The following is a 55,212-nucleotide window of genomic DNA, read 5'->3' on the forward strand; positions in this document are numbered from 1 at the left end:
GCCGCCATCAGCCTCGCCGCAATCGTCACTTGGTGGATATGAGTCTCGGCCCTAGGAAAGGCTCCAATTACCCTCACCCGGGCGAGATCGATAGGGCCTGCCGGATTAGCGTTTGACCCTTGTTTGTTCTGATGTCACCAACGGCCCGTGACCGAGGAAGAAGCCCTGTCAATCGACGACTCCGCCGGCAACGACGTTGCCTGCACGCCGAACGAGGCCAGCGATCCTGCGGAGTTCGTCGCACGCTACGTGCCCGGCGAAATTCTCGCCCGGTACGAGGTATTCTCCTATCGTAACGCGGCGTTGATCCTGTCCGAAGCGCATCCGGTCGAATTCGCCGAGCTGATGGAGGCGTTGCGCCGGTTCCGGCTGACGCGGGCGATCATCGCCAAGGCAGGCGGGAACGAATCAGAAATCCCCAAGGCGTTCTCGACCTTGCTGCGGCCGCATGGCTGGCACGAGACGACGATCCAGGCCGACCTGCTGGTGAAGCTGCTGTGGCGGGAGGCCGCTACGAACGACCGTGGCAAGGCGGTGAGCACACGGATGTCGCGAGAACTGACCAAGGCGCGGTTCCTCGACGGCCACAAGGTGGATTACGTCAAGAGCCGGGTGGCGTTCGATCTGGAGTGGAACAGCAAGGATCAGACGTTCGACCGCGATCTCTATGCGATGAGCGCGTTCAGCCAGTGCGGCGTGATCGATGTCGGCGTGCTATTGACGCGAAGCGAGGCGTTGAACGGCGTGTTCCGAGAGATGGGGTTGATGGCGAAATACGGCGCATCGACGACATGGATGGGCAAATTGCTGTACCGGCTGAATGCGGGACGCAACGGCAGCTGCCCGGTACTGGCGATCGGCATCCGGCCCGAGTGCATAGAGGACAATTCATGACCACCGATGCCGCACTCGATTTCGCCAAGACAATGCGGGGGCGCAAGTTCGCGACGATCCTGGCCGATCCGCCATGGCGCTTCACCAACCGCACCGGCAAGATGGCGCCCGAGCATCGCCGGCTGTCGCGCTACGGCACGATGAGCCTCGACGAGATCTGCGCGTTGCCGGTGGAGGGCGCGGCGGCCGATCCGGCGCATTTGTACCTCTGGGTGCCGAACGCGATGCTGCCCGACGGGCTCAAGGTGCTGGCGGCGTGGGGCTTCGAGTATAAGTCGAACTTGGTCTGGCACAAGGTGCGCAAGGACGGCGGATCGGACGGGCGCGGGGTAGGCTTCTACTTCCGCAATGTGACCGAGCTGTGCCTGTTCGGAGTGCGCGGCAAGAACGCGCGAACGCTTAGCCCCGGACGGCGGCAGGTCAATCTGGTGGGGACGCGCAAGCGCGAGCACAGCCGCAAGCCCGACGAGTTCTACGACGTGATCGAGGCGTGCTCGCCTGCGGCTAGGCTGGAGCTCTTCGCGCGGGGAGAGCGGAAGGGCTGGACGGGCTGGGGCAACCAGGCCGAGGAGTATGAGATCGGGTGGGAGACTTATGCGCACAACTCGCGGCGCGAGGGGGCGGGGGCTTGGGTGGAGGCAGCGGAGTAGTCTTACTGAGTTCCAGCCAATCAATACATTAATCTGAGATATCGCTGTTGTATATTCAGGTACTGTTTACCAACGATCCGTTCGTGGTCGATGAGGCTGCGTTTCCTGAACCATTCGCACAGTGCGGGCGGGGGCGAGCGTTTAGGTTATTCCGCCGCCGCCATCTCCCCGCGCCTTTGCCCTTGGCACAATAACGGCGCCAAATATCGCCCCGTAACGCTCGCGGCCACCTTCACCACCGCCTCCGGCGTTCCTTGCGCCACAACCTCGCCACCCTTCACGCCACCCTCCGGCCCCAGATCCAGCACCCAGTCCGCGGTCTTGATGACGTCGAGATTGTGTTCGATCACCACCACCGTATTCCCCTGCTCGACCAGCTGGTGGAGCACCTCCAGCAATTTCCGCACGTCCTCGAAATGCAGGCCGGTGGTGGGTTCGTCGAGGATGTACAGCGTCTGGCCGGTCGCCCGCCTGGACAATTCCTTGGCCAACTTCACGCGCTGCGCCTCGCCGCCGGACAGCGTCGTCGCCTGCTGGCCGACCTTGATGTAGCCGAGCCCGACCTCGACCAGCATCGCCATCTTGTCGCGGATGCCGGGGACGGCCTTGAAGAATTCCGCCGCATCCTCGACCGTCATGTCGAGCACGTCGGCGATGCTGTGGCCCTTGAACTTCACCTCCAGCGTCTCGCGGTTGTAGCGCGCGCCGTGGCAGACGTCGCAGGTGACGTAGACGTCGGGGAGGAAGTGCATCTCGATCTTGAGCACGCCGTCGCCCTGGCACGCCTCGCACCGGCCGCCCTTGACGTTGAAGCTGAACCGCCCGGGCTTGTAGCCGCGCGCCTGCGCCTCGGGCAGCCCGGCGAACCAGTCGCGGATCTGGGTGAAGGCGCCGGTATAGGTCGCGGGGTTGCTGCGCGGGGTGCGGCCGATCGGCGACTGGTCGATGTCGATCACCTTGTCGAGATATTGTAAGCCCGTGACCTTGTCGTGCTTGCCGGCGAGGATGCGCGCGCCGTTCAAGGACCGCGCCGCGGCGGCGTAGAGCGTGTCGATCGTGAAGCTCGACTTGCCCGAGCCCGAGACGCCGGTGATGCAGGTGAAGGTGCCGAGCGGGATGCTGGCGGTGATCCCGGTCAGATTGTTGGCGGTGGCGTTGTGCACGGTGAGCTTCTTGCCGTTGCCCTTGCCGCGCACCGGCGGGACGGCGACTTCGCGGGTGCCGTTGAGATAATCGGCGGTAACGCTGCCGGGGCTGGCGAGCAGCTCGTCCAGGGTGCCGTGCGCGACGATCTCCCCGCCATGGACCCCGGCGCCCGGCCCCATGTCGATGACGTAATCGGCCGAGCGGATCGCGTCCTCGTCATGCTCGACCACCAGCACGGTGTTGCCGAGATCGCGCAGACGCCGCAGCGTGGCGAGCAGCATGTCGTTGTCGCGCTGGTGCAGGCCGATCGAGGGCTCGTCGAGGACGTAGAGCACCCCGGACAGGCCGCTGCCGATCTGGCTGGCGAGGCGGATGCGCTGCGATTCGCCGCCCGACAGGGTGCCGCTGGTGCGATCGAGGTTGAGATAATCGAGCCCGACATTGTTGAGGAAACCGAGCCGCTCGAGGATTTCCTTGAGGATGCGCTCGGCGATGGCGTTCTGCTGCTCGCCGAGCTCGCCCGGGATCGCGGTGAACCAGGCGAGCGCATCGACCACCGAGAGGCGGGTGATCGAGGAGATGTCGCGCATCCCGACCTTGACCGCCAGCGCCTCGGGCTTGAGGCGGGCGCCGTGGCACGTCTCGCAGGCGGCGCTGCTCTGATATTTGGACAGCTCCTCGCGCATCCACGCGCTCTCGGTCTGCAGCAGGCGGCGGTTGAGATTGCCGATCACGCCCTCGAACGGCTTTTTCACGTCATAGGATTTGCGGCCGTCGATGAAGGTCAGCGTGACGGGCCTGCCTTTGGTGCCGTGGAGGATGACGTCGCGGATATCCTGCGGCAACCCTTCCCACGGCGTTTCGAGGCTGAAGCCGAATTCGCGCGCCAGGCTGCCGAGCACCTGCATGTAATAAGGCGACGGCGGGTTGGACCTGGCCCACGGCACGACCGCGCCCTTCCTGAGGCTGAGCGCGTGGTTGGGAACGACGAGCTCCTCGTCGAACAGCATCTTCTCGCCGAGCCCGTCGCACGCCGGGCAGGCGCCCTGCGGGGCGTTGAAGCTGAACAGGCGCGGCTCGATCTCGGCGATGGTGAAGCCGGAGACCGGGCAGGCGAATTTTTCGGAGAAGACGATGCGGTTGGGCGGGATGCCTGCGCCCTTCATCGCACCCCCATCCGTCACCCCAGCGCAAGCTGGTGTCTCACGCGGCTCCTGTCCCGCGCCATCGCCTGAGACCCCAGCTTGCGCCGGGGTGACGGATTTGGCGAGCGCCTCCGCCACCGCGCCCTCCACCAGATCGACATATGCCAGCCCCTCGGCCAGCTTGAGCGCGGCCTCGAAGCTCTCCGCGAGGCGCGTACCGATCCCCTCGCCGACCACCAGCCGATCGACCACCACCTCGATATCGTGCTTGTATTTCTTGTCGAGCGCGGGGGCCTCGTCGATCTCGTGGATCGTGCCGTCGATGCGGACCCGGGTGAAGCCGGCCTTCTGCCATTCGGCGAGCTCCTTGCGATATTCGCCCTTGCGCCCGCGCACGACGGGGGCAAGCAGATACAGCCGCGTCCCCTCGGGCAGCGCCAGGACGCGATCGACCATCTGGCTGACGGTCTGCGCCGAGATCGGCAGCCCGGTCTCCGGCGAATAGGGGATGCCGACGCGCGCCCACAGCAGCCGCATGTAATCGTAGATCTCGGTGACGGTCGCCACGGTCGAGCGCGGATTGCGGCTGGTGGTCTTCTGCTCGATCGAGATGGCGGGGCTGAGGCCCTCGATATGATCGACATCGGGCTTCTGCATCAGCTCGAGGAACTGGCGCGCATAGGCCGAGAGAGACTCGACGTAGCGGCGCTGTCCCTCGGCATAGATGGTGTCAAAGGCGAGGCTGGATTTGCCGCTCCCCGACAGGCCAGTAATGACGGTCAGGGTATCGCGCGGAATGTCCACGCTCACGTCCTTGAGGTTGTGCTCGCGCGCGCCGCGGACGGAGATGTGGGTCAACATAAGGAAGTTTGTTCCAGATTTGTTCGTTGCGGGCAAGCGGCGCAAGAGCCGGAAGGAGATGGGACGACAGGAAAGGGGGTTCAACACGCGCGCGGTCGACGATAGCAAGCGGGCGCAATGGTGTCGCGGCCGGGGATATCGGTTCGTCACGGGTTGCACGAAGGATGAACAACGGATCAAGCACCGGTTCGGGCCGCCGGCCTCACGATCGGCACGATCCTGTCGAGAGGGAATGACGTGAAGCGTTCATGGGGAGAAAGGCTGGCCACCGCGAGTACGATTGGTGCGCTGGCGGCGATGCTCGGCGGCGTTCTGGCGCTCGGCGCGCAGGCGGCGCCGGTCGCGAAAACCACGAAAGCCACTGCCAGGAAGGTCGCGAAAAAGCCCGCGATAAAATCGATGAAGAAGGCCGCAAAGAAGACCGGGGATACGCGGCAGGCCGCCAAGCGCGCGCCCCCGGTCGCCCCGGTCGTCCTCGCGCCGCCGCTACCGCCACGGACACTGGATCCCTCGCTGTATCGCTATGTCGACGACGCCGACGCGTTGATCATGACGGTCGGCACGTCGCCGCCCGATTTTGCGTTCCGCCTCGACGGGGTCGAAGCGTTCGTGTGGCGGTTGACGGGCGATTACCTGGTGATTGGCGAGCCCGATGCCGATCATTATCGTTTCTACGCCTTCGCGCCAGGCGCGGACTATCCGTTCTTCGTCAGCGCCGACGGGTACAGCTATGGGCTGGAGGGGCGGCAGATCGCGGCATTGTACGCCGCCGACGGCCAATTGGTCGACTGGCGCTATGTCGGCACGGCCGGGGACCAGGCGGCGTTCCTGGCGGATCGCGGCTTTGCGCTGCGCCGCGCGATGAGCAATCGCCGGCCGCTGATCGCCGACCAATGGGCCGATGATCGCTGGTTTGTCGCCGACCTGCTGGTCGAGTTAGGCCAGTGGCGCGGCCGGCCCGGCTGGGCGAATTACCGTCGCACTCCGGGCTGGCAAGCGCGGCGCGGGCGCGATGGCGAAACCCGGTTCGACGCGGAACGCCGCCGGCGACGCGACGAGGGCGACCGCTTTGATCGCTGGCGGCGCAACGGCGCTGCGGCGGTGACGCCGCCCCGGCGCGACTGGCAGGAGAGCCGGCCCGGTTTCGCGCCGAACCCCGCCACGTCCGGACGCCGGCGGCGGCGCGACGACGATGGCCGCACGCTGCTGCCGCCGGCGGTACCCGATATAGTCTCTTCGGCCGGCGGGGTCGCTGGCCGGGCGCCGCAGGTAACACCCGCAGCGGCGGGCGCTGGTGGGCGCGGCGTTTCTACCGGAGGCGCGGGCAGGGCGGGTGGACGCATGCGTTCCCCGGACGCCACCGCGCCGATTGCGCCCGTAGCGCAACCGGGAGTGGCGCCGCTCGTCGTCGTGGCGCCACCGGTCGCCGATGCACCCCCCGTCGCCGATGCACCCCCCGTCGCGGATGCGTCGCCGGCAGCGGCCGTGTCGCCCCCCTCCGTCGATATCCCTGCGGCCACCCCACCCGAACCGTCATCGGGGCGTGGCGGTAGCGGCGGGCGCCGCGAGGGTGCGGGCCGAGGGGAGGATCGCGGGTCGCGGCCGGCGGTCGATCCCGCGCCGCTGCCGCCACCGGTCATTGTCGCGCCGCCGGTCGCCGTGCCGGCCGAGGCGGTGCCGCCCATTCCTCCACCGGCGGCGGTCGATCCGTCGCCCTCGGTCGGGATCGTCGCGCCACCATCGCCGCCGCCTCTGCCCCAGACCGTGGCGCCCGCCGCCGTGGCCGCTCCGGTCGAGGCCGCGCCGCCGCCACCGCCGCCACCGCCTGCACCGCCTCCCACACCCGACGCACCGACTGACGATTCCCCGAAGCTAAAGACGAGTGAGTGAGGGCGGCGGCGCGCGGTGTTACAATGGCAAGTGGAAGCGGCGCCCGGCGCTGCTCTGCTCTTGGTCAAGCTGCTGGACTTGTTGGGAATGATTTGATCAGCTCGCCGTCATCATTGCCGGGGGGAAGACATGAAAATCCAGCTGACCGATACCTTGCGCACCGAATACCGATCGATGTTCGACACCTGCGCGATCACGCCGGCGCGCCGGTCGGCGGCCGGGCGGCTGGTCGCGCGACTGTCGGCGAACAGGCCGCGCTATGCTCCGGTCGCCGACCGGCTGGCGATGCCGTGGCATGTCGTCGCGGTGATTCACAACATGGAGGCGTCGCAGGACTTCGCCCGGCATCTGCACAATGGCGACCCGCTGACCGCGCGCACCGTGCATGTGCCGGCGGGGCGGCCAGCGATCGGGGCGCCGCCGTTCAGCTGGGAGGAGAGCGCGGTCGACGCGCTGATGCTGCACGGGTTGAACGCCTGGCGCGACTGGACGGTCGGCGGCACGCTCTATCAGCTCGAACGGTATAACGGCATGGGCTATCGGTTGCATCACCCGTCGGTGAAGTCACCCTATCTGTGGAGCTTCAGCAACCATTACGATCGCGGCAAATATGTCGCGGACGGAACGTGGTCGGCGACCGCGAGGTCCGATCAATGCGGGGCGGCGATATTGCTGCGGCAGATGGCGGATGAGGGGCTGATCGCATTCGCCGCTGCCCCGGCGATGCACGACGGCTGAGCCGAACGCGACTAGGCGAGCGCGGAGCGGATAGCGGCGCCGGCAACGATCGGTGCGCCGGCGACCAACAGCAGGCTGGTCGCGCCCAGCAGCTTGAGCGTGCCCGCTCCCCCGTCCAACGACCCCGCCCCGAAAATCAGCAACGGCACCGCCAGCGGCAGCAGCAGAAGCCCGGCAATCGCCCCCGCGCCGCGCAACCGCGCGGTCAGCGCGGCGGTCGCCACCGCCAGCGCGGCAAGCCCCGGCGTGCCGATCAGCAACCCCAGCTCGATCCGCGCCAGCGCCGCCCCGGTCAGGCGAAGCAGCGCGGCGGCGGGCACTGCCGCGAGCAGCAGGGGGGGAGCGAAGGCGAGCCAGTGCGCGGCAAGCTTGGCGGAGGCGATCGTCGCCGGCGCCCAGCCGCGCGTCACCAGCTGGTCGATCACCCCGCCGGCAAGGTCGGGCAGGACCAGCCGATCGACCGGGGTCAGCGCCGCGAGCAATGCCGCCGCCCACAGCACGCCACCGCCGACGCGCGCCAGCAATGCCGCGTCGGGCCCGACCGCGAACGGGAACAGGATCGCGACCAGCAGGAAGAACGCGACCGGCAACAACGCGCCGCCGGCGGTCCAGGCGCGCCGCACGTCGCGCACGATCAGGATTGCCAGCGCACTCATTTGCCCAGCGCGATCTGTCGTGCCGCGGGCAAGCCGATCGGCAGGTGGCTGGCGACCAGCACGATCCCCCCCGCGGCGCGATGGCCCGCCATCGCCGTCGCCAGCCGCTCGACCGCCTCGGCGTCGAGGCCGTTGGCGGGCTCGTCGAGCAGCCAGATCGGCATGCCGCTCGCCAGCACGCGGGCAAAGGCCGCGCGGCGGCGCTGCCCGGTCGACAACAGGCGCACGGGCATTTCGGCCAATTCGCCCAGCGCCAGCGCGGTCAGCGCGCCATCCACCGCCGCCGCCACGTCGCTGCGGTCGAGGCGTGCCCAGAACAGAAGGGCATCCGCCAGCGACAGGTCGTCGTCGAGCGCCGTCGCTTCGGTCAGCAACGCACGCGCGCCGCTTGCCGCTACCCTCCCGGCAGCGGGCGGCAACAGCCCGGCGGCCACCCGGATCAGGCTCGACTTGCCGACGCCATTGGGCCCGCTGACCAGCGCCGCGCCGCCCGGTTCGAGCTTAAAGGACAGGCCCTCGAACAGGCGCCGTCCGCCGCGAATGCAGGCCACGTTGTCGAACCTCAGCACTCGACCCGCCTTCGGCCGTCATGTGTCTCTTGTCCGTTCATGGTGCCCGGCATAGGCCGATGCAGCGACGGGCGGCAAGCAAGGGAGTGTGGGCGATGGTCGAGCAGCTGGACGAGGACGAACGCGCTCGCGCGCTGGATGCGCTGGACGAATGGGATTATGACGCGGCGCGCGACGCGATCACCCGGACGCTGACCTTTGCCGACTTCGTCGAGGCATTCGGTTTCATGACGCGCGTCGCCCTGCTCGCCGAAAAGGCCGACCACCACCCCGAATGGACCAATGTCTGGAACCGGGTCGACATCCTGCTGACCACCCATGACGCGGGCGGCCTGTCGCATCGCGACATTGTGCTCGCCGAGGCAATCGACGCGCTGGTGGATTGACGGCGTATCGTCGTACGCCTTGTACGCCCTGCGCTCTTCCCGCACACCGGCATCGATGCCCGCCTTATCGCATCCCGCCGGACCCTCGGTTACCCTGTCGGGCGTTGCCAAGAGCTATACGGGCGTGGTCGCGGTCGCCGGCGTGTCGCTGGAGATTGCCGGGGGCAGCTTTGTCGCGCTGGTTGGGAGTTCGGGGTCGGGCAAGTCGACGCTGCTCAAGACGATCAACCGGCTGATCGAACCGGACGCCGGATCGATCGCGATCGGCGGTAAGGACGTGACGCGCGGCGATCGGCACCGGCTGCGCCGGCGGATCGGCTATGTGTTCCAGAATGTCGGGCTGTTCCCGCATTTGACCGTTGCCGAGAATGTCGCGATTGGGCTGAAGCTGCGCGGTGACCGGGGCACGGCCGGGCGGGTCGAGCAGTTGCTCGCGCTGGTCGACCTGGCACCGGCGATGGCAATGCGGATGCCTGATGAGCTTTCGGGCGGCCAGCGCCAGCGGGTGGGGGTCGCGCGTGCGCTGGCGACCGAACCCGGCCTGATGCTGATGGACGAGCCGTTCGGCGCGCTCGATCCGGTGACGCGCGACCAATTGGGCACGGCCATCCACGCGCTCCACGACCGGCTCGGCCTGACCACGATCATGGTCACGCACGACATGGCCGAGGCGCTGATCCTGGCGGATCGCGTGCTGGTCATGGCGGCAGGGCGGATCGTCGCCGACACCACCCCGCAGGCGCTGCTGGCGGGCGAGGGCGGCGATGCGGCGCAGGCGCTGGTGGCGGTGCCTCGTGCGCAGATGCGGCGGCTGGCGGTGCTGGGGAAGGAGCCATGAGCGACTTCCTCGAAGCCTTGTCCCGCGTGCCCGATCTCCTCGCGCAGCATTTGTTGCTGGCGTTCGCCGCGCTGGCGCTCGGTATCGTGCTCAGCCTGCCGCTGGCGGTGTGGTCGGCGCGGCGGCCGGGTGTCGGACGCGTCGCGCTGGCGCTGGCCAGCCTGGTCCAGACCATTCCCAGCCTCGCGCTGCTCGCATTGTTCTATCCGTTGCTGCTGTCGCTGTCGGCGCTGGTCGGGGGCGGCATCCCGGCGCTCGGTTTCCTGCCGTCGCTGCTCGCGCTGACGCTGTATGCGCTGCTGCCGATCCTGCGCAACGGCGTCACCGGGCTGATGGGCATCGATCCGGCGGTGATCGAGGCCGCCGACGGCGTCGGCATGACGCCGGCGCAGAAATTGCGGCTGGTCGAGGCGCCGCTGGTCGCGCCGGTGCTGATGGCCGGCATCAGGACCGCGGCGGTATGGACAATCGGCGCGGCGACGCTGTCGACGACGGTCGGCCAGCCGAGCCTGGGCGACATGATCTTCGCCGGGCTGCAGACGCAGAATTGGGCGCTGGTGCTTGCCGGGTGCTTCGCCGCGGCGGGGCTGGCACTGGCGGTCGACGCGCTGCTGGGCGTGATCGAACACGGCATCGCCCGGCGGCGGCGCGGGCCGGTATGGCTGGCGCTGGCAGTGCTGGCGGGGGGCGTGATCGCCGCGCTGGCGCCATTGCTGCCGGGCACGCAGCCGACGGTGGTAATCGGCGCCAAGGGCTTTTCGGAACAATATATCCTGGCGCGTGTCGTGGGCCACCGGCTGGCGAGGGCGGGGTTTCATGTCGTCTATCGCGACGGGCTGGGATCAGGGGTGATGTTCGCGGCGCTGAAGGCCGGCGATATCGACGTCGCGGTCGATTATACCGGCACGCTGTGGACCAACGAGATGCGTCGCACCGACAACCCGCCGCGTGATGCGATGTTTGCGGCGATCGCCCGCTGGCAGGGCGCGCAGGGGATGCGGACAATCGGCCGGCTGGGGTTCGAAAACGCCTATGCCTTCGCCATGCGGGCCGACCGCGCACGCGCCTTGGGACTGGTCAGCCTGGACGATCTGGCGGCGCGGGCGGGCACGCTGAAGTTCGGCGCCGACCTCGAATTCCTCGAACGCCCCGAATGGGCGGCGATCAGGCGAGTTTATCCGATCCGGTTCGCTGGCGCCAACGCTTATAACCCGACCTTCATGTACCGCGCGCTGTCAGGCGGCCAGGCCGACGTCATCTCGGCCTTTTCCTCGGACGGGAGGATTGCCGCCGACCGGCTGGTCGTGCTGACCGATCCCCGCCATGCCATCCCCAATTACGACGCGATCCTGACTGTGTCGCCGCGGATGGCAAGCGACCAGCGCCTGGTCGAGGCGCTGCGCCCGCTGGTGGGCCGGATCGGCGTCGAGGCGATGCGCGAGGCAAACTACATGGTCGATCGAGATACCGACAAGGCAAGTCCGGAGACGGCGGCGCGGTGGCTGGAGAAGAAGGTGGGATTGTCCGGGCCGGTGCGTCTCCGGGACAGCGCGGCTATCCCGGTGCTCGCTCGGCCCTAGAAGAACAGCTTCCTTACACTTACCCGTATCGTACGGCCCAAAGGGTCGAGGTAATCGGGCTGGTAGCTGACCGGCGTGTTGCCGGCGGCATCGGTGACGCGCTGGCGCGTGTCGAAGATGTTGTCGACGCCCAGCGTCACGCGCATGCCGCGCGCCCAGGGGTTCTTCTTTAGGAACGCGAGCTGCTGGCCCAAATCGGCGAACAGCCGCGCATTGAGCGTTCCCAGGCTGGAGAAATCGAGCGTCTGGGGGACGAGCGCGGTGCCACCGACGACGCGCGTGCCGCTCTGCCAATTGGCGCTCAGCCGCGCGCCGATGCCGTTGTTCGAATAACCCGCCTGAAGCTCCAGTTCGTGGCGGGGCTGGCCCGCGCCGCCGGTCGAGCCGCCGTTCAGCCGGTCGATGATCGGCAGGCCCGGCGCGATCGTCACGCGATCGGTGAAATGCCAGGTGTGATAGATCGCGAAATTGAGCCGTCCGCCCCCGCCGCCTAGCGCGCCGCCGCCGCCACGGCCGCCGAAGCCGCCGCCCGCTCCCCCGGCGCCGCCCGGTCCCCCGGCGCCGCGTCCGCCGCCCTGACCGCTCGCACCGCCGCCGAACGCCCCCCTCAGGCTGCTTAGCGGCCCGTCGGGGACGCGTCCCCCGCCAGGCAGTGGCAGCCCGGCGAACGGGTTGGGCCCGGTGCCGGCCCGAAATGCCTCGATCTGGCGCTGCAGCTTCGATTTGAGCCGTGCCGAAAAGTTGAGTCCCCAGCGCAGTTCAGACCGGTCGGTCCGCTCGAAATTGACCGACCGCGCGTCGATCGACAGCAAATTTCCGCCGCCATCGCGCACGAAACGCCCGGGGAATGCCGTCTCGATCGCCGCGGTCGTGCCGGGGAAGCCGGCAATTGCGTTGCGCACGGTCGACTCGACGTAATTGGCGCTCAGCGTCAGGTCGAGCTTCTTGAGCGGCTTGGCGGTCAGCCCCAGCTTGAACACATGGCGGCTGTCGGCAACCAGCGTGGGATTGCCGCCGGTGGTGCGCAGGACGCTGACCGTCTGGCCGGTCCGGAAATCGAACACCCGTGCATTGGGGGTGGCGATCACCGGGTCGCCCAATTGGTTGGCGCTCGGCGCATCATCCTGGTCGGTGACCGAGGCAATGAGCTGGAGTCCCTCTACCGGCCCCCAGTTCACGCCATAGCCGCGTGTCGTCAGCGTGCCGAAGTCGGACAGGTGATCGACCGCGAAATTGCCGTTGAGCGACAGATTGCCGAGGAACGGCAGCACGCCGGCGGACCTTTTGGCGATCGGCACGTCGAGATTGACCTGGCCATTGGCGATATCGCGCGCGACATTGCCGGCCTGGTTCAAGCCGAGCCGGAACGATCGGCTGTCGAAACGCGCGACCGATCCGCCGACGCGGATCGCGGTCGCGACGTCGCCGGCGGGCAGCTTGAACAACGATCCGTTGACCAGCGCGTCGACCCCGCCGACATTGGCGGTGGATTGGCCGCGATTGGCCGGCAGCACGCCGAAATTGGCCGCGTCGATCGGCCCGAACGGGTTGAACCCCGCGTCACCGGCGTTGAGCCGCGCCTGTGCCAGGCTGGTGTCCAGCCCGAGTTCGCTGAACGTCTCGCTTTCGGTACGGTCGTAATTGCCGGTCAGCGACCAGCGCCATTTGGAGCTGATATCGCCATTCATTGTGCCGCCGAGATGCAGCGTCAGCGTCGAGGAGCGCTGTTCCAGCGGATTGATCGCCGAGGCCGCGCGATCGAGCACCACCGCGCGGGTGAACGGCGAATAGGGATTGCCCGCCGGCAGCACCAGGCTGACCCCGGCCAGCCCCTGTGCCGAAACGCTGTCGGTATATTCCAGGCGACCGTTCAGCGACGCCGAGACGTTGCCGAATATCGTGCGCGCCAGCACCGCATTGACGCTGAAGTCGCTGCTCGACGGCAGCAGCGTGCGATACCGGCCCTGGTCAAAGCCATTATAAGCGTTGGCGGTCGGCGCGAAGCTGGCCAAGGTCGGGCGTCCGCTTGCGGCGGTTGCCGGTACGCCGGCAAAGGTGACCGGCCGCCCGACCAGCGCGCTTAGCGCCGGATCAACCTGGCCGTCGGCCGATGCCGCGCCGGGCAGGATCGTCCCGACGGGATCGAACGCGGTCGGATTGGCGAGGATGTCGCGTTCGGATTCGAACAGCGCCGAGCTCGTCTGATAGGAAAGGTGGAGGTTGAACCGCCCCTGCTGGTTGATCTGGAGCAAGTCGAGCTCGCCTTGCGGCGTCGCCCGGCCGCCGGCGGTGGCGACGCGCGCGGTGGCTTCGGCGGTGACCGCGTGGAAGCGGCGGCGCAGGACGATGTTCACCACCCGCTGGTCGGCGCGATAGCCGTATTTCAGCGCGACTTCTTCGGGCAGGATGTCGACCCGCGCGATCGCCTCGGTCGGGATATCGCGGATTTCCGAAAAACCGGAAATGCGCTTGCCGTTGAGCAACACCACCGGCGCGCCGCCGCCGCCACGGTCGCTGCGCGTCTGCGGCGCCAGCTCCGTCAGCAATTCGGCGATCGAACTGACGCCGTAGGAGCGAATGTCGGCGGGCCCCAGTTGCTCCTCGGGCGGGATGTCGCCGACCACCGCCCCGGGCAGGTTGCGCGTGCCGGTGACGATGATGTCGTCGCCTTCGTCCTCGGGCGCCGCTTGCGGCCGGGCGGCGGGGCCGGCCGGCGGGGGCGACGCGCTCTGCGCATGGAGCACGGCCGGCGCGACACCGGTGAGGAGAGCAAGCGGGACGAGGGGAAAACGCATCTGAACTCCGGCACAGGCGAGGACGACCCGCCGCGCCTAGCGAGCAATTGTCGCTAAATTGTGCCGCGTGGCGTTCACGGCAGGCGGTAATGGTCCGCCAGCCGATCAAGCGCGAGCGCGAGCACCAGCCGCCCGGCGCGTGTCGGCCAGCCCAGCGCGCGTTCGGCGGCAGGGACGCCCTCGCCGGCGCAGACCACGCGCCACAGAATGTCGTTCAGGCCGCGACCGACGGCCGCGATCGCTGCGTCGAAGCGATCTCGCGCGGCGAGCTGGGCGGTGGTGGGATCGCCTTCCCCCCGCCCGCCGCAGTCGACGCGCACGCGGTCCCACGCCATCGTCACGCTGGGCGCGATCGACGCGCGTTCATAGTCTTCGCGCAGCCGCTCGCCCGCTTCGACCTGACGCGTGTCGAGCAGCCCGCGCGCGCCGAGCCAGGCGAGCGCCGATTCGGCGCGGTTAACCGTGACGCTCCGCCGCCGAACGCCCGATCCCGCGGCGCGGCGGCCGTCAGCGTGGATTTCCATCTCGGTCAGATCGCGCATCGGCTTCTCCTGTTTGGAGCTCGGTCTTGCCAGATGACTTCCTTTGTAGGACAGAAATAACCTGAATGGTTAGGGATTAGGCAATGATCACCGCGATCCGCGAGATTCGCCGCGCCAAGGGCCTCACGCTTGATGATGTCGCCGGGCAATGCGATCCGCCGACCACCCCGCAGACGATCGGCCGGCTGGAAACCGGTGCCCGCACCGTTTCCGTCGCCTGGCTCAACCGCATCGCCGCGGCCTTGGGCGTGGGGGCGGGTGATTTGGTCAAATTACCCGAGCGCCCGGACATCGGTGTGGCGGCGATCATCGACGGCAATGGCGTGCGAGCCCCGCGCCATCCCGCGACGGTCGCGCCTCCGCATGTCGCGCCGGAACTGGTCGCGGTCATCGTGGCCGCCGGCATCGGCGATTACCGCGCCGGTGACCAGCTTTGGTGCCGGCGTCTGGTTCCCGACGCATTCGCCGCGGCGCTCAACCGCGACGTGCTGGTGCCACGATCGGCCGGACGATTCGCGTTCGGTCGCCTGATCGGGCGCGAAGGCGGCAAGCTTCACCTGCTGCCCCTCGGCGTGGGGACACGGCAACAGGTGCTCGCCGAACCGCCATGGATCGCCTGCGCGATGCGCCTGCTGAGAACGCTGTAATGACGGCCTTCAGCGAACCGCCGAAATCGGTCGCGCCGTGAAACTGGTGGGCGGTGACGGTCTCGAACCGCCGACCCTCTCGGTGTAAACGAGATGCTCTACCAACTGAGCTAACCGCCCGGCGGGCCATGCTTGGCCCGCCGCGTGCTCGGGCGCAAGCCGTCACGTGATCGGCAGCCCAGCCTGCGCCAGCAAGGCGAAGTAACGCTGCATCCGCTCGCGCGTGGTTGCGCTCAGCACCATGAAGATGCGGCGGCGGTCGGCAGGATCCGGCTGGCGCTCGAACAGGCCCATTTCGGTCATCCGCCCGAGCCAGCGCAAGGCCGTGGTCGGTGGCACCGCCGCGGCGATGCACAAGCTGGACACCGACACCTGCGCGCCTTCCAGCTGGGCGGCATATAGATCGAGCAGCATGTCCCAGGCCGGATCCTCGAACAGACCATCGGGAAATTGCTGGTCGCGCAAGCGACGGGCGCGGATCGCGCGGCGTATGTCGGCGGCGGCGACCGGCGGGGCCGAGAGATCCGGCGGGGGAGAATAGCCGCGCTTGCTGTCCGACACGGCATCGGCGCGAGTCGGGCTGTAATCCGGGGCGGCCAGCCGCGTCAGCATTACGGCGATCCGCGCCACTTCCTCGCTGAGGCGCCGCAGTCTTTCCACATCGCCGTCGCGCGCACGGTCGTGGGACATAGGGGCGCCCGCGACCAGCGCCAGCGCCACGGCGCCAGCCAGGATCGCCGGCGCGGAATCGCATTGCAGGTCGACATGCGGCCCGAACAGGCTGACCGAAACAAGGTCGATCTGATCGGTCGACAGGACCATCACGACCCGGGCGCCGGTAGTGCGCGCCAGCCTATCGATGGTGGGCAGGACGTCAGCGATGTCGCATTCGGCGGCGCCGACCGTATCGACGAGGATCAGGTGAATGCTCCCCGCTCGGTCCAGCAAGTCGGCTGCTCCAGCCCAGGTCGTCGTGTCCGCGACGCGCCCGCCCCCCGCCAGCACGATGCCCGACAGGGTGGCGATGTCGCCATCGGCGACGATCACCGCTGCCGGAGCGGTATCGGCCACATACGGCGCGATCATGCGATCAACCCAGCGACTTCACGATTTCCTCGACCATCTTCTTGGCGTCGGCGAGGAGCATCATCGTATTGTCCTGGTAGAACACGTCGTTGTCGACGCCGGCATAGCCGACGCCGCCCATCGACCGCTTGATGAACAGCACGGTCTTGGCCTTGTTCACGTCGAATACCGGCATGCCGTAGATCGGCGAGCTCTTGTCGGTCTTGGCCGCCGGATTGACCACATCGTTGGCGCCGATGATGAACGCGACGTCGGTCTGCGCGAATTCGGAGTTGATGTCCTCCAGCTCGAACACCTCGTCATACGGCACGTTGGCTTCGGCGAGCAGGACGTTCATATGGCCGGGCATACGCCCCGCGACGGGGTGGATGGCGTATTTCACCCGGACGCCCTCTTCCTTCAGCTTGTCGGCCATCTCGCGCAGGACATGCTGCGCCTGCGCCACCGCCATGCCGTAGCCGGGGACGATGATGACCTGTTCGGCCTGGCTCATCAGGAACGCAGCGTCCTCGGCCGATCCGCGTTTCCAGGGCCGGTCGGTCGCGGCCGCCGCCACCCCGCCGCTGTCGCTGCCGAACCCGCCGGCGATCACGCTGATGAAGCTGCGGTTCATCGCGCGGCACATGATGTAGCTGAGGATCGCGCCCGACGATCCGACCAAGGCGCCGGTGATGATCATCGCGGTGTTGTGCAGCGTGAAGCCCATCGCCGCTGCGGCCCAGCCCGAATAGCTGTTGAGCATCGACACCACGACCGGCATGTCCGCCCCGCCGATCGGGATGATCAGCAAAAAGCCGATCGCGAAGCTAAGTCCCGTGATCGTCCAGAACACCCACGGCGCCTGGTCCTGCGTGAAATACGCGATCAGCCCAAGGATGCCGGCCAGCACGGCGAGGTTGATGATGTGGCGCCCGGGCAGCATGATCGGCTTGCCGCCCATGTTGCCGTTGAGCTTGAGGAAGGCGATGACCGAACCCGAAAAGGTGATCGCGCCGATCGCGACGCCCAGGCCCATTTCCACGCGGCTCTGGGTGAAGATGCGGCTCGCCTCGTCGGCGATGCCGAACGCCTGCGGATTGAGGAACGCCGCGCCCGCGACCAGCACCGCGGCCAGGCCGACCAGCGAGTGGAATGCCGCCACCAATTGCGGCATGTCGGTCATCGCGATCCGCCGCGCGGTGACGATGCCGATCGCGGCACCCAGGGCGATGGCAGCGAGGATTTCGACCATCGCTGCGAGGTCGATCGTCACCAAGTCGAGCCGCGGTACGTGCACGATCAGCGTCGTCGCCACCGCGATCGTCATGCCGATCATGCCGAAGCGGTTGCCACGCTGGCTTGAGGTCGGGCTCGACAGTCCACGCAAGGCCAGGATGAAGCATATGCCTGCGACGAGATAGGCAACGGCAGCCCAGGGATTCCGGGAAAGCCCTTCCATCCTCAGCGCACCTTCTTCTTGTACATCGCCAGCATCCGCGCGGTCACCGCAAAGCCGCCGAAGATGTTGACGCTGGCCAGCACCACCGCCAGCAGCCCCAGCCATTTCGAGGTCGCGCCCGTCGCGCCCAGCCCGACCGCCGCGCTGGCGATCAGCGCGCCGACGATGATCACGCTCGAGATCGCGTTGGTCACCGCCATCAGCGGCGTGTGCAGCGCCGGCGTAACCGACCAGACGACGTAATAGCCGACGAAACAGGCCATTACGAAGATCGACAGGATCCCTACAAAGTCCATCGCGGTTCTCCGTTACCGCCGGTATTGGCGGCTTCGACGCCCGCTGTCGAGCGGTCAGCCGAACGCCATGCCCGGGATCATCACCAAGCCGGCCATGCCGGCCAATGCGCCGGTGATCCACACCCACCGCATCAGCCAATAGGGCCGTTGCAGCATCGCCATGCCCTGCGCGCCATAGGCTTCGAGCCGGGTGCTGACGCCCGCCACCTCGCTCCAGGCGAGATGCGCGCGGCAGGCGGGCGGCCGATAGATCAGCGAGCGGTTGGCCGGCAGCACGAGGTCGATTTCGGCATCGGAGATCGCAATCCTCCCGCCGCGTCTGCCCCGGCTGTCGCGCCAGACATAGGCGACCAGCGCCCATTGGAACGCCGCGATCGCAGCCATGAACAGGCCGATGCCGACGCCGCCCCTCATCGCCACCATCAGCCACAGCGCCAGCCCGGTCATGCCCAGCGCAAGCGTGCCGATGAAGACGGCCATGACGCCGGAAAAGATCGCGCGCGCCCAACCCTTCCGCCAAAGGCGGACGCCGGGATTATGCTTGTCGTCGATGAAGCCGGTCATGACATCAGCCAGTCAGGCCCTATCGCCAATGCGCCAGTCACGGGGATTGGCCCGCATCGCCCAGAGGGGCTTGTCGGCTCCCGCCGATTACGCCAGCAACCGCGCATTCACTACCGCGCCGCCTTGCGTCAGCCGCACCGCGTCGCCGATCTCCGCGTCGAGTACCGGCCGGCCCGCCTCCTTGTTCCAGAAGGTCGAGAGGAAATTATAGAGGTTGCGCGCGAACAGCGCCGAGGCATCCGCCGCCAGCCGGCCGGCGACGTTGCGATGGCCGACGATCTTGACACCGTGCCGCTCGACCACGTCGCCCGCCACCGCACCCTCGACATTGCCGCCCGATTCGACCGCGAGGTCGACGATCACGCTGCCCGGCTTCATCGTTGCGATCTGCGCGTCCGAGACCAGCCGGGGCGCGGCGCGGCCGGGGATCAAGGCGGTGGTGATGACGATGTCCTGCCTGGCGATATGCGACGACACCAAGTCGGCCTGCGCCTTCTGATATTCCTCGCTCATTTCGGTCGCATAGCCACCCAATCCCTCGCCCACGATCCCGGCGACGTTCTCGACGAAGATCGGTTTGGCGCCCAGGCTGAGGATTTGCTCCTTGGTCGCCGACCGCACGTCGGTTGCCGAGACCTGCGCGCCCAACCGCCGTGCCGTCGCGATCGCCTGAAGCCCGGCGACGCCGACGCCCATCACGAAGCATTTGGCCGCGCTGATCGTGCCGGCGGCGGTCATCATCATGGGAAAGGCGCGGCCATATTCGGCCGCGGCGTCCAGCACCGCCTTGTAGCCGGCCAAGTTCGACTGCGACGACAGGATGTCCATCGACTGCGCGCGGGTGATGCGCGGCATGAACTCCATCGCCAGCGCCTCGAACCCGGCGGCGGCATAGCCGTCGATGCGGGCGCGCTCGCCGAACGGGTTGAGGCCGGCGACGATCCACGCCCCGGCCCCGGCCCCGGCCAGTCCATCAGGATCGGGACCCTGCACGCCCAGCACGATGTCGGCGCCGGCCAGTGTCGTGGCCCTGTCGCCCACCGCGGCGCCGGCATCGGCAAAGGCGGCGTCGGTGACGTTGGCGCCGGCGCCGGCGCCCGCCTCAACCGCAATCGCGGCGCCTAGCGCGGCGAATTTCTTGACGGTCTCGGGCGTCGCGGCGACACGATGTTCGCCGGGCGCGGTTTCCTTCAGGACGGCGATCTTCACGCGGCGGCGCTATTTGCCCGAGATGAAGAAGACCACGATCATCGCGATCACGAAGCACGCCCCCGCGCCGTATTTCATCAGCCCCAGGATGGAATGATACGTCGCTTCGTGTGTCTTGATGTCGGTGTCGTCGGCCATGTCCACCCCGTCGTTCAGCCTGATGACCCAGCATTAGACCGCGGCCTCGATCGCCTCAACCCCCGGGCCGCGATTGGTTCATTCCGGGCTTAAGTCCCCCTTTACGGTCGGGCGCTATGGTTACTGTCTGGACTTGGGACGAAGAGGGGCGGGATGACGCGCAACGGACAGCGCCTCCTGATGTTGATCGACGAGGAACCCGCGCAGCGCCGACTGGTATCGGCGATCGCGGGGCGGCGTGGCTGGCGGTCGGTGTACGCACCGGATGCCGAGACCGCGGTCGCGACGTTGGGCACGCAGGACGGCATGCAGCTCGACGCCATAGTGCTCGACAGCTGGGGACCGGACGCCGACGCGGAACGGCTGGTCACCGAATTGCGCCTGCGCCGGCCGCAACTGCCGATCCTGATGCTGACCGCCAATGGATCGGTCGCGCAGGCCGTCGCGGCGATGCGCGCGGGGGCGACCGATTTCCTGGTCAAGCCGCTCGCCCCCGAACGGCTGGTGTGCGCGCTGGAGGCGGCGGTGGCCGGGATGGCGGCGGGCGAGTTGCGCCCGCTGACCGAGAAGATCCCCGCCTTGCTCGGGTTCGACGAGATCGTCGGCGCCGCGCCCGATTTTCGTGCGGCGCTGGCGATCGCGGCCAAGGCGGCGCGGGCGCGCGTCCCCGTGCTGATCGAGGGGGAGAGCGGCGTCGGCAAGGAAGTGGTGGCGGAGGCGATCCACGCCGCTTCGCCACGCGGCAAGACGCCGATGGTCGCGATCAATTGCGGCGCCATTCCCGCCAATCTGGTCGAAAGTGAATTGTTCGGGCACGAAAAGGGCGCCTTCACCGGCGCGTTCGAACGCAAGATCGGCCGTTTCCAGGACGCCGACGGCGGCACCATCTTCCTGGATGAAATCGGCGAGATGCCGCTCGATGCGCAGGTCAAGCTGTTGCGGGTGCTGCAATCGGGCGAGGTCCACCCGATCGGCGCACGCCACATGCGCGAGGTCGACGTGCGGGTGATCGCCGCCACCAACAAGCGGCTGATCGAGGAGGTCGAGGGCGGCCGGTTCCGCGAGGACCTCTATTACCGGCTGAACGTCGTCCCCGTGACGATCCCGCCGTTGCGCGAGCGTACCGGCGACATCCCGGCGCTCGCCCGCCATCTGCTCGCGCGGATCGCCGACCAGCCGGGGCTGCGGCCGCTCGGCATCACCGATGACGCGCTCGCGCTGCTCGGGCGGTACAATTGGCCGGGCAATGTCCGCCAGTTGCAGAACGCCTTGTTCCGTGCCGCCGTGCTCTGCGAAGGCGATGCGCTGACCCGCGCCGACTTTCCGCAGATCGCCGCGCTCGGTACGCCGCGCGCGCCCACGCCGGGCGGTCAGATGGCGACCAGCGGCGGGGTCACGCTGTTTCGTCCCGACGGCAATTTGCGCCCGCTGGAAGAGATCGAAGCCGATGTCATCCGCCTCGCCATCGGCCATTATCGCGGCCGCATGACGGAGGTCGCGCGACGGCTGGGGATCGGGCGATCGACGCTCTACCGCAAGCTCGGCGAACTGGGGATCGACAACGCAGCGTGACGGTCAGGTGCGACCGGGGCCGTTGCCGGCCTGTTCCGGTGGCGATCGGCGGTCGATCCGAGCCTGCAGAGAGGTCCAAAGTTCACGAAAGTTCACGGGGTCGGGCCATGCCGCCCGCCATCCGGCGGCAATGGCCCAAAGGCCAGCCCCGCAATCGGCCAGCCGGATAAACAGAGCGCGCCGGCCGGTAGCCGTCGGCATGGCAGTCTGGAAGTAGGTGCTGTCGATGACAAAGAACCAGCCGACGCTGCCGGCAAGAATCCTACATTGCAAGGTTGATAGTCGCGCTGAGGTTGATGTTCTCGACGGTAGCTTCGACCTGTGGTTCTCGGCGAAGGCAGACCCAATTCATCGCCCCACCAGCGCCTGATCGCGCAGGCCGCGCCAGACCTTCAGCGCCTGCACCGTCTCCGCTACGTCGTGGACGCGGAGCAGCTGGACGCCGGCCTCCGCACCCTTCAGCGCCAGCGCGATCGAGCCGCCGAGCCGCCGGTCGGCGGGCGCTTCGTTCGACAGCGCACCGATCATCCGCTTGCGGCTGGCACCGAGCATCACCGGACAGCCGAGACCATGGAACAATGCCAGGCCGTTGAGCAGCGCGAGATTGTCGGCCAGGGTCTTGCCGAAACCGATGCCGGGATCGACGATGATCCGCGACCGATCGACTCCGCCCGTGACGACCGCCGCGACGCGGGCCTCCAGCCAGTCGAACACGTCGGCCAGCACGTTGCCATAGCGTCCGTCGCCATGCGGCCCCCTGGCCGGATCGGGCGAGTGCATCAGGATCACCGGGCATCGGGCGCTCGCCACGACCTCAAGCGCGCAATCGTCCCACAGCAACGCGGCGACATCGTTGACGATCGCCGCGCCGGCCGCCAGCGCCGCCGCCATCACCGCCGCCTTGCGGGTGTCGATCGAGACCAGGGTGCCGGCGCCCGCCAGCCCGCGCACGACCGGCTCGACCCGCTTCACCTCGTCGCCTTCCCAGACCAGAGCGGCACCCGGACGGGTCGATTCGCCGCCGACATCGATCAGCGCCGCGCCCGCTGCCGCCATCGCTACCCCGGCGGCGACGGGATCGCCCGTGGCGCCGCCATCGGAAAAGCTGTCGGGAGTGACGTTGAGGATGCCCGCGACCTGCGGCTGGTCGAAACGCAGGGTGCGCTCGCCCAGCATTAGCGGCGGGCGCGGAGCGGTGATCGCGGCATGGAGGCGTGCGGCGCGTTCGTCGTTCGCGCCCAGCGTCGTTGCAAAGTCGGCAACGGCAATCGTGCGCTTCGCTCCGTCCTCGATCACCTCATAGGCGGCGAACCACTGCATCCCGCCGGCGATCCGCGCCACCTCGCCGTCACGGCCCACGGCAGTGTCGACGAGCTGGACGGGACGAAGGTGGAGGGACATTGGTTGGTCCTAGCAAATCCTCCCCGTAAACGGGGAGGATTACGGCTGCGTCGCCAGCAGATAGGTCTGGCGCAGCGCGTCGATCGGCTTGAGCCCGTCCGCCGCCTCATAATGCCAGAAGCTCCAGCCGTTGCATGCCGGTTGCCCCTGCAGCGTCGCGCCGAGCTTGTGAATCGAGCCGACCGAACCGCACGCGCTTTTAAGCGATCCGTCGGCGCCTACTGTCGCCGACCAGCGCCGCTTGGTATCGCTCAGCACCGTGCCGGGGGTGAGCAGGCCGTTCTCGACCAGCGTGCCGAAGGCGACTCGCGGGGCGGCCTTGGGGCTCTGCATCGTCGTCAGCGCCGATTCGTCCAGCGGCAGTGCGGCGGCGATCCGTTCCTCGGCCGCTGCGATATAGCCGGGTTCGCGCTCAATCCCGATCCAGTGGCGGCCGAGCCGTTTCGCCACGGCGCCGGTCGTGCCGGTGCCGAAGAACGGATCGAGCACGATGTCGCCAGGCTTGGTGCAGGCGAGCAGGATGCGGTAGATCAGCGCCTCGGGCTTTTGGGTCGGGTGGACCTTGACGCCGTTCTTCTTGAGCCGCTCCGGCCCGCCGCAAATCGGGAATTCCCAGTCGCTGCGCATCTGCAACTCGTCGTTCAGCGTCTTCATGCTGCGATAATTGAAGGTGTAGCGCGCCTTTTCGCCCATCGACGCCCAGATCAGCGTCTCGTGCGCGTTGGTGAAGCGCGTGCCCTTGAAATTGGGCATCGGATTGGCCTTGCGCCAGACGATGTCGTTGAGGATCCAATAGCCCAGGTCCTGGATCGCCGAGCCGACCTTGAAGATATTGTGGTAGCTGCCGATCACCCAGAGCGCGCCATTGTCCTTCAACACGCGCCGCGCCTCGGCCAGCCAGGCGCGGGTGAAGCGATCATAGGTGATGAGCGAATCGAACTTGTCCCAGGCATCGGTGACCGCATCGACATGGCTGCCGTCGGGGCGCGACAGTTCGCCGCCGAGTTGGAGGTTGTAGGGCGGATCGGCGAAGATCAGGTCGACCGACTTCGCGGGCAGGGCGCGCATCGCGGCGATGCAATCGCCCATGATGATCCGGTCGAGCGGCAGCGGGAAGGCGGCCATGGCCTCGACCGTTCCGGCGCGCGCCACCTTATCGACCACCCCCATCGTTCACTCCCCCGAATGCGCGCGCACGAAAACCGGCCGTGCGGACTGCGGTCAAGCGGAGTTTAGTTAACGAGCACGGTTACGGAATCGTTAACTTAACGGACATTTTGCCACATGGACAAGCTATTGGGTCCTGGCCGATCGACAGGCCCATTACTGGTGTGTGGCGAAAAAGACTCAGAGCGGCAGAACCGTTTGCGCCACCGGCGCGAACGACCGGCGATGAAGCGGGGAGGGGCCATGTTCGCGCAGGGCGCGCAAGTGACCGGGGGCACCATAGCCCTTGTTGGAATGCCAGCCATAATGCGGATAGGTATCGGCATGCGCGATCATGATCGCGTCGCGGGTATGCTTGGCGACGATCGAGGCGGCGGCGATCGACAGGCTGATTGCGTCGCCGCCGACGATCGCGGTCGCGCAATGGGTCCAGCGCGGCAGCCGGTTGCCGTCGACCAGGATATGCGCCGGGGCGGCTTCGCGCTCGATCAGCGCCTCGACCGCTAATGTCATCGCCTTCATCGTTGCCCAATAGATGTTGAGCGTGTCGATCTCCGGCGCCTCGACGATGCCGATCCCCACCGCCGCGCAACCGTGAAGCCGCGCGCACAGCCGGGCGCGTTCGGTCGCCGGCAGCTTCTTCGAATCTTCGATGCCGCGCGGGATGCCCTTGGCCGGCAGGATGACGGCGGCGGCGACCACCGGCCCGGCGAGCGGCCCGCGTCCCGCCTCGTCGACGCCGGCGACCGGGGCAAGGCAGAGCTTTTCGTGGCGCAGCGACGGCCGGGGGCTAGGCATTGCGCACCAGGTCAAAGGGAATCGTGCCGAGTGCGTGGCCCATCGGTCCGTGGCCTGCCCCGAGCGCGGGTGCGTTGGCAAGCGCTGCGCGAACGAATGCGATGGCTCGACTCACCGCGTCGACCAGGGGCAGGCCACTGCCCAGCCCGGTCGCGATCGCGCTCGCCAGCGTGCAGCCGGTGCCGTGGGCGTGGCGCGTGTCGATGCGGGGGTTGGTCCAGATGGCGATTTCCCCACGGGGTCCGATCAGGCGATCGGTGATGGTTGCGCCCTTGGAATGACCCCCTTTCAAGAGCAGGAGGCGCCCCTGGTCCCGGGCAAGGAGGTGAAGGCGTTCGAGCGCTTCGAACTCCGGGAGATTGGGGGTGGTCAGCGTGGCAATTCCCATAAGCCGCCCGAACGCCGCGATCGTTGCGGCATCGGCCAGCATGTCGCCGCTGGTCGCGACCATCACCGGATCGAATACCATCGGCGCCTCGATCTCGTCCAACACGTCCGCCACGGCATGCGCCGTCTCCGCCGACCCCAACATCCCGATCTTGACCGCATCGACGCCGATATCGTCAAGCACCGATCGCATCTGCGCCAGCACCATCTCGGCCGGGACCGGCATCACCGACTGCACGCCGCGCGTGTTCTGCGCGGTGATCGCGGTGATCGCGGTGATCGCGTGCCCGCCGAGCATCGTGACGGTCTTGATGTCCGCCTGGATACCCGCGCCACCCCCCGAATCCGAGCCGGCGATGACGAGGACGCGCGGGATCATGGCGCCGCCGCCTTTACCGCGTCGCAGATGCGGTCGACCACCGCCTGGACCTGGCCGGCATCCTCGCCTTCGGCCATCACGCGGATCACCGGTTCGGTGCCCGAGGGGCGGATCACCAGCCGGCCCCTGCCGGTCAGTTCGCCCTGGGCATCGGCGATTACCGCCCTGACCGTCGCGTCGTCGAGCGGCTTGCCACCGTTGAACCGGACGTTCCTGAGGAGTTGGGGCAAGGGATGGAAGCGGTGCAGCAGCTCGCTCGCCGGCTGGCCCGATCGCACCAGTTCGGCAAGGATCTGCAAGGCCGCGACCAGCCCGTCGCCGGTCGTCGCGTAATCGGTCAGGATGATGTGCCCCGATTGCTCGCCGCCGACGTTGAACCCCTGCGCCCGCATCGCCTCCAGCACATAGCGATCGCCGACCGCGGTGCGGATCAGCCGGATGCCCTGCGCCGATAGATGGCGTTCGAGCCCCAGGTTCGACATCACCGTCGCGACCAGTCCGCCCTGCGCCAGCCGTCCGGCGCGCGCCCAGCCGCTGGCGATCACCGCCATCAGCTGGTCGCCATCGATCACCCGGCCATTCTCGTCGGCCACGATCAGCCGGTCGGCATCGCCGTCCAGCGCGATGCCGATCTGCGCCCCGCTGGCAACGACCGTCTCGCACAAAATTTGCGGGGCGGTTGATCCGACCTGGTCGTTGATGTTCTTGCCGTCGGGGGTGACGCCGATCGCGATGACATCCGCGCCCAATTCCCACAATGCCGAGGGCGCGACCTGATACGCGGCACCGTTGGCGCAATCGACGACGATCCTGAGGCCGTCGAGCGTCAGGTCCTCCGGAAAGGTCGCCTTGGCGAAGTGGATGTAGCGGCCCCGCGCATCCTCGACGCGGCGCGCGCGGCCGATTTCCGGCGCCGCCGCCAGCGCGGGCTCGCCATCGATCAGCGCCTCGATCGCCAGTTCGTCGGCATCGGACAGCTTGTAGCCGTCGGGCCCGAACAGCTTGATGCCATTGTCGGCGAACGGGTTGTGGCTGGCGGAGATCATCACCCCCAGATCGGCGCGCATCGAATGCGTCAGCATGCCGATCGCCGGGGTCGGCATCGGCCCGACCAGCGTCACGTCCATGCCGACGCTGGTGAACCCGGCCTGCAGCGCCGATTCGAGCATATAGCCCGACAGCCGCGTATCCTTGCCGATCACCACCCGGTGCTTGTGGTCGCCGCGCATGAAATGCGCCCCGGCCGCCATGCCGACCTTCATCGCCATGTCCGCAGTCATCGGCGCGATGTTGGTCAGCCCGCGAATACCGTCGGTGCCGAAATATTTCCTTGCCATCCTCGCCTGCGTCCCGTCCGCTGTCTTCCCGGTGGGGCGCCTGATAGCGCGCCGGCGGGGGAAGGGCGAGCATGTCGCAAGCATTGAGGATCCTGATCGCGCTGATTGCGGGGCTGGGCATCGGCATCGGCCTGGCCAACGGCGCGCCCGATGCCGGGGCGTGGGCGCTCGCCTTTACCAGGCCGATCGCGTCGGCATGGCTGCACGGGTTGCAGATGGTGATCGTGCCGCTGGTCGTCGCCCTGCTGGTGATCGGCATCGCCGCGTCGGCCGAGGCGGCGCGCGCCGGCCGGATCGCGGCGCGCGCGCTGGCTGCGTTCGTCGCCATCCTGTGGGTCAACACGATTGTCTCGGCGGTGGTGACGCCGTTGCTGTTGCGCGCCTTTCCGCTGCCCGCCGGCTGGGGCGCGGCGCTGCGCGCGTCCTTGTCGACGGCAAAGACGACAGGCAAAGTACCGGGGCTGGGCCAGTTCTTCGATGCGATCGTGCCGACCAATATCGTCGCGGCGGCGGCCGGCGACGCCTTCCTGTCGCTGACGATCTTCGCGCTGGTGTTCGCCTTTGCGATCACCCGGCTGGCGCCGGCGCCGCGCCGGCTGCTGATCGACTTCTTCCAGGCGATCGCCGACGCGATGGTGGTGATCATCGGCTGGGTGCTGGTGCTGGCGCCGGTCGGCGTGTTCTGCCTGGCGCTGGGCGTGGGCATGGCGACGGGCGCCGCGGCGTTCGGCGCCCTGGCGCATTACATCGCGATCGTTTCGGCAATGGGTATCCTGGTGCTGCTGTCGGCCTATCCGCTGGCGGCGATCGGCGCGCGGGCCGGCATCGGGCGGTTCGCGCGCGCCGTGCTGCCCAGTCAGGTGGTGGCGATCAGCACCTCGTCGTCGCTCGCCACGCTGCCGGCGATGCTGCGGTCGAGCGAGGCGCTGGGCGCGCCGGCGAGCATATCGGGCATCGTCCTGCCGATCGCGGTCGCGGTGTTTCGCGCGACCAGCCCGGGGATGAACCTGGCGGTCGCGCTCTACGTCGCGCACCTGACCGGCACGCCGATCGGCGCGGGCCAGCTGGCGATCGGGGTCGCGGTGGCGGCAATCACCACGATGGGGTCGGTGAGCCTTCCCGGCACGATCAGCTTCTTTGCGTCGGTGGCGCCGGTGGCGATCGCGATGGGCGTGCCGGTCGAGGCGCTGGGGCTGCTGGTCGCGGTGGAGACGGTGCCCGATCTGTTCCGGACGCTGGGCAACGTGACGATGGACGTCGCGGTCACCGCGACGATCGCCGCGCGCGGCGTCGCCGGGGACCAGGACGGCGAGACCGACCAGATGGTCGAGGCGCTGCCGGGCTGAGGCCGGCGAGGCCGAGCGGTTCGTCACATCTAGTGCACGATTTGCTTACGTGGGATGCATTAGCACTTCACATCCACGCGCTTCATTGCCACATATAGCGACCCGAAGGAGGCTGGTATGCGTAACAAGGAAGGCGTCTAGAACAATCCCGAGTGATTTGGCGCCCGGAGGCGCCTCATCCGTTCGGCATTGGTTCTTTCCCGCTGTTCGGCAGCATCGAGCAACCAAAGTGCATTTTCAAGGAAGCGATCGTTACGTTGAGGTCCGTCATTGGAACGATCAGCAATGTGTTGCTTGAAGCAGCGCATGATGCCGATAACCGCAGCGTCGTATAGATCAAGAACGTCTTCAAGCGGCAACAGACCACGCCGTGTGAGTTGACCAACCGTTTCCACCCAATATGGAAGGCGCATTAGGGTAAAATAGTGCGGCCCGTCACGATCGGCCGGCTCGTCGACCAACTCACCGTCTGTCTTAAGATGATCGGCTGTCTTGAATCTTTGGTAGAGCCCTGAAACTTCCTCTGAAAAAGTGTGGCCGAACGCTCCATCACTTCTTCGTCGTTGGCACCAGCACGTAACACCGTACGTGCCTTCTTCTCGCAATGATTACGGAGTGTCCGAATAGCTAAGCGCGAATGGCGCATCTCGCTGCCTTCGAAACGCTCGTCAATTTCCAACATAAGTTCGGCACGCGCGATGTTCCCCTGATTGGCGTTCTCCTGCGCAATTCGACCGAGTTGTAACAGGCCGAAAACTACTCCTATGGCCGCCGCGACAGCCACGACCATGTCAGCGACAGTGCCCCAAACTGCCGGCCAGACTGGCGTAACGTCGACTATATTCGTTACCATCACACCCCCGCATTGTCCGTCCTAAAAGCGATGTCGGGAAGGGCTCGCCCCACCATGCCGCCCTCAGACCGTCTCGCCCGCCACCTTCATCCCTGCCGCCGCCGGCTCGCCGAGTTGGGCCTGTCCCGCCAGTTCGTCGCGATCGGCCAGCGTTTCCAGGTGCATCCAGCGCTTCACGATCGGTGACAGCGCCAATACGACCACGCCGATGCCGATGGTGATGACGCCGATCCACCAATAGATGTGGAGCGTGCCTGCCTGGGTCATCTCGCCGCTCTCGCCGCCGGTTGCCTCGCCGATCTTGCCGGCGACGAAATTGCCGACCGCGGTCATGTAGAACCAGGCGCCCATGATGAAGCTGGCGAGATGGATCGGGGTCAGCCGGTTCATCGCCGACAGGCCGACCGGGGACAGGCACAATTCCGCCATCGTGTGGAGCAGGTAGAGCAGGAACACGAACAGCACCGGCGTCGCCGCCCCCACGCCCGCGCCGTTCGCGCCGAGCACGAACACCAGAAAGCCTGCGCCGACCAGCGCCAGCGCATAGGCGAACTTGGCCGGTGTCGATGGCTCCAGTCCCTTCCTGCCGAGCGTGGTCCACAGCCAGGCGAAGACGGGGCCGAGCAGCACGATGTAGATCGGGTTGATCGACTGGAACAGGCTGGTCGGCACGCCGCCGCGATCGACGAACTTATCGGTATAGAGGCTGAGCGACCCGCCGGCCTGTTCGAACAGGCCCCAGAACACCGGGTTGAGCGCGATCAGGAACAGGATCGCGAACATCCGTTCGCGCGGTTCCTTGGGCAGCTTGAACGCTTCGTAAAGCGTATAGGCCAGCATCGCGAGCCCGGCGGCGACCAGCAGATTCTGGATCACGCCCTGATATTGGATCAGCAGCCAGATGATCACGACCGCGGCCAGGCCGACGGCGTAGAGCATGTATTCGCGGCTGCGCGCCAGCGGCACCGGCGGCTCGCCGCGCCCCTGCAAGGCGGGCTTGCCGAGGACGAAGATGATCAGGCCCGCGACCATGCCGATGCCGGCCAGCCCGAAGCCATAGGACCAGCCGATCGTCTCCCCCAGATAGCCGACCAGGATCGTGCCGAGCGCGGCGCCGGTATTCACGCCCATGTAGAATATCGTGTAGGCGCCGTCGCGGCGTACGTCGGTCAGGCGGTAGAGCTGGCCGACCATCACCGATATGTTGGCCTTGAGGAACCCCGCGCCGACGATGATCAGCGCCAGCGCCAGCCAGAACACGTTGATCGCCGGGTCGGCCTGCTTGGTGGCCGCGTCGGCGATGCCGTGCATTCCTTCATACGCCATGAAGCCGTGCCCGGCCGCGAGCAGCACGCCGCCATAGAACACCGCCTTGCGCTGTCCCAGATAGCGGTCCGCCAGATACCCGCCGAGCACGGGCGTGATGTAGACGAGCGCGGTATAGGCGCCGTAGATCAGGTTCGCCTTGCCGTCGCCGAACAGCCAGAATTTGGTGAGATACAGGATCAGCAGCGCGCGCATGCCGTAATAGGAAAAACGTTCCCACATTTCGGCATAGAACAGGACGAACAGGCCCTTGGGATGGCCGACCACTTCGGCCGACTGGCGCGAACTCAGCGAGAAGCCGAACGCCAGCACCGCGAACAGGAACACCGCGCCGATCGCGCCGATCCAGTCGCCCTCGTTCCACAGCGCAATGCTCTTGAACCCCATGCCGCGACCCTTTTCGATATGTCCGACCGCGCCGGAATGCTGTTCGCGGCAACGTAACGGCGAATCGCGGCTTGGCAAACACGCGTTGTCGCGCGGCCGGCGCGACCCTAAATGTCCGCCATGTTCAACGACACCACCAGCCCGCTCAGCCTGCTCGCCACCCGCCGCTCGGGCAAGCCGCGCGACCTGGTGGCGCCGGGCCCCGATATGGCGCAACTCGACCGGATCCTGACGATCGCCGCACGGACACCCGATCATGGCAAGCTCGCGCCGTGGCGGTTCGTGGTGGTGCCCGAGGACCGGCGGACGTCATTGTCCGACCTGATCACCACGGCCTATCGTGCCGAACGCCCCCAGGCGGGTCGCCAGGAGATCGAGGCGCTCGACCAGTTCGCGCATCAGGCGCCGGTCCTGGTCGTGGCCTTGTTCTCGCCCAGGACCGAAAGCCACATCCCGCCATGGGAGCAGGAACTGGCGGCGGGCGCGGCGTGCATGAACCTGCTCCACGCGGCCCACGCCTCGGGCTTTGCCGGCGGCTGGCTGACCGGCTGGCCGGCCTATTCGGACGCGGTGCGCGACGCGTTCGGGGCGGCGCCCGAACGGATTGCGGGCTTCATGTTCATCGGCACGCCGTCGCGCCCGCTGGAGGAACGCCCGCGCCCCGATCTGTCCCGGATCGCGACCGTCTGGCGTGGCTAGCCGACTGGACGTAGGCGTAGATCGGTGTATTAAGGCACCATGGCACTCAGCAACGACGACAGCCCGGTCTATATCCGGCTGCGCGGCACGATCGCGGCGGCGATCCTGCGCGGAGAATTTCGTGCCGGCGACCAATTGCCGTCAGTCCGCGCGCTGGCCGCCGAACATGGCGCCAACCCGCTGACCGTCGCCAAGGCTTATCAGGGATTCCAGGACGACGGTTATGTCGAAGTGCGGCGCGGGGTCGGCATGTTCGTCCTGCCCGGCGCCAACGAACGGCTGCGCGTCGCCGAGCGTGATCGCTTCCTCAACGACCAATGGCCGCATATCGTCGAGCATATCGACTTGCTCGGGCTGGACATGGCCGAGTTGATCCAGCGCCAGCGCGCGTGACGCCTGGCCCGCCGGCGCGGACTCTCCCGCCGCCGATGCCGATGTCGTAATGCCGGGCGATGGCCATCCTCCCGCCGCGCATCCTGCCCTATGACAATGCCGCGATCACCGATGCCGCGCGGGTGATCGCGGCGGGCGGCTGCGTCGCGATCCCGACCGAGACGGTGTACGGCCTGGCCGCCGACGCCACCGACGCCGCCGCGGTCGCGGGCATCTATGCAGTCAAGGGGCGGCCCAGCTTCAACCCGCTGATCGTCCATGTCCTCGACCTGGCGGCCGCCGAGGAACTGGCGGTGCTCGATGCGCGCGCGCGGGCGCTGGCCGAGGCGTTCTGGCCCGGGCCGCTGACGCTGGTGCTGCCGCTCAGTCGGTCGGCGGGGATCGCCTCGCTGGTGACGGCGGGGCTGGAGACGATGGCGATCCGCGTGCCGGCGCATCGCGCGATGCGCGCCTTGCTCGCCGCCTGCGGTCGTCCGCTGGCGGCGCCGTCGGCCAATGCCAGCGGATCGATCAGCCCGACGCGCGCGGCGCATGTCGCGGCAAGCCTGGGCGGCCGGATCGCGCTCATCATCGATGACGGGCCGACCGCGCAGGGGATCGAATCGACGATCGTGCGCGCGACGTTCGGGACGACCCGCATCCTGCGCCACGGGCCGATCACCGCGCGGCAGGTTGCAGGCGTGCTGGACGAGGGGGCGCCGGCGCAGTTCGATCGCGGCGACGCCGCGCCGGGGACGATCGAGGCGCCGGGGCAGCTCGCCAGCCATTATGCCCCGCATAAGCCCCTGCGCATCGATGCCCGGCGGCCCGCCGCGGACGAATGGTATATCGGGTTCGGCGCGGCTGGCGGGGACGCGACGCTGTCGGCGAGCGGCGACCTGATCGAGGCGGCGGCGCGGCTGTTCGACGAGCTCCACCGCGCCGATGCCTCGGACCGGTCGAGGATCGCGGTTGCGCCGGTGCCCGACCGCGACATCGGCGAGGCGATCAACGACCGCCTGCGGCGCGCCGCGCATCGGGGGTGAGGGGGCGGCAGCCTACCCCATCGCTCCTTCCGCCCTGGACCGCGCGGCAAAGCTTTTGCGCAGTTTCTTCAGCTTGGGCGGGATCACCGCCTGGCAATAGGGATTGCGCCGGCCCTCGCCCTCCCAATAATCCTGGTGGTAATCCTCGGCCGGATACCAGGTCGCCATCGGCTCGATCGTCGTTACGATCGGGTTCGGCCAGTCGGCTCCGGCACGCTCGATCGCCGCGCGCGCCTCGTCGCCCTGGTCGGACGACGCAGGAAAGATCGCCGAGCGATATTGCGTGCCGACGTCGTTGCCCTGGCGGTTGAGCGTCGTCGGGTCATGCGTCGCAAAGAAGATGTCGAGCAGCTCGCCATAGCTGATCGCGGCCGGATCGAACCCGACGCGGATCGCCTCGGCATGGCCGGTGCCGCCGCCGCACACCTGCTTGTAGGTCGGGTCGGGCACGGTCCCGCCGATATAGCCGCTTTCGACGCTTTCGACGCCGATCACATCCTTGTAGACGGCCTCGGTGCACCAGAAGCAGCCGCCGGCCAGCGTGGCATAGTCGATCGCCATCCCGTCATTCCTTTTCAATCTGTTTCGCACATAGGGACGGCCGAACGCACAATCGAGGGTAGCGTGGATGAGTAAAGGCTCGGTCTTGGTGACGGGGGGCGCCGGCTATATCGGCAGCCATGCGGTGCTGGCGCTGCTCGATTCCGGCTGGGACGTCGTCGTCGTCGACAATCTGGTCACCGGCTTCCGCTGGGCGGTCGACCCGCGCGCCAGCTTCGTCGAGGCCGCGATCGAGGACGAGGATGCGGTGCGCGCGGCGATCGCCGATCATGCGGTGGTCGCGGTGATGCACTTTGCCGGTTCGGTCGTCGTCCCCGAATCGGTCGCCGACCCGCTCAAATATTACCGCAACAACACCGCCGCCAGCCGGTCGCTGATCGAGAGCGTCATCGCGGCCGGGGTCAGGCATTTCATCTTCAGCTCGACCGCCGCGACGTACGGCACGCCCGCGCGCATACCGGTCGCCGAGGACGATCCCCGGGCGCCGATCAATCCCTATGGCATGTCAAAGCTGATGACCGAGGCGATGCTGGCCGATGTCGCAGCGGCGCATCCGCTCAATTACTGCACATTGCGCTATTTCAATGTCGCCGGCGCCGATCCGGCGGGGCGCAGCGGCCAGTCGACCGCCGGTGCCACCCACCTGATCAAGGTCGCCGTCGAGGTGGCGACGGGCCGGCGCGGTCATGTCGCCGTGTTCGGCACCGATTTTCCCACCGCCGACGGCACCGGCGTGCGCGATTACATCCATGTCAGCGATCTGGCGGCGGCGCATGTCCACGCGCTCGACCTGCTTATCGCCGATCCGGCGGCGAGCCACACGATGAATTGCGGCTATGGCCACGGCTATTCGGTGCTTGAGGTGCTCGATGCCGTCGACCGCGTGACCGGGGTGACGATCGCCCGCGGGATCGAGGGCCGCCGCGCGGGCGACCCAGCCGAACTGGTGTCCGACAATCGCCGGATCCTCGACGTCCTGCCGTGGCGGCCGCAACATGACGATCTCGACCGCATCGTCGCCGATGCGCTCGCGTGGGAACGCCGGCTGGCGGAACGCGCCGGTTAGGCCGGGCGCGGGATCACGAAGCTGGCCGCCGGCTGGAGCGACGCGATCGCCTCCACCGGCTCGGGCGGGCGCCACTGGAAGAGCTTCACGTCGATCGCAGACGGCGTCACGTCGACGATCGTGAAGCCGTTGCGCTCCTGCGTTGCGGCGAGGTCGCGCGCCTCCAGTGCCTTGGGCGTGAAGGGAAAGGCGCCACGCGCGCTGCTGGGGAAGCCCGTCTTGCCGGTACTGATCGTGCCCGGCACGATCGTGTGGAGCGGGCTGGCGGACAGGTCCAGGTCGCCGCTGCGGGTGACCGCCTTCGCCCCCGACATGTGGAAGTCCCCCGAGATGCTAACCGCGGCGCGCCCGCGCTGGCCGGTCAGCGCCTTCACCAGTCGCTGGTGCTGCTCGAACCAGCCGACCGGCCAATAGCCCTTGTCGTTGCCCTGGGGCGTCGCCCCCGGCGGCCCGTCGGCATACCATTCGCCAAGCGCGCCCTTCGACCAGCCCATCGGATTCGAGGGCGCATGGATATAGTGGAGCGCGTCGGATCGCTTGAGCCGATCGACCAGGAACGCCTCGACATCGGGGAACAGCACCCCGCCATGCCCCGTCGACCAGGCGCGGCGGCAATCATAGGTCGCGATCTCCAGCAGCTTGCCGATGCGCAGCGTCTCGACCGTCTCGGCATGGTAGCGCGGCAGCCTGGGCAGCCCGAGCGCATAGGGATGCGCCATCGCCGCGGTGCGCTGCCACAGGCCCAGCGTGAACGGCCGCGGCGGGAAGGAATAGCCCCACGGCCCGGCATTGTCGTTCTCGAAATAATCGTGGTCGTCGCTGATGAACAGCATCGGCGTCGAGGCGAAGCGGTCCTCGTACAGCGCCGCGATCTGCCGTGCGATCACGGTCCGCAGCGATCGGCGGTTCTGCGCCGAATCGAACCTCTGGTCCTCGTCGAGCCAGGCGATGCGGTGGTACAGCTCGGCGGTGCGCGCATGCTTTTCCGCGCTGCCGACATATTTCAGTCCGGTCCACTGGTCCCAATAAGTGTGGTCGCCATTGGCGATCGCGAGGTCGGGCTGGAAAGAGAGGCCGCGGTCGAACAGCGCGTGGCGCGCCGCCAGCGGCAGGTATCCGTCCGGCCCCGCCGCCTCGTCGCCCCCGGCGCACGTAAAGATCAGCACACGGAAATGGTCGGGCGTCGCATCGAGCGGCGGCAGGGTCGCCAGCGACCATGGCGCCCGTAGGGACACGCCATTTTCCCCGCTCAACGCCAATTGGTAGCGCCGGCCCGCCGCCAGCCCGGATTGGACGAAGCCCCAGGCATAGCCATCCTGGTCGAGCCTCTGCGCCCTGACCTCGCGCTCGTCGATAGTCAGCCGCGGCGCCGTGGCCGGGGGCGTATCGAGCAGCACCTTGATCGCCAGCGTGTCGTGCGTCGCCGAAGGGAGGATCATCCGCACCGGCGAGCGATCCTGCGACCAGGCGACCCCGCCCAGGTACATGCTGCCGAGCCCGAGGGCCGCCGTTCCCCGCAGCACGCCACGACGATCGTACATCTGCGTTCTCCCCCTGTGACCGGCTCTGCTTCGCCGGGCCGCCGCGGCAGCTGGATTGATCGCTATTAGATATCCAACCATAATGGTGGGAATAGAAGACTAAATTGCCCGCCATAAAGTTTTTATGCAATTCCTACTGAGCAAGTAGGGGATGATGCTGGGCGAGCCGAATATCAGCGGGCGCACCCCGGCGCGCGGCGCGTCCGGAAACGGGCCCGTGCGTCCGCACAACGGGGATGACCATGTTCAAGACACCTCAACGCACGCTCCTGCTCACCGGCGGCGCGCTCCTCGCCTTCAGCGCCCCCGCGCACGCCCAGACCGCGCCGGCCGATGCCGCCGCGCCATCGGGCGGCGCAACGACGGCAGACACCGAGCCGCAGACGACCGCGGACATCGAACGGAATCCCGGCGACATCATCGTCACCGCCCGCCGCCGCACCGAGCGCGCGCAGGACGTGCCGATCGCGCTCAGCGTCGTCGGCGGCGAGACGATCGACCGCACCGGCTACACCAACCTGGTCCAGATCGCGGACCTGACGCCCAGCCTCGTCATCCGCAACAACAACGCGCGCAACACCTTCGTCAACATCCGCGGCCTGGGCTCCAACGCCAACCAGAATGACGGGCTGGAAATCGGCGTCGGCTTCTACGTCGACGATGTCTATTACGGCCGCATCGGCGCCTCGCAGTTCGACCTGATCGACCTCGACCGCGTCGAGGTGCTGCGCGGCCCGCAGGGCACGCTGTTCGGCAAGAACACGACCGCCGGCGCGATCAACATCACCACCCGCCTGCCGAGCTTCACCCCCGAATTGCGCGCCGAGGCGAGCGGCGGCGAGCGCGGTTATTACCAGTTGCGCGCCAGTGTTACCGGCCCGATCATCGACGACAAGGTCGCCGCGCGCCTAACCGTTTCCGACACCCACAATGACGGCTGGCTCTACAACATTGCGACGAAGCGCCGGATCAACGATTACTCGAACTGGACCGTGCGCGGGCAGGTGCTGGTGACGCCGTCGTCGGCCGTGACGATCCGGCTGATCGGCGACTATTCGAAACAGACCGCCTATTCGCGCCTGGCGAGCACGGTCGGCGTCTTCACGACCTATGCCAACGGCGCCCCGCTCACCAACAACTTCCTCGATCGTGCCGCGCGCGCCGGCTATGCGGTCCCCTACAATGTCGCCGATCCGTTCGCCCGGCTGGTCGATGCCGACGCCGCGATCCAGGCGAACATGGAGGGCTATGGCGTCTCGGGTAAGCTCGACTGGGATCTCGGCGGCGTCACCCTCACCTCGGTCACCGCCTATCGCTGGTGGGACTGGTATCCGCTCAACGACCAGGACAACACCTCGCTGGACATCAACCGCGCGGGCGGCACCACCAATTTGCAGCGCCAGTTCAGCCAGGAGCTGCGCCTTTCCTCCAACGGCACCAACACGGTCGATTACGTGGCCGGGCTCTATTACTTCTGGCAGGTCGTCAAGGGCCTTGGGCAGTACAAGACCGGCAAGGACTATGCCGTGTGGAACAGCCCCACGGTCAATCGCGCGCTCGCCAACTACGCTTATGACGGCTTCGAATCGGATTCCATCATCGAGCCGCGCACCAAGAGCTATGCGGCCTTCGGCCAGGCGACCTGGCACGTCACCAGCGCCCTGAGCCTGACCGCCGGCCTGCGCTTCACCCATGAGGACAAGACCGGCATCTTCGACCAGCGCACCGTATCGGGCAACGACCTGTCGGTGCTGAGCGCCGCCGACCGCGCGATCGCGCAAGGGTTGCGCGATGCGATCTATCCCGTGATCTACTACAAGACCGGGCTCAAGGACGATGCGCTGACCGGTCAGGTCAGCCTCGCCTACAAGCTCGCGCCGGACATCCTGGCCTATGCGAGCTACGCGCGCGGCAGCAAGTCGGGCGGGTTGAGCCTCGGCCAGCTTCCCAACGGCGTGTCCCCGGTGGTCGATCCCGAAACGGTCAACGCCTATGAGGTCGGCCTCAAGAGCCAGTTCCTCGATCGCCGCATCACCGCGAACTTCGCGCTCTACTGGACCGACGTGAAGAACTACCAGTCGGCGATCACCGAGTTCATCGGCAACACGACCTCGTCGATCCGCTATATCTCGAACATCCCCGGCGTACGCTCGCGCGGTTTCGAGGCCGATCTCGTATTCGCGCCGACCCGTCTCGTCCGCCTCACCGCCTCGGCCTCGTATAACGACGCGGTCTATCAGGGATATACCAACGCCCAGAACGCGCCCGACCGCCGCAACATCAGCATCATCCAGGATCTGAGCGGCGTCCAGCTAGCCAATGCGCCCAAGTTCATCTACAGCCTGTCCGCCGACATTGCGCAGCCGGTGCGGGTCATCGGCGGCGATGACGAACTCTACGCGCGGCTCGATTTCAATCACCGCTCCTCGAACGACACCAGCGACAGCAATTCGCAATATACGCGGATCCCCGGCTACGGCGTGCTCAACGCCCGCTTCGGCCTGCGCCTCGCTGATGGTCGATACGATCTGTCGGTCTGGGCGCGTAACCTCACCGACCAGCGCTATTTCACCGCGCTGGGCGCCGCCAACACCGGCCTCATCACCGGCAATATCGGCGATCCGCGGCAGATCGGCGCAACATTGCGCCTTAACTTCTGACGCCCGCGGGAGGACGATCCATGCGCTATACCCGCCGCCACATCCTCGCTGGCGCGACCACCCTGGGGCTTGGCGGCGTCCTCGGTGGCGGGGTCGCCTGGGGTTATCCGGCCAACCCGGTCCGCGCGCTGCTCCCTTCCGCCAGTCACGACACCCTCGCGATCAAGGTGCTGCTCGATCAGCCCGCCACCGCCGCGCCATTGCTCACGATCGGCGGCCGCCCGGTCAAGCCGCGGCGGATGGATGCCGACGGCTATGCCTGGGGCTATGTGCAGCCCGGATTGCGCGGCGGCACCATATATCGCCTGGCGCTCGCCGACGCCGCGGGCAAGACGCTGCGCGCGCCCTGGACGCTGCGGACGCTGCCGCCGCCCGGTTCGCTGCCCCAACGCTTCCGTATCCTGTTCTTCACCTGCGCGGGCGGTGATGAGGCGGCGGGCCCCTATGGCTACCTCTCCGTCGCCACGCGCCGCGCCTTGTTCGATCGCGCGCTCAGCTTTGCCCCCGATCTCGCCGTCGCCAATGGCGACCATGTCTATTGGGACCTGTGGACCGCGCTCAAATACCGCCGCGATCCCGCCGTCCGCGCCAAGACCGCCGAGCAATATCATCGCATCGCCTGGATCGACGAGGACCAGGCGTTCGATTCGGCTACCAACCGCCGTTCGCTCAACACCGTCATCGGGCGCCAGATCGCCTCGATCTATGAGGATCGCTTCGCATCGGTTCCCCTGGTCTTCGTGACCGACGACCACGATTACTTCGAGAACGACAATGCCGGGCCATGGGGCTATACGTTCCCGCCCCGGCCCTTCGTCTTCGGGCTCCAGCAGCGCACGCAGGCGATAGCCTATCCGTTCGCGCTCGGCCGTCCCGATCTGGGCGATCCGTATCGATCCGGCACCGTCGAGACGATCCGCATCGGCAAGCTCCTGGAGATGACCACTTATGATTGCCGCCGCGGCTGGTCGACCGGGCCCAGGGCCGGCGTGCTCTTCCCCGCCGCCGAAGTTTATCTGATCGACCGGCTGAAAGCCGCCACCGCCCACCAATACATCCACGTCCCCTCCAACCCGTTCGGGTGGACGGCGGGCAAGCTCGGCGAATGGTATGCCGATCAGCCTTCCGACGCGAGCACCTTCCCCAACGACAAGGGCTATTGGCAGGCCGGCTGGTTCGACCAGCACCAGCGCATCGCCGCCGCGCTCACCGCGCAGCGCGACCGCGCCGCGATCAGCATTTCGGGCGACCTGCACGCGAGCGCCAGCACGACGATCACCCGCAGCGGCGACCTCGATCTCAGCGCCAATCCGATCCACTCGATCCTGCCCGGCACGATCGGCACCAGCACGCCCGGCTTCCCCAGCGCGGCGCGGGGCGTCTTCCCCTGGCACCCCAGGGTGCTTGAAGCGCGCGACGACCAGAAGATCGAGGAGCGCAACGGCTTCAGCATCGTCGACGTCTTTCCCGACCGCGTCGAGCTCCAGTCGTTCCGCTGGCGCGATCCCGATCCGGTCGCGGCAATCGCGACGCTGCAGCCGTTCGCCCGCCAGACGATCGCGCGGGGCTGACGTGCGGCGCCGCGACCTGATCCGCGCCGCGGCCTTGGCACCGCTGCTACCCGTCGCGGCCGCGGCGGTGCCGCGTAACGCGCGGCTCACGATCGACGGCATTGAGCTGTACCGCCTCCCGGTCAACCGCCGAGGCGATTGGCTGCTGCTGCGGCTGCGCACCGCCAACGGCCTGACCGGTATCGGCGACGCGTCGCACGGCGGCGACGATACGGCGACGCTGCGCTGGCTAAGGCAGCTGTTCGATCGGCTGCGCGGCCGCAGCGTCTTCGACGTCACCTGGCTCCGCCAGACGACGTTGCAGAGCCTCGGGCGTCGTGCCGATCCGCCGCTCCTCACCGCCGCCAGCGCCCTCGAACAGGCATTGTGGGATCTCCAGGGCAAGGCGCTGGGCGTGCCGGTCTACGACCTGTTCGGCGGCCGGCTCCACGAGCGGCTGCGGCTCTATGCCAACATCAACCGCTCGACCGATCCGCGCACGCCGGTGGGCTTTGCCGCCATGGCGCGGCGTGCGGTGGCGGACGGCTTCACCGCGGTGAAGCTCGCCCCGTTCGACGCGCTGCCGTTCGATCTCGCCGATCCGCTCCGACGCCGGGCGCTGATCGACGACGGCGTCGCCTGCGCCACCGCCGTGCGCACCGCGATCGGCGCGGGGCACGACCTGCTCATCGACGTCCACAGCCGCCTGCGTCCCGATGAGGGGCTGGCGCTCGCCAGCCGGCTCCAGCCGCTCGACCTGTTCTGGCTGGAAGAGGTCACCCCCGCCGATCCGCCTATCGCTCTTGCCGCCATCAACCGGGCGGCAGCGATGCCCACCGCAGGCGGCGAATCGATCCAGGGCGTCGCCGGCTTCTATCCCTATGTCACCGCCGGCGCCGTCGACGTGCTGATGCCCGACGTGAAGCAGTGCGGCGGGATGCTGGAGCTGCGCAAGATCGCCGCGCTTGGCGAGGGCGCCGGGTTCGACGTCGCGCCGCACGGCCCCGCCAGCCCGATCGGCAATTTGGCCGCCGGGCATGTCGCCGCGACCCTGCCTAACTTCACGATCCTGGAGCACGCTTATGGCGAGGTGCCATGGCGCGCCGAGGTCGTCGATCCGCCCGAGCAGGTGACCAACGGAGCCCTGACGCTGGCGAACCGACCGGGCCTCGGCGCCGATCTCGACGCGGCGACGCTCAGACGGAAAGCCACCTCCATTTGAGCAGGAGCAGGCGTCGCCGGCAGCGCGCGCAATGCCTGGTGGGTCCGCCGGGGCTCGAACCCGGGACCTCTCGATTAAAAGTCGCTTGCTCTACCGACTGAGCTACGGACCCGCACCGGCGGCTCGCGCCCTAGGGTCGGGCCGCCGCCGGGTCAACCGCGCCGCGAGCTGACGCATCGTCCGCCCGGTCACCGGATCGCGCCGGTTGGGCATTAGGTGCGCCAGTGGATCGAGCACGAAGCGACGCTGGCGGAATGCGGGATGCGGTATCGTCAACCGATCGTCGGCCCAGGTCCCGCCATCCCACAGGATGATGTCCAGATCGATAACCCGGTCGTGCCAGCGCGCGCCGGGCCGCCGTCCGAATCGCGTTTCGATCGCCTTGAGCCGCGCGAGCAAGACGGGCGGGGTCTCGTCGGTGGCGATCACCGCGATGGCGTTGGCGAAGCGGCGGCGTGCCGGGCCGATCGGGGCGGTGGTGATTGCCGGCGATAGGGCGACGACATCGCCGATCACGGCCAGCGCGGCGCGGATGGCGGCGGCCGGGGCACCGTGACGGCTGCGGCGATTAGAGCCCAGCGCGATGACGTAGGTCATGGACATGATGGGGCGCCCTCAGGATGTGGTTCAGCAAAGCTGAACCAAGGCGTACCGCACTCTCCTGCCCGAGCGCCCTGATCGTTTCCCCAAAACAGGAATTGGCGTGGTGTCGCCAATCGGCGATAGACCCGCCCGATCGGGGAGGGCGCGCGTGGTACGGGAAGCGATTCGCACGTGGAAGACCGGCTTCGTGCTGCTCGTCAGCAGCGTCCTGCTGACCGCGCTGGCCGGCGGCCTCCTCGTGTTCCTGCCGCTGATGCTGCTTCGCCATTTCGTCGATTTTCCGATGCGGACGGCATGGCTGGTCACGGCGGGCCTCGTCGTCATCTATGCCCCCTGGGCGTTCGGCGCGGCGCTGGACAATTTGCGCGATTTCTACCTGGAGGGAACGAGGCGGCGGCGGCGGTAGCCTGTCACCTACGATGAGTCCAAGCGGCCACCATCCGCTTCAGCCCAGGAAGCTGCTCAGCACGTCGGGATGAAAGGCGAAGCCGGCAAAGCCGCAGATACCCATGAACAGCCCCATCGCGCCGAACGCCCACGCCGCGATCAGTAGCCAGAAGCTTTCGACCAGCGCCGACACCGCCGCCATCGAGATCGCGGTCGAGACCAGCGCTTCGCTCGCATCGAACTGGTCGTCATGGACGTTGAGCGCGTCATAGCGGTCGGCGAAACCCTGCGCCTCGCCGGCCAGCCCGGGCGCCTTGGCGCGGTATCTGGCGATATCGACGTCGAGGGCACGCGTCGCCGCCGCCGCGGCGCCGTTCGTCGGGCCTGCCAGCGTGGCGATCTCGCCGCGCGCAGTCTCGGCGATATGCTGCTTGGTCTTGGTCGCTTGATATTCGGCCCAGCGATCGACCGAATCGGCCTTCGCCTGCGCCATGGCCTGGACGATATTGCCGTCCTTGATGTTGCACACACCGGTGAAGACCGAGAGGATGACCACAGTGATCGCGACCAGCCGGTTGAGCCGTTTGTCCTTGGCTTCCGCGCTGACTTCTACTTCCATTCAGATATCCTCCACCAGCCGCCCGTACAGATCGGGCCGGCGATCGCGAAAAAAGCCGAAGGCGGCGCGGTGGCGTTTCACGCGGTCGAGGTCGAGCGTGGCGGTGATGACGCCTTCCTCCTCGCGGTCGAGTTCGGCGAGGATGTCACCGCGTTCGTCGGTGATGAAGCTGGTGCCGTAGAAGGTCTGGCCCATTCCATCTTCAAGGCCTTCGGTGCCGACGCGATTGGCGGCGACCACCGGCACGACATTCGACACGGCGTGGCCGACCATCGCACGGCGCCACAGCCGCGCGGTATCGAGGCTGGTGTCATGCGGCTCGCTGCCGATCGCGGTCGGGTAGAACAGCACGTCTGCCCCCATCAGCATCATCGCGCGCGCGACTTCCGGATACCATTGGTCCCAGCACACGCCAACGCCCAGCGTGGTGCGGTCGGGGCCGTCCCACACCTTGAAGCCGGTATTGCCGGGGCGGAAATAGAATTTCTCCTCATAGCCCGGGCCATCTGGAATGTGGCTCTTGCGATAGACGCCCATCACCCGGCCGTCGGGGCCGATCATCGCCAGGCTGTTATAGTGATGCGGCCCGTCGGCCTCGAAGAAGCTGGTCGGGATCCACACCTCGAGCTCGGCGGCGAGGCGCTGCATAGCCAGCACGGCCGGATGTTCGGCGGCCGGGCGCGCGGCGGCGAACAGCCCCTCATCCTCGACGCGGCAGAAATATTCGCCCTCGAACAATTCGGGCGGCAGGATCACACGCGCGCCGCGCCCGGCCGCGTCGCACACCGCGTCGCCGACCCGCGCGATGTTGGCCGCGGTGTCGGTCGAAAAGGCCAGCTGGAGCGCGGCGACGGTGAGTTCGGTCATGGCGCATCCATAGCCGTGCGTTCGCTTATATCGCCAGCCCCTGCAGCAACCGGGGCGTCGCGCCCGCTTCGCCGCGCGCCTCGCTGATGAAGCGGTCCTTGACCATCGGCGCGCGCTGTACCGCCGACAGGCCGAGCCGGCGGACGGCACTCGTGGTGCGCCCGGGCACGCCGAACAGCCGCGTCAGCCCGTCGGTTGCCGCCGCGACCATGAACGTATCGAGGCTGCGCCAGCGGTCATAGCGCTTGAGCAGCGCGGCATCGCCCAGGTCCATGCCCAGGCGCTTGCCTTCGACCAGCACTTCGACCAGCGCGGCGACGTCGCGGAAGCCGACATTGACGCCCTGTCCGGCAATCGGGTGGATGCCGTGCGCGGCGTCGCCGACCAGCGCCAGCCGCGGGGCGGTGATCGTCGCGGCATGGTGGAAGCCCAGCGGATAGCTCGATCGCGGCCCGAGCCAGGCAAGCTCGCCCAGGAACCCGCCGATCGCCCGGTCGATCTCCGCCAGATAGCCGCGCTCCCCGAGCTTCATCAGGCCCGGCGCCTGGTCGCGCCTGACCGACCATACGATCGCCGAACGATGCCCGCGCTCGTCGTCGTTGAGCGGCAGGATCGCGAACGGGCCGGCAGGGTAGAAGATCTCGTAGGCGATGTTGTCGTGAGCGTGCTCGTGGCCGATCGAGGTGACCATTGCGGCGTGGTCGTAGGTCCAGCGCGCGACCTTCAGCCCGGCGGTCTCGCGAGTCGGCGAATCCCGCCCCTCGGCGCCGATCAGCAATGGCGCGGCGACCGTCGATCCGTCGTCCAGCGTCGCCCGCACTCCGGCGGCATCGCGCTCGACCGAGGTCACGCGGGTGCGAAAGCGCAGGTCGACGCGCGCCGCGTTCCGCGCGGCGGCGAGCAGGGCGGCGCGCAGCACGCGGTTCTCGACCATCGTGCCCAACGCATCTTCGCCGTCCGGCGGCGTGAAATCGAGCGCGCCGGGTTCCAGCCCGTCGCTGACCCGGATGCCGCGGATCGGGCAGCCCTGTCCGGCCAGCTGCCGCCCCACGCCGATTGCGTCGAGCATGCGCATCGGCGCCCCCGCGATCGCCGAGGCGCGGCCATCGAACCCGGCGGCCAGCACCACGTTTGGATCGGCGGTATCGACGACGATCGCGCTCAGCCCATGCGCGTCCAGCGCCACCGCCAGCGCGCTGCCGACCAGCCCGGCGCCGATGATGATGACGTCCGCCTTGTCCATGGTTTGCCCTAAGAGTCCGTTTGGAAACTCGCGAAAGGGCGAGTTTTGGTACGGTGCCGGCCCGCTCTCCTACCCGGCCTCCCAATCAGGATATGCTATGGGAAGTCGGGTGGGGGAGCGGGCCGGCACCGCAAAACGTGCCCTCAGCACGTCTTCAAACAATCCCTAAACATTTTTAACGAGAGGATCCATCGTTCCGTTTGGCGCGGGCGAACGACGGCTTGACGCCGGACTCGCGGCGAGCGAGACTCGTCGGCGCGACTTTATCGCGAACATTCGGGGACAGGTCACATGGCGAGCCGCGCGCAGCCGCCGCTCTGGCGCGAGACGATGAAGGCCGGCGCGGTGCGCAGCGGCGCGCTGATCGGCGCGCTGTCGATCGGCATGGTGACCCTGCTGGCGGCGCTGGCGCTGGTCACCTATCATTCGGGCGATCCGTCGCTCAGCACGGCGGCGGGCGGCCCGGCGCGCAACCTGCTGGGGACGCCGGGGGCACTGGTCGCCGACCTGGCATTCACCCTGTTCGGGCCGCTGGCGGTGTTGATGCTGCCGGTCGGGGGAGTGGTCGCGGTGCGACTGTGGCGCGACGAGCCGGTCGGCGGCTGGGCGCGGATCCTGCGGGACACGACGATCGGCATCGCGCTGATGGCGACCGCGCTTGCCTTCCTGTCCGGCGCGGCCTGGCCGACCTGGCCCGCGGGATGGGGCGGGATCGCCGGGCTGGGCATCGCCGGCGCGCTGCGGTCGGCGATCGCGCTGATCGGCGAGCCGGTCGCGACCCTGTGGATCAGCCGCGTGGCCGCGGCTGTCGCCGGGCTGGGGGGGGCGGCATTGTGGGCGTTCGCGCTCGACATCGGGCTGCCCGATCTGCCGCGCCGCAAGCCGCGCATCGCCGATGGCCGGACGAGCGGCCAATTGCGGATCGCCGCTCAGCCGATGATCTCGACCCCGCGCACGCTGGCCCCGCGTAATCCCGGCCCCGGCCCGGTGATCGCCGATCGCCAGGCCGCGCCGGCCCAGCCCAGGCCGCGCGCGCGGCAGGCGAACCTCGACCTGCGCGACACCTATCCGCTGCCGGGCATCGACCTGCTCAAGCCGCCTCCGCCCCCACTGGATACCGCGATCGACAAGGCCGCGCTGGAACGCAATGCGCGCCTGCTGGAGACCGTGCTCGACGACTTCCACGTCAAGGGCCGTATCGTCGAGGTGCGCCCGGGGCCGGTCGTCACGATGTACGAGCTGGAACCCGCCGCCGGGATCAAGGCGAGCCGGGTGATCCAGCTGGCCGACGACATCGCGCGCAACATGTCGGCGATTTCGGCGCGGGTCGCGACGATCCCGGGGCGGACGGTGATCGGCATCGAATTGCCCAACCTCCATCGCGAGATGGTGTCGCTCCACGAGCTGATCGCGAGCGAGGCGTTCGAGGACCAGACGTCGTCGCTGCCGCTGATCCTGGGCAAGAACATCGCCGGCGATGCCGTCATCGCCGACCTGGCGCCGATGCCCCACCTGCTCGTGGCGGGCACGACGGGTTCGGGCAAGTCGGTCGGCCTCAACTGCATGATCCTGTCGCTCCTGTACCGGCTGAACCCCAGCCAGTGCCGGATGATCATGATCGATCCGAAGATGCTCGAACTGAGCATGTATGACGACATCCCCCATCTGCTGTCGCCGGTGGTGACCGATCCGGCCAAGGCGGTCCGTGCCCTAAAATGGGCGGTCGAGCAGATGGAGGACCGATACCGCCAGATGTCGTCGGTCGGCGTGCGTGGCCTTGCAAGCTTCAACGACAAGGTCCGCGCGGCGCGCGCCAAGGGACAGCCGCTCGGCCGCAAGGTCCAGATCGGCTATGAGGAAGGCCGCCCGGTCTATGAGGAAGAGCAGCTCGATTACCAGGTGCTGCCGCAGATCGTCGTGATCGTCGACGAACTCGCCGACCTGATGATGACCGCGGGCAAGGAGGTCGAGTTCCTGATCCAGCGGCTCGCGCAAAAGGCGAGGGCGGCGGGCATCCATCTGATCATGGCGACGCAGCGCCCCTCGGTCGATGTCATCACCGGGGTCATCAAGGCCAATTTGCCGACGCGGATCAGTTTCCATGTCACCAGCAAGATCGATTCGCGCACGATCCTGGGCGAACAGGGCGCCGAACAGCTGCTGGGCAAGGGCGACATGCTCTACATGCCGGGCGGTAAGGGCATCGTTCGCGTTCACGGCCCCTTCGTCAGCGACGACGAGGTGCGCGCCGTGGCGGACCATTGGCGCGCCCAAGGGGTGCCCGATTACGTTAGCTCGGTCACCGAGGAGCCCGAGGACGGCTTCGTGTTCGACGGCGCGCCGATCGGCGAGGATTCGGCCGAGGACCAGCAATACCGCAACGCCATCCAGTTCGTGGTGGAAAGCCAGAAGGCGTCGACCAGCTGGCTCCAGCGGCAGATGCGGATCGGCTATAATTCGGCCGCGCGGCTGGTCGAGCGGATGGAAAAGGACGGCATCGTCGGCCGCCCCGACCATGTCGGCAGACGCGACGTGCTGCGCGATACCGACGGCAACCCGAAATAAGGCGGACGCCATGGATGATTTGACGATCGGCCGCTCGGGGACCGCTCGCCTTGTGCCAGGTTAAAATGCCGTTCACGCAGCCTGTCTATGCAGGTTACGCATCATCGGAGAGAAGTTCGTGATCTACCGCGTGTCCGCATTGGTGATCGCGCCGCTCGTTCTCGCCGGCGCGCTCGCGCCCGTCGGTGATTTGGCGCGCGTGCAGCAGCACCTGAAGGCGGTGGCGACGATGACCGCGGATTTCGTGCAGACCGATCGCAACGGCCGGATGCTGACCGGTACGCTGACGCTCAAGCGCCCGGGAAAAATCCGTTTTCAATATGAGAAAGGCGTGCCGATCCTGATCGTCGGCGACGGCAAGGCGCTGACGTTCGTCGATTATTCGGTGAAACAGGTTCAGCGCTGGCCGATCGGCGGCAGCCCGCTCAGCATCCTGCTCGATCCCGATCGCGATATCGGCGGTGTCGCGCGCGTCGTGCCCAGCGCCGACGACACGATCCTGTCGATCGAGGCCAATGATGCCAGGCATCCCGAATATGGCCGCACCACGCTGATCTTCGCGCGTGATGCGGGGGCGCCCGGGGGGTTGATGCTGAAGGGGTGGGTGGCGCTGGATGCACAGAACAACCGGACGACCATTCGCCTCAGCAAGCAGCGTTTCAACCTGCCGGTATCCGATGGCGTTTTCCGCTGGAACGATCCGCGGGTAAGATCCCGGCGACCCGGATAGATCGTTCATATTGAGGCAATGTTGATCGCCCTAGAGGGAGCGCGCGGATGCGGGGCGGTTCGGGATTTCCCCCCTGTTGCCCGAACGGGCTCGTTTCCCGCCTGCGTGACGAACGCCAGGTCGGCCCCTGTTCCATGCCCCCGGAACAGGGGCCTTTCCTTGGCCGGGAGCGACCATGCCGCGTGTATACCGCATGGCGGGACCAGATTCCACGGGCTGGTGCGGAGCACCGGCCTCGCCTACATCACCGCCCGATGACCACGCTGAAGATCGTTTCCTGGAACATCAATTCGGTGCGCTTTCGCCTCGACATCGTCACACGGTTCCTGCGTGACGCGGCGCCCGACATCCTGTGCCTTCAGGAGACCAAGGTGATCGACGGCGACTTCCCCGAGGCTGCGTTCCGCGCCTTGGGTTATGACACGATCATCCTTCACGGCCAGCGGATGCACCATGGCGTCGCGATCGTCAGCCGCGTGCCGCTGGTCGAGGATGACCGACTGGACTGGCAGGCGAACCGCGAGGCACGGCACGTCGGCGTGCGGCTGGCGGGGGGCATCAGGCTGGAGAATGTCTATGTCCCCGCCGGCGGCGACGTGCCAGATCGCGACGCCAACCCGAAATTCGCCCAGAAGCTCGATTTTCTCGATCGCATGGCGCGCTGGTCCGAGGGACTGGAGTGCCCGACGATCCTGACCGGCGACTTCAACGTCGCCCCGCTCGATTGCGACGTCTGGAGCCACCGCCAGTTGATCAACGTGGTCAGCCACACCGCGGTCGAGATCGCCGCGCTCGATCGCCTGCGCCGGTCCAATTCATGGGTCGATCTGGGCCGGCATTTCTTCCCGGCGCCGGCGCGGCTGCACACGTGGTGGAGCTATCGCTCGCCCGACTGGACGGTCAATGATCGCGGCCGGCGGCTCGATCATATGTGGGCGACCGCCGACGTCGCCGCGCGCGCCGTCGCGCACCGCGTGTACGAGGAGTGCCGCAGCTGGCTGAAACCGTCCGACCATGTGCCGATCATGACCGAGTTCGCCCTGTGACCGGATTGATGCCGTGACTGGCCTGACGCCGTGACCGACGAGACGCCGGACGTGCGCCCCGTCGCCCGCGCGATCGATGCGATGCGCCGGGGCTGGCCGATCACGATCGCGGGGCCGGACGGCACGATCGGCCTGCTGGCGGTAGAGACTGCCGATCGCGCGGGGCTCGATCGCTTCGATCCCGCCGGCGATGCGCCGGTGCTGCTGTCCGCGGGGCGCGCGGCAACGCTGAAGCTGGTCAACCAGCGTGCCGCCGCCCAGCCGGATGCGCCGGTGCTGGTCGAGCGCGCACCCTGGCTCGATCTCGATGCCGTGGTCGCGCTCGCCGATCCCCAGCTCGATCTCGCGACGCCGCTCAAGGGCCCGTTTCGCGCCATCGAGCCGGGCGCGGTGGAGGCGATGACCGCGGCGCTGATGCTGGTGCGGCCGGCCGGCATCCTGCCCGCCTTCTTCGTCGGCGCCGCCGAGGGCGAGGCGGTGACACCGGCGGCGATCGCCGCTTTCGGCGATCCGATCACCCTGGTCGTCGCGGCGCGCGCGCGGTTGCCGGTGGCGCAGGCGCCGGGCGCCGAGATCGTCGCCTTTCGCGGCCCCGATTCGCCGGGCGAGCACGTCGCGCTGATCGTCGGCAAGCCCGATGGCCGGCCGCCGCTGGTCCGGCTGCACAGCGAGTGCCTCACAGGAGACGTGTTCGGCAGCCTGAAATGCGATTGCGGGCCGCAATTGCACGCCGCGATCGCCGCGATGGAAGATATTGGCTGGGGCATCCTGCTCTATCTGCGGCAGGAGGGGCGCGGCATCGGGCTGATCAACAAGATGCGCGCCTATGCCTTGCAGGATCAGGGGTTCGACACGGTCGACGCCAATATCCGGCTGGGCTTTGCGGTCGACGCGCGCGATTTCCGCGTGGCGGCGCGGATGCTCGACCTGCTGGGACAGCGCACCATCCGGCTGATGACCAACAACCCCGAAAAGATCCGCGTGCTGGAAGCCGCGGGGGTTAGCGTTGCCGAGCGCGTGCCGATCTCATTGCCGGCCAACCCGCACAATGCGCGCTACCTGGCCACCAAGCGCGATCGGACGGGGCATCAGCTATAGACGCGGCGCGAGAACCGGGCTTGTGGCATGGCCGCTGGCGAGCGGTTGCGGACATGTCGCCCCTTATCGTCGAACATGGCCATCATCGAAAGCTGCTCCGGCGCCGTCACGAACCGATGATGGACGATGCCTGGGTGCGCTGCTCGGCGGGACGGCCGGACCGGGCTTGCTTCAACCGCGATCGAAGAAGTCGACGTGACCGGTCGACAATTCGTATAGGCGCCAACCACCTTGAGCTTGCCCGCGGCCGGCGGGGCAGGCATGATCGGGTCGGATCCGTTCCGATCAACTGATCCGGACGCGCGGCGCTCCAGGCGGCGGCTATTGACCAGTCGATAAAGGGCAGCTTTCACATTTCAATTCCCAAAGCCGCCTGCCGGCTTTTCACCAATCCTGATCGTGCCGCGATCTTCTTCGGAATTGATAGTGGCCCCAATGAAAAGGGCCCGGCACCATCGTGCCGAGCCCCGTTCAGCTGCCTGTCAGGCGCCCGTCAGATCGCCGAGAGGTTTACTGCGGCATATTTGCCACGGCGATCGACCTCAAGTTCGAACTCGAGTCGGTCGCCTTCGTTGAGGTTGGTCATGCCCGCGCGTTCGACCGCGGAGATGTGGACGAAGGCATCGGGCTGGCCGTCATCGCGCTGGATGAAGCCGAAGCCCTTCATCGAATTGAAGAACTTGACGGTGCCGGTAGCCTTTTCGCCGGTCAGCTGACGCTGCGGCGCGCCGCCGGCGCCGGGGGCGCCGCCAGTGCGTGGCGCTCCCGGACCGGCGTCGCGATCACGCGGCGGAGCGCGGTCGGTAACCGGCAGAGGTTCGCCGTCAATCTTCAGGTCGGTCGCCGAAATGCGCCCGCCACGGTCGACCAGGGTGAAGCCCAGCGGCTGCCCCTCGGCAAGGCCGGTCAGCCCCGCTTGCTCGACCGCGCTGATATGGACGAACACGTCCTCCCCGCCGTCATCGCGCACAACGAAGCCGAAGCCCTTCTGCGCATTGAAGAATTTTACGACGCCGGTGCCTTCGCCGACGACCTGGGGGGGCATGCCGCGACCGCCGCCGCCACCACCACTGAAGCCGCCACCACCGCCACCGCGAAAACCGCCGCCGCTGCTGCCGCCGCCAAAGCCGCCACCACCGCCGCGATATCCGCCGCCGCCGCCATAGCCGCCTCCGCCACCGCCGCCAAAGCGATCGCCACCGCCAAAGCCGCCGCCACCGAAGTCACCGCCGCCAAAACCGCCACCGCCGAATTCGTCACCGCCGAAACCGTCGCGCTTGTCCCTGCCGCGACCGCCACGATCGCCACGGCGTCCTTTATCGAAACTCATGCCCTGTTCGTCTTCCCGGTTCGTCCAACACACATCCAAGAACCATGACACCGGACGACGGGCGCAGGCCTTCGGGCGCCAGACAAAAGCGCCGCACCCTCTCTTAGCCCAAAATTCGCCCACTCGCGAACAAATTCGTCGCCGCGGTCACGACGCTAACTCGCGACCTTGCGCGCGGCGACCGGGCAGGGCACAGCGATCGGGTATGCCGGCCCTATCGCTTCTCACCGATCCGGCTGCATGGGCCGCCCTCATCACGTTGATCGTCATGGAGGTGGTGCTCGGGATCGACAATCTCGTGTTCATCTCGATCCTGTCGAACAAGCTGCCCGAGGCGCAGCGCGCTCGCACCCGCCGGATCGGGCTGGCGCTGGCGCTGGTCCTCCGGCTGGTGCTGCTGTCGACCATTGCCTGGATCGTCGGCATGACCGCGCCGGTCCTGGATCTGGGGCTGACAGGCGCACGGGGGCCGCATGGTGAACCCAGTTTTGAGACCGCCTTTTCGATCCGCGACCTGATCCTGATCGCCGGTGGATTGTTTCTGCTCTACAAGGCCACGGCCGAGATCCACCACAGCGTCGATGCCCATGGCGCGGGAGCAATCCCCGACGAAAAAGGCGCGCGGTCGCTCGGCTTTGCCGCCGCCATCGTCCAGATCCTGGCGCTCGACCTGGTATTTTCGATCGATTCGATCCTGACCGCGGTCGGCATGACCGACGAGCTGCCGATCATGATCGTCGCCGTGGTCACCGCGGTCGGCCTGATGCTGCTCGCGTCGGGGCCGCTTGCCCGTTTCATCGAGAAGAATCCCAGCGTGGTGATGCTGGCCCTCGGCTTCCTGCTGATGATCGGGCTGGTGCTGGTCGCCGACGGTTTCGGGGTCCATGTGCCCAAGGGCTATGTCTATACCGCGATGGCGTTTTCGGCGGTGGTCGAGGTGCTCAACATCGTCAGCCGCCGCGCCGGCGCGCGCCGCGCCGGGTCGCCGGGCCGCTGACTCCATACCGACTCCTGCCATTGAGCGGGCGCGCGTTCGCGTCTAGGCGGGGTCGATGACCGTCCACCTCCACCAGGAAGACATACCCGCCGGGTTGTTCGCGCCGGGCGCGCCGATCGCCATCGATACCGAGACGATGGGGCTGATCACGCCGCGCGACCGGCTGTGCCTGGTGCAATTGTCCGATGGCGGGCCCGACGAGCATCTGGTGCGATTCGCGGCTGGCAGCGACTATGCCGCGCCCAATCTGAAGGCCGTGCTCGGCGATCCCGGCCGCGAGAAGCTGTATCATTTCGCCCGTTTCGATCTCGCCGCGATCCGCCAGTATCTGGGCGTGACCGCCGCGCCGGTCTATTGCACCAAGATCGCCTCGCGGCTGATCCGCACCTATACCGACCGCCACGGGCTGAAGGAACTTGTCCGCGAACTGCTCGGCATCGACATTTCGAAACAGCAGCAATCGTCCGATTGGGGCAGCCCCGCTCTGTCCGACGCGCAGAAGGACTATGCCGCCTCCGACGTCCGCTTCCTTCATGCGCTGCGCGAGGAGCTCGATCGCCGGCTGGCGCGCGAGGGCCGGGCCGAACTGGCCAAGGCGTGTTTCGATTTCCTGCCATGGCGCGCGGAGCTCGATCTCGCCGGCTGGCCGGAGGTGGATATCTTCGCGCATGTCTGACGCCATGCACTCGCGGCGCCGGCCCGCTCCCCCACCCGACCACTCATTCAGGATATGCATTGGGCGGTCGGGTGGGGGAGCGGGCTGGTGCCGTTCTTCCATCAGGAAAGCGCATGTCTGACGTCGCCCGCCGCGTCCGGTCCCGGCGCCAGCTATGGGCGGCGCCCGGCGGCAGCCATGACCGCATGGTCGTGCTGGCCCGGATAGCGCTGCCGTCGATGGTCGGGGCGATCGCGGCGACGATGGTGCTGCTGCCGCTGACCGGCGGCGGCGATGTCAGCTTCGTGCTCGACAAGAACAAGGTCGAGGTCGCCAAGGAGCGGCTGCGGCTGCAGGCCGCCACCTATCGTGGCGAGGACGGCAGGGGACGCCCGTTCGAGCTCCAGGCCGGATCGGCGGTGCAGAAGAGTTCGGCCGATCCGGTGGTCGAGATCGACAGGCTTGCCGCACGGATCAACCTGGCCGACGGTCCGGCCAGCTTTGCCGCGCCCAGGGGGCGATACGACATGAACAAGCAGAGCCTGAACGTGCCGGGGGCGGTCACGTTCAACGGGCCCGGCGGCTATCTGCTCGAGACCAGCGACGCGACGGTCGACCTCAAGTCCCGCCAGATGCAGAGCGGCGGCGCGGTTTCCGGCACCGTGCCGCAGGGAACGTTCACCGCCGATCAGATGACCGCCGACCTGGAAAACCGGATCGTGCGGCTGGATGGCCGCGCCCGCTTGCGGATCGTGCCGCGACGCGCGAAATAGCCGCGATGCGCATTTCCTTTTTCCTGCTCCCCGCTTTGGCCGCTTGCGCCGGGGCCGCCGTCGCTGCCACCTCGCACAATTCGGCGGCGCCGATCGACTTCGCCGCCGATCATATCGAGCTGCAGGACAAGGCCAATCGCGCGATCCTGTCGGGTAACGTATCGGTCAAGCAGGCCGAGATGACGCTGACCGCGGCGCGGATGACGGTGTCCTACACCGGCAGGGTGGTCGACGGATCGCCCCAGGTCTCGCGGCTCGACGCGTCGGGCGGGGTGACGGTGACGCGTCCCGACCAGGTCGCCAGCGCTTCCTATGGCGTATACGACATCAACCGCCGCGTGATCGTCATGTTGGGCGGCGTCACCCTGAACCAGGGCGGCAACAAGGTCAGCGGCAGCAGGCTCACGATCAACCTCGACACGGGCAAGGCCAATATCGACGGTTCGGGGGTGTCGAGCGGAACGCCAGGGACGGTGAATACCGCGCCGGGCGGGCGCGTGACCGGCCGCTTCTCGGTGCCCAAGCGCAACTGACTGGCGGATTCGGCCCGTTATCGGCGCA

53 protein-coding genes and 2 tRNA genes are annotated in these 55,212 nt (G+C 67.7%); 26 read left to right on the forward strand and 29 right to left on the reverse strand.

Going from position 1 to position 55,212, the window contains the following annotated elements:
- The first annotated feature begins 147 nt into the window (after positions 1–147).
- A complete protein-coding gene (locus ACFE7K_RS08190; RefSeq protein ID WP_375397696.1) occupies positions 148–894 on the forward strand; it encodes a BglII/BstYI family type II restriction endonuclease in 747 nt (248 codons plus the stop codon).
- Positions 891–1,544 (forward strand): MT-A70 family methyltransferase, encoded by a 654-nt coding sequence (locus tag ACFE7K_RS08195; protein WP_375397697.1) that lies wholly within the window; start codon positions 891–893, stop codon positions 1,542–1,544. Before ACFE7K_RS08190 ends, ACFE7K_RS08195 begins: the two co-directional genes overlap by 4 nt.
- Positions 1,545–1,690: 146 nt before the next feature.
- Here the strand turns inward: ACFE7K_RS08195 and uvrA are convergent, their stop codons facing one another.
- Positions 1,691–4,696: an excinuclease ABC subunit UvrA gene (uvrA, locus tag ACFE7K_RS08200; RefSeq protein WP_375397698.1), complete on the reverse strand. Its 3,006-nt coding sequence runs from the start codon at positions 4,694–4,696 to the stop codon at positions 1,691–1,693.
- 237 nt (positions 4,697–4,933) lie between these two features.
- Between uvrA and ACFE7K_RS08205 the strand changes: the two genes are divergently transcribed.
- Together ACFE7K_RS08205 and ACFE7K_RS08210 are read left to right on the forward strand one after the other, a co-directional pair.
- Positions 4,934–6,586, forward strand: a complete 1,653-nt coding sequence (locus ACFE7K_RS08205) for a hypothetical protein (RefSeq protein WP_375397699.1) — start codon at positions 4,934–4,936, stop codon at positions 6,584–6,586.
- 129 nt (positions 6,587–6,715) lie between these two features.
- Positions 6,716–7,324 (forward strand): hypothetical protein, encoded by a 609-nt coding sequence (locus ACFE7K_RS08210; RefSeq protein WP_375397700.1) that lies wholly within the window; start codon positions 6,716–6,718, stop codon positions 7,322–7,324.
- An 11-nt stretch (positions 7,325–7,335) separates the two neighbouring features.
- Here the strand turns inward: ACFE7K_RS08210 and ACFE7K_RS08215 are convergent, their stop codons facing one another.
- The gene (locus ACFE7K_RS08215) at positions 7,336–7,980 is read right to left on the reverse strand and encodes a heme exporter protein CcmB (RefSeq protein ID WP_375397701.1); all 645 of its coding nucleotides are present in this window, start codon (positions 7,978–7,980) and stop codon (positions 7,336–7,338) included.
- Positions 7,977–8,549, reverse strand: a complete 573-nt coding sequence (gene ccmA / locus ACFE7K_RS08220) for a heme ABC exporter ATP-binding protein CcmA (RefSeq protein ID WP_375397702.1) — start codon at positions 8,547–8,549, stop codon at positions 7,977–7,979. Before ccmA ends, ACFE7K_RS08215 begins: the two co-directional genes overlap by 4 nt.
- A 95-nt stretch (positions 8,550–8,644) precedes the next feature.
- Here ccmA and ACFE7K_RS08225 point away from each other — a divergent pair, with 95 nt between their 5' ends.
- The 3 genes from ACFE7K_RS08225 to ACFE7K_RS08235 are packed head-to-tail and all read left to right on the forward strand — an operon-like array spanning position 8,645 to position 11,353.
- The gene (locus ACFE7K_RS08225) at positions 8,645–8,935 is read left to right on the forward strand and encodes a 4a-hydroxytetrahydrobiopterin dehydratase (RefSeq protein WP_375397703.1); all 291 of its coding nucleotides are present in this window, start codon (positions 8,645–8,647) and stop codon (positions 8,933–8,935) included.
- 55 nt (positions 8,936–8,990) lie between these two features.
- On the forward strand, positions 8,991–9,773 hold the full coding sequence (locus ACFE7K_RS08230) for an ATP-binding cassette domain-containing protein (protein ID WP_375397704.1): 783 nt from the start codon (positions 8,991–8,993) through the stop codon (positions 9,771–9,773).
- Positions 9,770–11,353, forward strand: a complete 1,584-nt coding sequence (locus tag ACFE7K_RS08235; protein WP_375397705.1) for an ABC transporter permease/substrate-binding protein — start codon at positions 9,770–9,772, stop codon at positions 11,351–11,353. Before ACFE7K_RS08230 ends, ACFE7K_RS08235 begins: the two co-directional genes overlap by 4 nt.
- Here ACFE7K_RS08235 and ACFE7K_RS08240 read toward each other — a convergent pair.
- Together ACFE7K_RS08240 and ACFE7K_RS08245 are read right to left on the reverse strand one after the other, a co-directional pair.
- Positions 11,350–14,148, reverse strand: coding sequence for a TonB-dependent receptor (locus ACFE7K_RS08240; protein ID WP_375397706.1), 2,799 nt, complete (start codon positions 14,146–14,148; stop codon positions 11,350–11,352). The two genes, ACFE7K_RS08235 and ACFE7K_RS08240, sit on opposite strands and share 4 nt — an antisense overlap.
- Before the next feature lie 74 nt (positions 14,149–14,222).
- Positions 14,223–14,690, reverse strand: a complete 468-nt coding sequence (locus ACFE7K_RS08245; RefSeq protein WP_375397707.1) for a DUF6456 domain-containing protein — start codon at positions 14,688–14,690, stop codon at positions 14,223–14,225.
- Between the two features lie 83 nt (positions 14,691–14,773).
- On the opposite strand from ACFE7K_RS08245, the gene ACFE7K_RS08250 reads away from it, so the two are divergent.
- Positions 14,774–15,337: a helix-turn-helix domain-containing protein gene (locus ACFE7K_RS08250; RefSeq protein ID WP_375397708.1), complete on the forward strand. Its 564-nt coding sequence runs from the start codon at positions 14,774–14,776 to the stop codon at positions 15,335–15,337.
- 44 nt (positions 15,338–15,381) lie between these two features.
- On the opposite strand, the gene ACFE7K_RS08255 is transcribed toward ACFE7K_RS08250, so the two are convergent.
- The 7 genes from ACFE7K_RS08255 to ACFE7K_RS08285 all read right to left on the reverse strand — a co-directional run bounded on the left by ACFE7K_RS08255 (position 15,382) and on the right by ACFE7K_RS08285 (position 20,068).
- Positions 15,382–15,457: transfer RNA gene (locus tag ACFE7K_RS08255), tRNA-Val, on the reverse strand.
- Between the two features lie 42 nt (positions 15,458–15,499).
- Positions 15,500–16,423, reverse strand: coding sequence for a winged helix DNA-binding protein (locus ACFE7K_RS08260; RefSeq protein ID WP_375397709.1), 924 nt, complete (start codon positions 16,421–16,423; stop codon positions 15,500–15,502).
- A 4-nt stretch (positions 16,424–16,427) separates the two neighbouring features.
- On the reverse strand, positions 16,428–17,861 hold the full coding sequence (locus ACFE7K_RS08265; RefSeq protein WP_375397710.1) for an NAD(P)(+) transhydrogenase (Re/Si-specific) subunit beta: 1,434 nt from the start codon (positions 17,859–17,861) through the stop codon (positions 16,428–16,430).
- Positions 17,862–17,863: 2 nt separating this feature from the next.
- Positions 17,864–18,157, reverse strand: coding sequence for a proton-translocating transhydrogenase family protein (locus ACFE7K_RS08270; RefSeq protein ID WP_375397711.1), 294 nt, complete (start codon positions 18,155–18,157; stop codon positions 17,864–17,866).
- Between the two features lie 54 nt (positions 18,158–18,211).
- On the reverse strand, positions 18,212–18,721 hold the full coding sequence (locus tag ACFE7K_RS08275; RefSeq protein ID WP_375397712.1) for a hypothetical protein: 510 nt from the start codon (positions 18,719–18,721) through the stop codon (positions 18,212–18,214).
- 87 nt (positions 18,722–18,808) lie between these two features.
- Positions 18,809–19,930 (reverse strand): NAD(P) transhydrogenase subunit alpha, encoded by a 1,122-nt coding sequence (locus tag ACFE7K_RS08280; RefSeq protein ID WP_375397713.1) that lies wholly within the window; start codon positions 19,928–19,930, stop codon positions 18,809–18,811.
- Positions 19,931–19,939: 9 nt separating this feature from the next.
- On the reverse strand, positions 19,940–20,068 hold the full coding sequence (locus ACFE7K_RS08285; RefSeq protein WP_375397714.1) for an aa3-type cytochrome c oxidase subunit IV: 129 nt from the start codon (positions 20,066–20,068) through the stop codon (positions 19,940–19,942).
- 153 nt (positions 20,069–20,221) lie between these two features.
- Between ACFE7K_RS08285 and ACFE7K_RS08290 the strand changes: the two genes are divergently transcribed.
- On the forward strand, positions 20,222–21,640 hold the full coding sequence (locus ACFE7K_RS08290; protein WP_375397715.1) for a sigma-54-dependent transcriptional regulator: 1,419 nt from the start codon (positions 20,222–20,224) through the stop codon (positions 21,638–21,640).
- Between the two features lie 348 nt (positions 21,641–21,988).
- Here the strand turns inward: ACFE7K_RS08290 and folP are convergent, their stop codons facing one another.
- From folP to glmM, 5 genes are all read right to left on the reverse strand, one after another.
- The gene (gene folP, locus ACFE7K_RS08295; protein ID WP_375397716.1) at positions 21,989–23,041 is read right to left on the reverse strand and encodes a dihydropteroate synthase; all 1,053 of its coding nucleotides are present in this window, start codon (positions 23,039–23,041) and stop codon (positions 21,989–21,991) included.
- A gap of 39 nt (positions 23,042–23,080) precedes the next feature.
- Positions 23,081–24,211: a site-specific DNA-methyltransferase gene (locus tag ACFE7K_RS08300; RefSeq protein WP_375397717.1), complete on the reverse strand. Its 1,131-nt coding sequence runs from the start codon at positions 24,209–24,211 to the stop codon at positions 23,081–23,083.
- Between the two features lie 177 nt (positions 24,212–24,388).
- Entirely contained in the window at positions 24,389–25,006 is a 618-nt protein-coding gene (locus tag ACFE7K_RS08305; RefSeq protein ID WP_375397718.1) for a ribonuclease HII, read from the reverse strand.
- Positions 24,999–25,772, reverse strand: coding sequence for a bifunctional hydroxymethylpyrimidine kinase/phosphomethylpyrimidine kinase (thiD, locus tag ACFE7K_RS08310; RefSeq protein ID WP_375397719.1), 774 nt, complete (start codon positions 25,770–25,772; stop codon positions 24,999–25,001). Before thiD ends, ACFE7K_RS08305 begins: the two co-directional genes overlap by 8 nt.
- Positions 25,769–27,109, reverse strand: coding sequence for a phosphoglucosamine mutase (gene glmM, locus ACFE7K_RS08315; protein ID WP_375397720.1), 1,341 nt, complete (start codon positions 27,107–27,109; stop codon positions 25,769–25,771). Before glmM ends, thiD begins: the two co-directional genes overlap by 4 nt.
- Before the next feature lie 71 nt (positions 27,110–27,180).
- On the opposite strand from glmM, the gene ACFE7K_RS08320 reads away from it, so the two are divergent.
- Positions 27,181–28,455, forward strand: coding sequence for a dicarboxylate/amino acid:cation symporter (locus tag ACFE7K_RS08320; protein WP_375397721.1), 1,275 nt, complete (start codon positions 27,181–27,183; stop codon positions 28,453–28,455).
- A 137-nt stretch (positions 28,456–28,592) separates the two neighbouring features.
- On the opposite strand, the gene ACFE7K_RS08325 is transcribed toward ACFE7K_RS08320, so the two are convergent.
- From ACFE7K_RS08325 to ACFE7K_RS08335, 3 genes are all read right to left on the reverse strand, one after another.
- Positions 28,593–28,850 carry a hypothetical protein gene (locus ACFE7K_RS08325; RefSeq protein WP_375397722.1) on the reverse strand — a complete coding sequence of 86 codons (258 nt, stop codon included), beginning with the start codon at positions 28,848–28,850 and terminating at the stop codon, positions 28,593–28,595.
- 17 nt (positions 28,851–28,867) lie between these two features.
- Complete coding sequence (locus ACFE7K_RS08330; RefSeq protein WP_375397723.1) at positions 28,868–29,245, reverse strand: hypothetical protein; 378 nt, start codon at positions 29,243–29,245, stop codon at positions 28,868–28,870.
- A gap of 126 nt (positions 29,246–29,371) precedes the next feature.
- Positions 29,372–31,021 (reverse strand): peptide MFS transporter, encoded by a 1,650-nt coding sequence (locus ACFE7K_RS08335; protein ID WP_375397724.1) that lies wholly within the window; start codon positions 31,019–31,021, stop codon positions 29,372–29,374.
- Between the two features lie 120 nt (positions 31,022–31,141).
- Between ACFE7K_RS08335 and ACFE7K_RS08340 the strand changes: the two genes are divergently transcribed.
- The 3 genes from ACFE7K_RS08340 to ACFE7K_RS08350 are packed head-to-tail and all read left to right on the forward strand — an operon-like array spanning position 31,142 to position 33,138.
- Complete coding sequence (locus ACFE7K_RS08340; protein ID WP_375397725.1) at positions 31,142–31,720, forward strand: nitroreductase; 579 nt, start codon at positions 31,142–31,144, stop codon at positions 31,718–31,720.
- A gap of 39 nt (positions 31,721–31,759) precedes the next feature.
- Positions 31,760–32,113, forward strand: coding sequence for a GntR family transcriptional regulator (locus tag ACFE7K_RS08345; RefSeq protein WP_375397726.1), 354 nt, complete (start codon positions 31,760–31,762; stop codon positions 32,111–32,113).
- Between the two features lie 59 nt (positions 32,114–32,172).
- Positions 32,173–33,138: an L-threonylcarbamoyladenylate synthase gene (locus tag ACFE7K_RS08350; protein ID WP_375397727.1), complete on the forward strand. Its 966-nt coding sequence runs from the start codon at positions 32,173–32,175 to the stop codon at positions 33,136–33,138.
- A 12-nt stretch (positions 33,139–33,150) separates the two neighbouring features.
- Here the strand turns inward: ACFE7K_RS08350 and msrA are convergent, their stop codons facing one another.
- Positions 33,151–33,699: a peptide-methionine (S)-S-oxide reductase MsrA gene (msrA, locus tag ACFE7K_RS08355; RefSeq protein ID WP_375397728.1), complete on the reverse strand. Its 549-nt coding sequence runs from the start codon at positions 33,697–33,699 to the stop codon at positions 33,151–33,153.
- Positions 33,700–33,766: 67 nt separating this feature from the next.
- Here msrA and galE point away from each other — a divergent pair, with 67 nt between their 5' ends.
- Positions 33,767–34,765, forward strand: coding sequence for a UDP-glucose 4-epimerase GalE (gene galE / locus ACFE7K_RS08360; protein ID WP_375397729.1), 999 nt, complete (start codon positions 33,767–33,769; stop codon positions 34,763–34,765).
- Here the strand turns inward: galE and ACFE7K_RS08365 are convergent.
- Positions 34,762–36,306, reverse strand: a complete 1,545-nt coding sequence (locus ACFE7K_RS08365) for a hypothetical protein (protein WP_375397730.1) — start codon at positions 36,304–36,306, stop codon at positions 34,762–34,764. The genes galE and ACFE7K_RS08365 overlap by 4 nt on opposite strands.
- Before the next feature lie 242 nt (positions 36,307–36,548).
- On the opposite strand from ACFE7K_RS08365, the gene ACFE7K_RS08370 reads away from it, so the two are divergent.
- The 3 genes from ACFE7K_RS08370 to ACFE7K_RS08380 are packed head-to-tail and all read left to right on the forward strand — an operon-like array spanning position 36,549 to position 41,738.
- On the forward strand, positions 36,549–38,966 hold the full coding sequence (locus ACFE7K_RS08370) for a TonB-dependent receptor (RefSeq protein ID WP_375397731.1): 2,418 nt from the start codon (positions 36,549–36,551) through the stop codon (positions 38,964–38,966).
- Between the two features lie 20 nt (positions 38,967–38,986).
- Positions 38,987–40,537, forward strand: coding sequence for a hypothetical protein (locus ACFE7K_RS08375; protein WP_375397732.1), 1,551 nt, complete (start codon positions 38,987–38,989; stop codon positions 40,535–40,537).
- 1 nt (position 40,538) lies between these two features.
- Positions 40,539–41,738, forward strand: a complete 1,200-nt coding sequence (locus tag ACFE7K_RS08380; RefSeq protein ID WP_375397733.1) for a mandelate racemase/muconate lactonizing enzyme family protein — start codon at positions 40,539–40,541, stop codon at positions 41,736–41,738.
- Positions 41,739–41,774: 36 nt separating this feature from the next.
- On the opposite strand, the gene ACFE7K_RS08385 is transcribed toward ACFE7K_RS08380, so the two are convergent.
- Positions 41,775–41,850: transfer RNA gene (locus ACFE7K_RS08385), tRNA-Lys, on the reverse strand.
- A complete protein-coding gene (folK, locus tag ACFE7K_RS08390; RefSeq protein ID WP_375397734.1) occupies positions 41,841–42,341 on the reverse strand; it encodes a 2-amino-4-hydroxy-6-hydroxymethyldihydropteridine diphosphokinase in 501 nt (166 codons plus the stop codon). The genes ACFE7K_RS08385 and folK overlap by 10 nt, the downstream gene beginning before the upstream one ends.
- 148 nt (positions 42,342–42,489) lie before the next feature.
- Here folK and ACFE7K_RS08395 point away from each other — a divergent pair, with 148 nt between their 5' ends.
- Complete coding sequence (locus tag ACFE7K_RS08395) at positions 42,490–42,747, forward strand: hypothetical protein (protein WP_375397735.1); 258 nt, start codon at positions 42,490–42,492, stop codon at positions 42,745–42,747.
- A gap of 39 nt (positions 42,748–42,786) precedes the next feature.
- Here ACFE7K_RS08395 and ACFE7K_RS08400 read toward each other — a convergent pair whose 3' ends face one another.
- The 3 genes from ACFE7K_RS08400 to ACFE7K_RS08410 are packed head-to-tail and all read right to left on the reverse strand — an operon-like array spanning position 42,787 to position 45,457.
- On the reverse strand, positions 42,787–43,347 hold the full coding sequence (locus ACFE7K_RS08400) for a DUF4337 domain-containing protein (RefSeq protein ID WP_375397736.1): 561 nt from the start codon (positions 43,345–43,347) through the stop codon (positions 42,787–42,789).
- Complete coding sequence (gene aguB / locus ACFE7K_RS08405; RefSeq protein WP_375397737.1) at positions 43,348–44,214, reverse strand: N-carbamoylputrescine amidase; 867 nt, start codon at positions 44,212–44,214, stop codon at positions 43,348–43,350. It abuts the gene before it with no gap.
- A 25-nt stretch (positions 44,215–44,239) separates the two neighbouring features.
- Complete coding sequence (locus ACFE7K_RS08410) at positions 44,240–45,457, reverse strand: UbiH/UbiF/VisC/COQ6 family ubiquinone biosynthesis hydroxylase (protein WP_375397738.1); 1,218 nt, start codon at positions 45,455–45,457, stop codon at positions 44,240–44,242.
- Positions 45,458–45,748: 291 nt separating this feature from the next.
- Here ACFE7K_RS08410 and ACFE7K_RS08415 point away from each other — a divergent pair, with 291 nt between their 5' ends.
- The 4 genes from ACFE7K_RS08415 to ribA all read left to right on the forward strand — a co-directional run bounded on the left by ACFE7K_RS08415 (position 45,749) and on the right by ribA (position 50,896).
- On the forward strand, positions 45,749–48,022 hold the full coding sequence (locus tag ACFE7K_RS08415; protein ID WP_375397739.1) for a DNA translocase FtsK 4TM domain-containing protein: 2,274 nt from the start codon (positions 45,749–45,751) through the stop codon (positions 48,020–48,022).
- 121 nt (positions 48,023–48,143) lie between these two features.
- Entirely contained in the window at positions 48,144–48,752 is a 609-nt protein-coding gene (locus ACFE7K_RS08420) for an outer membrane lipoprotein carrier protein LolA (RefSeq protein ID WP_375397772.1), read from the forward strand.
- Positions 48,753–49,006: 254 nt separating this feature from the next.
- The gene (locus ACFE7K_RS08425; protein ID WP_375397740.1) at positions 49,007–49,798 is read left to right on the forward strand and encodes an exodeoxyribonuclease III; all 792 of its coding nucleotides are present in this window, start codon (positions 49,007–49,009) and stop codon (positions 49,796–49,798) included.
- A gap of 81 nt (positions 49,799–49,879) precedes the next feature.
- A complete protein-coding gene (gene ribA / locus ACFE7K_RS08430; protein ID WP_375397773.1) occupies positions 49,880–50,896 on the forward strand; it encodes a GTP cyclohydrolase II in 1,017 nt (338 codons plus the stop codon).
- Here ribA and ACFE7K_RS08435 read toward each other — a convergent pair.
- Together ACFE7K_RS08435 and ACFE7K_RS08440 are read right to left on the reverse strand one after the other, a co-directional pair.
- Positions 50,887–51,249, reverse strand: a complete 363-nt coding sequence (locus tag ACFE7K_RS08435; protein WP_375397741.1) for a hypothetical protein — start codon at positions 51,247–51,249, stop codon at positions 50,887–50,889. The genes ribA and ACFE7K_RS08435 overlap by 10 nt on opposite strands.
- 140 nt (positions 51,250–51,389) lie before the next feature.
- The gene (locus ACFE7K_RS08440; RefSeq protein WP_375397742.1) at positions 51,390–52,226 is read right to left on the reverse strand and encodes a cold-shock protein; all 837 of its coding nucleotides are present in this window, start codon (positions 52,224–52,226) and stop codon (positions 51,390–51,392) included.
- Positions 52,227–52,431: 205 nt separating this feature from the next.
- Between ACFE7K_RS08440 and ACFE7K_RS08445 the strand changes: the two genes are divergently transcribed.
- The 4 genes from ACFE7K_RS08445 to ACFE7K_RS08460 all read left to right on the forward strand — a co-directional run bounded on the left by ACFE7K_RS08445 (position 52,432) and on the right by ACFE7K_RS08460 (position 55,184).
- A complete protein-coding gene (locus tag ACFE7K_RS08445) occupies positions 52,432–53,223 on the forward strand; it encodes a TerC family protein (protein ID WP_375397743.1) in 792 nt (263 codons plus the stop codon).
- Positions 53,224–53,278: 55 nt separating this feature from the next.
- Positions 53,279–53,899 carry a ribonuclease D gene (locus ACFE7K_RS08450; protein WP_375397744.1) on the forward strand — a complete coding sequence of 207 codons (621 nt, stop codon included), beginning with the start codon at positions 53,279–53,281 and terminating at the stop codon, positions 53,897–53,899.
- Between the two features lie 113 nt (positions 53,900–54,012).
- Positions 54,013–54,651, forward strand: a complete 639-nt coding sequence (gene lptC / locus ACFE7K_RS08455) for an LPS export ABC transporter periplasmic protein LptC (protein WP_375397745.1) — start codon at positions 54,013–54,015, stop codon at positions 54,649–54,651.
- 5 nt (positions 54,652–54,656) lie between these two features.
- Positions 54,657–55,184 carry an LptA/OstA family protein gene (locus ACFE7K_RS08460; protein ID WP_375397746.1) on the forward strand — a complete coding sequence of 176 codons (528 nt, stop codon included), beginning with the start codon at positions 54,657–54,659 and terminating at the stop codon, positions 55,182–55,184.
- Positions 55,185–55,212 lie beyond the last annotated feature (28 nt).

Origin of the sequence: uncultured Sphingomonas sp. (assembly GCF_964244265.1) — a bacterium.
Lineage (GTDB): Bacteria > Pseudomonadota > Alphaproteobacteria > Sphingomonadales > Sphingomonadaceae > Sphingomonas.

What these genes read in the sequence shown, in the direction of transcription:
- ACFE7K_RS08240 (WP_375397706.1), bottom strand. Translation starts at nt 14,148, where the DNA reads ATGCGTTTTCCCCTCGTCCCGCTTGCTCTCCTCACCGGTGTCGCGCCG.
- ACFE7K_RS08275 (WP_375397712.1), bottom strand. Translation starts at nt 18,721, where the DNA reads ATGACCGGCTTCATCGACGACAAGCATAATCCCGGCGTCCGCCTTTGG.
- ACFE7K_RS08425 (WP_375397740.1), top strand. Translation starts at nt 49,007, where the DNA reads ATGACCACGCTGAAGATCGTTTCCTGGAACATCAATTCGGTGCGCTTT.
- ACFE7K_RS08225 (WP_375397703.1), top strand. Translation starts at nt 8,645, where the DNA reads ATGGTCGAGCAGCTGGACGAGGACGAACGCGCTCGCGCGCTGGATGCG.
- ACFE7K_RS08195 (WP_375397697.1), top strand. Translation starts at nt 891, where the DNA reads ATGACCACCGATGCCGCACTCGATTTCGCCAAGACAATGCGGGGGCGC.
- msrA (WP_375397728.1), bottom strand. Translation starts at nt 33,699, where the DNA reads ATGGCGATCGACTATGCCACGCTGGCCGGCGGCTGCTTCTGGTGCACC.
- ACFE7K_RS08340 (WP_375397725.1), top strand. Translation starts at nt 31,142, where the DNA reads ATGTTCAACGACACCACCAGCCCGCTCAGCCTGCTCGCCACCCGCCGC.
- ACFE7K_RS08300 (WP_375397717.1), bottom strand. Translation starts at nt 24,211, where the DNA reads ATGGGGGTGGTCGATAAGGTGGCGCGCGCCGGAACGGTCGAGGCCATG.
- ACFE7K_RS08270 (WP_375397711.1), bottom strand. Translation starts at nt 18,157, where the DNA reads ATGGACTTTGTAGGGATCCTGTCGATCTTCGTAATGGCCTGTTTCGTC.
- ACFE7K_RS08370 (WP_375397731.1), top strand. Translation starts at nt 36,549, where the DNA reads ATGTTCAAGACACCTCAACGCACGCTCCTGCTCACCGGCGGCGCGCTC.
- ACFE7K_RS08400 (WP_375397736.1), bottom strand. Translation starts at nt 43,347, where the DNA reads ATGGAAGTAGAAGTCAGCGCGGAAGCCAAGGACAAACGGCTCAACCGG.
- ribA (WP_375397773.1), top strand. Translation starts at nt 49,880, where the DNA reads ATGCGCCGGGGCTGGCCGATCACGATCGCGGGGCCGGACGGCACGATC.
- ACFE7K_RS08415 (WP_375397739.1), top strand. Translation starts at nt 45,749, where the DNA reads ATGGCGAGCCGCGCGCAGCCGCCGCTCTGGCGCGAGACGATGAAGGCC.
- ACFE7K_RS08210 (WP_375397700.1), top strand. Translation starts at nt 6,716, where the DNA reads ATGAAAATCCAGCTGACCGATACCTTGCGCACCGAATACCGATCGATG.
- ACFE7K_RS08335 (WP_375397724.1), bottom strand. Translation starts at nt 31,021, where the DNA reads ATGGGGTTCAAGAGCATTGCGCTGTGGAACGAGGGCGACTGGATCGGC.
- ACFE7K_RS08290 (WP_375397715.1), top strand. Translation starts at nt 20,222, where the DNA reads ATGACGCGCAACGGACAGCGCCTCCTGATGTTGATCGACGAGGAACCC.
- folK (WP_375397734.1), bottom strand. Translation starts at nt 42,341, where the DNA reads ATGTCCATGACCTACGTCATCGCGCTGGGCTCTAATCGCCGCAGCCGT.
- ACFE7K_RS08230 (WP_375397704.1), top strand. Translation starts at nt 8,991, where the DNA reads ATGCCCGCCTTATCGCATCCCGCCGGACCCTCGGTTACCCTGTCGGGC.
- thiD (WP_375397719.1), bottom strand. Translation starts at nt 25,772, where the DNA reads ATGATCCCGCGCGTCCTCGTCATCGCCGGCTCGGATTCGGGGGGTGGC.
- ACFE7K_RS08265 (WP_375397710.1), bottom strand. Translation starts at nt 17,861, where the DNA reads ATGGAAGGGCTTTCCCGGAATCCCTGGGCTGCCGTTGCCTATCTCGTC.
- ACFE7K_RS08375 (WP_375397732.1), top strand. Translation starts at nt 38,987, where the DNA reads ATGCGCTATACCCGCCGCCACATCCTCGCTGGCGCGACCACCCTGGGG.
- ACFE7K_RS08330 (WP_375397723.1), bottom strand. Translation starts at nt 29,245, where the DNA reads ATGGTCGTGGCTGTCGCGGCGGCCATAGGAGTAGTTTTCGGCCTGTTA.
- aguB (WP_375397737.1), bottom strand. Translation starts at nt 44,214, where the DNA reads ATGACCGAACTCACCGTCGCCGCGCTCCAGCTGGCCTTTTCGACCGAC.
- ACFE7K_RS08450 (WP_375397744.1), top strand. Translation starts at nt 53,279, where the DNA reads ATGACCGTCCACCTCCACCAGGAAGACATACCCGCCGGGTTGTTCGCG.
- ACFE7K_RS08410 (WP_375397738.1), bottom strand. Translation starts at nt 45,457, where the DNA reads ATGGACAAGGCGGACGTCATCATCATCGGCGCCGGGCTGGTCGGCAGC.
- ACFE7K_RS08445 (WP_375397743.1), top strand. Translation starts at nt 52,432, where the DNA reads ATGCCGGCCCTATCGCTTCTCACCGATCCGGCTGCATGGGCCGCCCTC.
- ACFE7K_RS08285 (WP_375397714.1), bottom strand. Translation starts at nt 20,068, where the DNA reads ATGGCCGACGACACCGACATCAAGACACACGAAGCGACGTATCATTCC.
- ACFE7K_RS08365 (WP_375397730.1), bottom strand. Translation starts at nt 36,306, where the DNA reads ATGTACGATCGTCGTGGCGTGCTGCGGGGAACGGCGGCCCTCGGGCTC.
- ACFE7K_RS08235 (WP_375397705.1), top strand. Translation starts at nt 9,770, where the DNA reads ATGAGCGACTTCCTCGAAGCCTTGTCCCGCGTGCCCGATCTCCTCGCG.
- ACFE7K_RS08250 (WP_375397708.1), top strand. Translation starts at nt 14,774, where the DNA reads ATGATCACCGCGATCCGCGAGATTCGCCGCGCCAAGGGCCTCACGCTT.
- ACFE7K_RS08305 (WP_375397718.1), bottom strand. Translation starts at nt 25,006, where the DNA reads ATGCCTAGCCCCCGGCCGTCGCTGCGCCACGAAAAGCTCTGCCTTGCC.
- ACFE7K_RS08440 (WP_375397742.1), bottom strand. Translation starts at nt 52,226, where the DNA reads ATGAGTTTCGATAAAGGACGCCGTGGCGATCGTGGCGGTCGCGGCAGG.
- ACFE7K_RS08460 (WP_375397746.1), top strand. Translation starts at nt 54,657, where the DNA reads ATGCGCATTTCCTTTTTCCTGCTCCCCGCTTTGGCCGCTTGCGCCGGG.
- galE (WP_375397729.1), top strand. Translation starts at nt 33,767, where the DNA reads ATGAGTAAAGGCTCGGTCTTGGTGACGGGGGGCGCCGGCTATATCGGC.
- ACFE7K_RS08350 (WP_375397727.1), top strand. Translation starts at nt 32,173, where the DNA reads ATGGCCATCCTCCCGCCGCGCATCCTGCCCTATGACAATGCCGCGATC.
- lptC (WP_375397745.1), top strand. Translation starts at nt 54,013, where the DNA reads ATGTCTGACGTCGCCCGCCGCGTCCGGTCCCGGCGCCAGCTATGGGCG.
- uvrA (WP_375397698.1), bottom strand. Translation starts at nt 4,696, where the DNA reads ATGTTGACCCACATCTCCGTCCGCGGCGCGCGCGAGCACAACCTCAAG.
- ACFE7K_RS08245 (WP_375397707.1), bottom strand. Translation starts at nt 14,690, where the DNA reads ATGCGCGATCTGACCGAGATGGAAATCCACGCTGACGGCCGCCGCGCC.
- ACFE7K_RS08320 (WP_375397721.1), top strand. Translation starts at nt 27,181, where the DNA reads ATGTCGCAAGCATTGAGGATCCTGATCGCGCTGATTGCGGGGCTGGGC.
- glmM (WP_375397720.1), bottom strand. Translation starts at nt 27,109, where the DNA reads ATGGCAAGGAAATATTTCGGCACCGACGGTATTCGCGGGCTGACCAAC.
- ACFE7K_RS08345 (WP_375397726.1), top strand. Translation starts at nt 31,760, where the DNA reads ATGGCACTCAGCAACGACGACAGCCCGGTCTATATCCGGCTGCGCGGC.
- ACFE7K_RS08260 (WP_375397709.1), bottom strand. Translation starts at nt 16,423, where the DNA reads ATGATCGCGCCGTATGTGGCCGATACCGCTCCGGCAGCGGTGATCGTC.
- folP (WP_375397716.1), bottom strand. Translation starts at nt 23,041, where the DNA reads ATGTCCCTCCACCTTCGTCCCGTCCAGCTCGTCGACACTGCCGTGGGC.
- ACFE7K_RS08215 (WP_375397701.1), bottom strand. Translation starts at nt 7,980, where the DNA reads ATGAGTGCGCTGGCAATCCTGATCGTGCGCGACGTGCGGCGCGCCTGG.